General features: G+C 33.6%; 52 protein-coding genes (1 of these 52 running past the window's edge). 22 read left to right on the top strand and 30 right to left on the bottom strand.

From position 1 onward, the window contains the following. Positions 1–241: the final stretch of a tyrosine-type recombinase/integrase gene (locus tag EDF66_RS24305; protein ID WP_132845734.1), read on the top strand. It extends 686 nt beyond the left edge of the window; the window shows 241 of its 927 coding nt (coding positions 687–927); the start codon falls outside the window, past its left edge; its stop codon occupies positions 239–241. 102 nt (positions 242–343) lie between these two features. Then, positions 344–3,223 (top strand): type I restriction endonuclease subunit R, encoded by a 2,880-nt coding sequence (locus EDF66_RS24300; protein WP_132845733.1) that lies wholly within the window; start codon positions 344–346, stop codon positions 3,221–3,223. A gap of 286 nt (positions 3,224–3,509) precedes the next feature. Here the strand turns inward: EDF66_RS24300 and EDF66_RS24295 are convergent, their stop codons facing one another. The 4 genes from EDF66_RS24295 to EDF66_RS24280 form a co-directional block, all read right to left on the bottom strand. Then, on the bottom strand, positions 3,510–6,497 hold the full coding sequence (locus EDF66_RS24295; RefSeq protein ID WP_132845731.1) for a DEAD/DEAH box helicase: 2,988 nt from the start codon (positions 6,495–6,497) through the stop codon (positions 3,510–3,512). 470 nt (positions 6,498–6,967) lie between these two features. Then, the gene (locus tag EDF66_RS24290; RefSeq protein ID WP_132845729.1) at positions 6,968–7,255 is read right to left on the bottom strand and encodes a DUF3892 domain-containing protein; all 288 of its coding nucleotides are present in this window, start codon (positions 7,253–7,255) and stop codon (positions 6,968–6,970) included. A 33-nt stretch (positions 7,256–7,288) separates the two neighbouring features. Continuing rightward, positions 7,289–7,645: a hypothetical protein gene (locus EDF66_RS24285; RefSeq protein WP_132845727.1), complete on the bottom strand. Its 357-nt coding sequence runs from the start codon at positions 7,643–7,645 to the stop codon at positions 7,289–7,291. A gap of 242 nt (positions 7,646–7,887) precedes the next feature. Continuing rightward, positions 7,888–9,015: a DUF4236 domain-containing protein gene (locus EDF66_RS24280; protein ID WP_132845725.1), complete on the bottom strand. Its 1,128-nt coding sequence runs from the start codon at positions 9,013–9,015 to the stop codon at positions 7,888–7,890. Positions 9,016–9,156: 141 nt separating this feature from the next. On the opposite strand from EDF66_RS24280, the gene EDF66_RS24275 reads away from it, so the two are divergent. Next, positions 9,157–10,233: a type I restriction endonuclease gene (locus tag EDF66_RS24275; protein WP_132845724.1), complete on the top strand. Its 1,077-nt coding sequence runs from the start codon at positions 9,157–9,159 to the stop codon at positions 10,231–10,233. 80 nt (positions 10,234–10,313) lie between these two features. On the opposite strand, the gene EDF66_RS24270 is transcribed toward EDF66_RS24275, so the two are convergent. The 6 genes from EDF66_RS24270 to EDF66_RS26180 all read right to left on the bottom strand — a co-directional run bounded on the left by EDF66_RS24270 (position 10,314) and on the right by EDF66_RS26180 (position 16,928). After that, entirely contained in the window at positions 10,314–10,874 is a 561-nt protein-coding gene (locus EDF66_RS24270; RefSeq protein WP_132845722.1) for a thermonuclease family protein, read from the bottom strand. 18 nt (positions 10,875–10,892) lie between these two features. After that, entirely contained in the window at positions 10,893–11,849 is a 957-nt protein-coding gene (locus EDF66_RS24265; RefSeq protein WP_132845720.1) for a hypothetical protein, read from the bottom strand. An 11-nt stretch (positions 11,850–11,860) separates the two neighbouring features. Further along, on the bottom strand, positions 11,861–13,975 hold the full coding sequence (locus EDF66_RS24260; protein WP_132845718.1) for a phospholipase D-like domain-containing protein: 2,115 nt from the start codon (positions 13,973–13,975) through the stop codon (positions 11,861–11,863). Positions 13,976–14,316: 341 nt separating this feature from the next. Continuing rightward, positions 14,317–14,982: a response regulator gene (locus EDF66_RS24255; protein WP_132845716.1), complete on the bottom strand. Its 666-nt coding sequence runs from the start codon at positions 14,980–14,982 to the stop codon at positions 14,317–14,319. Between the two features lie 15 nt (positions 14,983–14,997). After that, positions 14,998–16,668 carry a tetratricopeptide repeat-containing sensor histidine kinase gene (locus tag EDF66_RS24250; protein WP_132845714.1) on the bottom strand — a complete coding sequence of 557 codons (1,671 nt, stop codon included), beginning with the start codon at positions 16,666–16,668 and terminating at the stop codon, positions 14,998–15,000. A gap of 101 nt (positions 16,669–16,769) precedes the next feature. Continuing rightward, entirely contained in the window at positions 16,770–16,928 is a 159-nt protein-coding gene (locus tag EDF66_RS26180; protein WP_165902514.1) for a hypothetical protein, read from the bottom strand. A 415-nt stretch (positions 16,929–17,343) separates the two neighbouring features. Here EDF66_RS26180 and EDF66_RS24245 point away from each other — a divergent pair, with 415 nt between their 5' ends. Together EDF66_RS24245 and EDF66_RS24240 are read left to right on the top strand one after the other, a co-directional pair. Further along, on the top strand, positions 17,344–18,576 hold the full coding sequence (locus EDF66_RS24245; protein ID WP_132845713.1) for a hypothetical protein: 1,233 nt from the start codon (positions 17,344–17,346) through the stop codon (positions 18,574–18,576). A gap of 21 nt (positions 18,577–18,597) precedes the next feature. Further along, complete coding sequence (locus tag EDF66_RS24240) at positions 18,598–18,915, top strand: hypothetical protein (protein WP_132845711.1); 318 nt, start codon at positions 18,598–18,600, stop codon at positions 18,913–18,915. 102 nt (positions 18,916–19,017) lie between these two features. Here EDF66_RS24240 and EDF66_RS24235 read toward each other — a convergent pair whose 3' ends face one another. The 5 genes from EDF66_RS24235 to EDF66_RS24215 form a co-directional block, all read right to left on the bottom strand. Continuing rightward, positions 19,018–21,195, bottom strand: a complete 2,178-nt coding sequence (locus EDF66_RS24235) for a DNA/RNA helicase domain-containing protein (RefSeq protein ID WP_132845709.1) — start codon at positions 21,193–21,195, stop codon at positions 19,018–19,020. Continuing rightward, on the bottom strand, positions 21,195–21,524 hold the full coding sequence (locus EDF66_RS24230) for a nucleotide pyrophosphohydrolase (RefSeq protein WP_132845707.1): 330 nt from the start codon (positions 21,522–21,524) through the stop codon (positions 21,195–21,197). The genes EDF66_RS24235 and EDF66_RS24230 overlap by 1 nt, the downstream gene beginning before the upstream one ends. Before the next feature lie 178 nt (positions 21,525–21,702). Next, the gene (locus EDF66_RS24225; RefSeq protein ID WP_132845705.1) at positions 21,703–23,520 is read right to left on the bottom strand and encodes a DUF262 domain-containing protein; all 1,818 of its coding nucleotides are present in this window, start codon (positions 23,518–23,520) and stop codon (positions 21,703–21,705) included. Then, on the bottom strand, positions 23,520–24,941 hold the full coding sequence (locus EDF66_RS24220) for a DUF262 domain-containing protein (RefSeq protein WP_132845704.1): 1,422 nt from the start codon (positions 24,939–24,941) through the stop codon (positions 23,520–23,522). Before EDF66_RS24220 ends, EDF66_RS24225 begins: the two co-directional genes overlap by 1 nt. A gap of 559 nt (positions 24,942–25,500) precedes the next feature. Next, positions 25,501–25,872 carry a hypothetical protein gene (locus EDF66_RS24215; RefSeq protein WP_132845702.1) on the bottom strand — a complete coding sequence of 124 codons (372 nt, stop codon included), beginning with the start codon at positions 25,870–25,872 and terminating at the stop codon, positions 25,501–25,503. A gap of 168 nt (positions 25,873–26,040) precedes the next feature. Here EDF66_RS24215 and EDF66_RS24210 point away from each other — a divergent pair, with 168 nt between their 5' ends. Continuing rightward, positions 26,041–26,742: a hypothetical protein gene (locus tag EDF66_RS24210; RefSeq protein ID WP_132845700.1), complete on the top strand. Its 702-nt coding sequence runs from the start codon at positions 26,041–26,043 to the stop codon at positions 26,740–26,742. A gap of 191 nt (positions 26,743–26,933) precedes the next feature. Here EDF66_RS24210 and EDF66_RS24205 read toward each other — a convergent pair whose 3' ends face one another. Further along, on the bottom strand, positions 26,934–27,749 hold the full coding sequence (locus EDF66_RS24205) for a hypothetical protein (RefSeq protein ID WP_132845698.1): 816 nt from the start codon (positions 27,747–27,749) through the stop codon (positions 26,934–26,936). A gap of 386 nt (positions 27,750–28,135) precedes the next feature. Here EDF66_RS24205 and EDF66_RS24200 point away from each other — a divergent pair, with 386 nt between their 5' ends. Both EDF66_RS24200 and EDF66_RS24195 read left to right on the top strand, forming a co-directional pair. After that, positions 28,136–28,606, top strand: a complete 471-nt coding sequence (locus tag EDF66_RS24200; protein ID WP_132845696.1) for an SRPBCC family protein — start codon at positions 28,136–28,138, stop codon at positions 28,604–28,606. Beyond that, positions 28,588–28,782 (top strand): hypothetical protein, encoded by a 195-nt coding sequence (locus tag EDF66_RS24195; RefSeq protein WP_132845695.1) that lies wholly within the window; start codon positions 28,588–28,590, stop codon positions 28,780–28,782. The genes EDF66_RS24200 and EDF66_RS24195 overlap by 19 nt, the downstream gene beginning before the upstream one ends. Here EDF66_RS24195 and EDF66_RS24190 read toward each other — a convergent pair. Next, entirely contained in the window at positions 28,766–29,086 is a 321-nt protein-coding gene (locus EDF66_RS24190; protein WP_132845694.1) for a hypothetical protein, read from the bottom strand. The genes EDF66_RS24195 and EDF66_RS24190 overlap by 17 nt on opposite strands. 1,416 nt (positions 29,087–30,502) lie before the next feature. Next, positions 30,503–31,045, bottom strand: coding sequence for a hypothetical protein (locus EDF66_RS24185; protein WP_132845693.1), 543 nt, complete (start codon positions 31,043–31,045; stop codon positions 30,503–30,505). 156 nt (positions 31,046–31,201) lie between these two features. On the opposite strand from EDF66_RS24185, the gene EDF66_RS24180 reads away from it, so the two are divergent. The 3 genes from EDF66_RS24180 (at position 31,202) to EDF66_RS24170 (ending at position 33,717) form a co-directional block, all read left to right on the top strand. Continuing rightward, positions 31,202–31,903 carry a hypothetical protein gene (locus EDF66_RS24180; RefSeq protein WP_132845691.1) on the top strand — a complete coding sequence of 234 codons (702 nt, stop codon included), beginning with the start codon at positions 31,202–31,204 and terminating at the stop codon, positions 31,901–31,903. A gap of 90 nt (positions 31,904–31,993) precedes the next feature. Next, on the top strand, positions 31,994–32,881 hold the full coding sequence (locus EDF66_RS24175; RefSeq protein WP_132845689.1) for a hypothetical protein: 888 nt from the start codon (positions 31,994–31,996) through the stop codon (positions 32,879–32,881). Positions 32,882–32,997: 116 nt separating this feature from the next. After that, the gene (locus tag EDF66_RS24170) at positions 32,998–33,717 is read left to right on the top strand and encodes a hypothetical protein (RefSeq protein WP_132845688.1); all 720 of its coding nucleotides are present in this window, start codon (positions 32,998–33,000) and stop codon (positions 33,715–33,717) included. A gap of 269 nt (positions 33,718–33,986) precedes the next feature. Here the strand turns inward: EDF66_RS24170 and EDF66_RS24165 are convergent, their stop codons facing one another. The 9 genes from EDF66_RS24165 to EDF66_RS24125 form a co-directional block, all read right to left on the bottom strand. Continuing rightward, complete coding sequence (locus tag EDF66_RS24165; RefSeq protein ID WP_132845686.1) at positions 33,987–34,313, bottom strand: immunity 53 family protein; 327 nt, start codon at positions 34,311–34,313, stop codon at positions 33,987–33,989. 471 nt (positions 34,314–34,784) lie between these two features. Continuing rightward, the gene (locus tag EDF66_RS24160; protein WP_132845684.1) at positions 34,785–35,174 is read right to left on the bottom strand and encodes an Imm7 family immunity protein; all 390 of its coding nucleotides are present in this window, start codon (positions 35,172–35,174) and stop codon (positions 34,785–34,787) included. Between the two features lie 107 nt (positions 35,175–35,281). After that, a complete protein-coding gene (locus EDF66_RS24155; RefSeq protein WP_132845683.1) occupies positions 35,282–35,806 on the bottom strand; it encodes a hypothetical protein in 525 nt (174 codons plus the stop codon). Positions 35,807–35,932: 126 nt separating this feature from the next. Beyond that, entirely contained in the window at positions 35,933–37,159 is a 1,227-nt protein-coding gene (locus tag EDF66_RS24150; RefSeq protein ID WP_132845681.1) for a hypothetical protein, read from the bottom strand. 26 nt (positions 37,160–37,185) lie between these two features. After that, complete coding sequence (locus tag EDF66_RS24145; protein ID WP_132845679.1) at positions 37,186–38,355, bottom strand: energy transducer TonB; 1,170 nt, start codon at positions 38,353–38,355, stop codon at positions 37,186–37,188. Between the two features lie 239 nt (positions 38,356–38,594). After that, a complete protein-coding gene (locus tag EDF66_RS24140; RefSeq protein ID WP_207898753.1) occupies positions 38,595–39,722 on the bottom strand; it encodes a Fic family protein in 1,128 nt (375 codons plus the stop codon). A 174-nt stretch (positions 39,723–39,896) separates the two neighbouring features. Continuing rightward, positions 39,897–41,078, bottom strand: a complete 1,182-nt coding sequence (locus tag EDF66_RS24135) for a hypothetical protein (RefSeq protein WP_132845677.1) — start codon at positions 41,076–41,078, stop codon at positions 39,897–39,899. A gap of 502 nt (positions 41,079–41,580) precedes the next feature. Further along, the gene (locus tag EDF66_RS24130; RefSeq protein WP_132845675.1) at positions 41,581–42,903 is read right to left on the bottom strand and encodes an ABC1 kinase family protein; all 1,323 of its coding nucleotides are present in this window, start codon (positions 42,901–42,903) and stop codon (positions 41,581–41,583) included. A gap of 84 nt (positions 42,904–42,987) precedes the next feature. Further along, positions 42,988–43,647: a TetR/AcrR family transcriptional regulator gene (locus tag EDF66_RS24125; protein ID WP_132845674.1), complete on the bottom strand. Its 660-nt coding sequence runs from the start codon at positions 43,645–43,647 to the stop codon at positions 42,988–42,990. Positions 43,648–44,156: 509 nt separating this feature from the next. Between EDF66_RS24125 and EDF66_RS24120 the strand changes: the two genes are divergently transcribed. Further along, positions 44,157–44,843 (top strand): hypothetical protein, encoded by a 687-nt coding sequence (locus tag EDF66_RS24120; protein ID WP_132845672.1) that lies wholly within the window; start codon positions 44,157–44,159, stop codon positions 44,841–44,843. Positions 44,844–44,930: 87 nt separating this feature from the next. Then, positions 44,931–45,431 carry a protease gene (locus EDF66_RS24115; protein WP_132845670.1) on the top strand — a complete coding sequence of 167 codons (501 nt, stop codon included), beginning with the start codon at positions 44,931–44,933 and terminating at the stop codon, positions 45,429–45,431. Between the two features lie 217 nt (positions 45,432–45,648). Here EDF66_RS24115 and EDF66_RS24110 read toward each other — a convergent pair whose 3' ends face one another. Next, a complete protein-coding gene (locus tag EDF66_RS24110; protein WP_132845668.1) occupies positions 45,649–47,955 on the bottom strand; it encodes a hypothetical protein in 2,307 nt (768 codons plus the stop codon). 337 nt (positions 47,956–48,292) lie between these two features. On the opposite strand from EDF66_RS24110, the gene EDF66_RS24105 reads away from it, so the two are divergent. The 8 genes from EDF66_RS24105 to EDF66_RS24070 all read left to right on the top strand — a co-directional run bounded on the left by EDF66_RS24105 (position 48,293) and on the right by EDF66_RS24070 (position 55,597). Further along, the gene (locus tag EDF66_RS24105) at positions 48,293–49,762 is read left to right on the top strand and encodes a hypothetical protein (protein WP_132845666.1); all 1,470 of its coding nucleotides are present in this window, start codon (positions 48,293–48,295) and stop codon (positions 49,760–49,762) included. Continuing rightward, on the top strand, positions 49,746–51,317 hold the full coding sequence (locus EDF66_RS24100; protein ID WP_132845664.1) for a hypothetical protein: 1,572 nt from the start codon (positions 49,746–49,748) through the stop codon (positions 51,315–51,317). Before EDF66_RS24105 ends, EDF66_RS24100 begins: the two co-directional genes overlap by 17 nt. A gap of 10 nt (positions 51,318–51,327) precedes the next feature. After that, on the top strand, positions 51,328–51,696 hold the full coding sequence (locus EDF66_RS24095; RefSeq protein ID WP_132845662.1) for a hypothetical protein: 369 nt from the start codon (positions 51,328–51,330) through the stop codon (positions 51,694–51,696). A 2-nt stretch (positions 51,697–51,698) separates the two neighbouring features. Next, positions 51,699–53,675 carry a leucine-rich repeat domain-containing protein gene (locus EDF66_RS24090; RefSeq protein WP_132845660.1) on the top strand — a complete coding sequence of 659 codons (1,977 nt, stop codon included), beginning with the start codon at positions 51,699–51,701 and terminating at the stop codon, positions 53,673–53,675. Positions 53,676–53,689: 14 nt separating this feature from the next. Beyond that, positions 53,690–53,869, top strand: a complete 180-nt coding sequence (locus tag EDF66_RS24085) for a hypothetical protein (RefSeq protein ID WP_132845658.1) — start codon at positions 53,690–53,692, stop codon at positions 53,867–53,869. Positions 53,870–53,902: 33 nt separating this feature from the next. Further along, positions 53,903–54,427, top strand: coding sequence for a GNAT family N-acetyltransferase (locus tag EDF66_RS24080; RefSeq protein ID WP_132845656.1), 525 nt, complete (start codon positions 53,903–53,905; stop codon positions 54,425–54,427). A gap of 183 nt (positions 54,428–54,610) precedes the next feature. Beyond that, a complete protein-coding gene (locus EDF66_RS24075) occupies positions 54,611–54,958 on the top strand; it encodes a hypothetical protein (RefSeq protein ID WP_132845654.1) in 348 nt (115 codons plus the stop codon). Between the two features lie 243 nt (positions 54,959–55,201). After that, entirely contained in the window at positions 55,202–55,597 is a 396-nt protein-coding gene (locus EDF66_RS24070) for a (deoxy)nucleoside triphosphate pyrophosphohydrolase (protein WP_243656131.1), read from the top strand. Positions 55,598–55,675: 78 nt separating this feature from the next. Here EDF66_RS24070 and EDF66_RS24065 read toward each other — a convergent pair whose 3' ends face one another. After that, positions 55,676–56,059, bottom strand: a complete 384-nt coding sequence (locus EDF66_RS24065) for a hypothetical protein (protein WP_132845650.1) — start codon at positions 56,057–56,059, stop codon at positions 55,676–55,678. A gap of 396 nt (positions 56,060–56,455) precedes the next feature. On the opposite strand from EDF66_RS24065, the gene EDF66_RS24060 reads away from it, so the two are divergent. Then, positions 56,456–57,079 carry a hypothetical protein gene (locus EDF66_RS24060; protein WP_132845648.1) on the top strand — a complete coding sequence of 208 codons (624 nt, stop codon included), beginning with the start codon at positions 56,456–56,458 and terminating at the stop codon, positions 57,077–57,079. Positions 57,080–57,367: 288 nt separating this feature from the next. Here EDF66_RS24060 and EDF66_RS24055 read toward each other — a convergent pair. Next, on the bottom strand, positions 57,368–57,671 hold a 304-nt coding region (locus EDF66_RS24055), incomplete at its 5' end, for an integrase core domain-containing protein (protein ID WP_132845646.1).

Raw genomic sequence — 57,671 nt, 5'->3', positions numbered from 1 at the left:
GCCAAGGACATATCGTACTTATTATAAAAATCTTATGAAAGAACTAAATATGCCTGCGCTTAAATTTCATGGTTTAAGGCATAGCTTTGCAACTCGATGCATAGAAAGTAATTGTGACTATAAAACAGTTAGTGTGCTTTTAGGGCACTCAAACATCAGTACAACTTTAAATCTATATGTACATCCTAACATGGAGCAAAAAAAGAAAGCTATCGAGCAGATGTTTAAAGGCTTGAAATAATTTTTAAATTATGAATTAGGAGAAGTATAATAAGATTGCTAGATTTTGTTAGATTTGTATATAAATAGAATGATCAATATAAACTCCTAATTCATAATTATTTTGGGTAGACAATCAGAACAAATTTTAGAGGAAGAACTCATTATCCAATTGCAAAAATTGGGATATAAATATATTACTATTGTTGATGAGAAAGCACTATTGGTAAACTTGAAAAACCAATTAGAAAAACATAACCATATTCAATTTAGTGACAATGAATTTGAAAAAGTACTGAACATTCTCAATAAAGGATCTGTTTTTGAAAAAGCAAAAATATTACGTGAAAAAAAGCATCATATATTAAGAGATAATGGTGATAATTTATACTTTGAATTTCTGAATGTAGAGCATTGGTGTCAAAACGAATATCAAGTAACTAATCAAGTAAAACAAGAAGGTAAATATGAAAATCGTTATGACGTCACGTTGCTAATTAATGGTTTGCCCTTAGTACAAATTGAACTAAAGCGAAGAGGTCTAGAAATGCGAGAAGCATTTAACCAGATCAACAGGTATCAAAAACATAGTTTCGGAGCAGGAAAAGGTTTGTTTCACTTTGTTCAACTATTCATTATTAGCAATGGTGTAAATACAAAGTATTTCAGCAACTTTGGGACGCATAAACAGGAATATCTTCAAACTTTTCATTGGACTGACGAAAATAATAATCCTTTGAACAACATTCTGAATGGTTTTACAGATTCGTTTTTAGAACCGTGTCATATCAGTAAAATGATATGTAAATACGTTGTGTTAAATGAAACTGAAAAAAGATTGATGATACTTCGCCCCTATCAATACTACGCGGTTGAAAATATAATTAAGAAAGTAAAAGAGAATGAAATCTTAAATGGTTATAATATAGAAAAAAACGGATATATATGGCATACCACGGGAAGTGGAAAAACCCTGACAAGTTTTAAGGCTAGCCAGATTTTGTCTAATATACCTTCTATTAAAAAAGTTGTATTCGTAGTAGACAGAAAAGATTTAGATTACCAAACAAATAAGGAATATGACAATTTTAGTAAAGGTTCAGTTAGCTCTGCGACGAATACGGATGACCTTATCCGAAAATTCAATGATCCTAATGTCAAGATAATCGTAACTACTATTCAAAAATTAAACAATACGATTTTAAGAAAGAATTTACTAAAAATGAAACCTATTCAAAATGAAAGAATGGTTTTTATTTTTGATGAATGCCATCGTTCACAATTTGGCGATACTCATAAAAATATTGTTGGTTATTTCTCCAATATTCAACTGTTTGGTTTTACTGGAACGCCCATTTTAGCTGAAAATGCCGACGGAGAAAAAACGACAGCAAGTTTATTTGGAAAATGCTTACATAAATATGTAATCACTGATGCAATACGCGATGAAAATGTATTGAAATTTTCAATAGAATATATTCAAACTTTCAAAAAGAAAGACCATATCATTGATTTGAAAGTAGAACAAATTAACGAGTCTGAAGTTTTTGAAGCGCCAGAACGTAAAGAAGCAATTATTGATTACATCATTCAGCATCACGATCAAAAAACACAGAACAGAAAGTTCTGTGCAATGATGTGTGTGCAAGACATTGATGCAGTTATTGCGTATTACGAGATTTTGAAACGTAAAAAGTTAAATGGGGAACACAATTTAAAAATAGCAACTATTTTTAGTTTCGCACAAAATGAGGATGAAATACCAGAACGGATTATTACTCATCAAAATATGGCCGCAGAGGAACATACAGAATACGAAAGCAGTTATACGCCTCATCGACGAGAATTATTAGAAACTTATGTACAAGATTTCAATGAAATGTTTGACGAAAAACATGACATTAGAGACAATGAAGGGTTTTACAATTATTACAATGCCGTTGCTAGGAAATCAAAACATCCTAAACATGAAACAGATATCTTATTAGTGGCCAATATGTTTCTCACTGGTTTTGACAGCAAAAACCTCAACACTTTGTACGTTGATAAGAACTTAAAATATCACGGATTAATACAAGCATTTAGTCGTACTAACCGTATTCTCGATAAAAATAAAACACAGGGGAATATCGTTTGTTTTCGAAATTTGAAAGAGAAAACAGATCAAGCTATTGCTCTATTTAGCAATAAGGAAGCTATAGATGAAATCATTGTCGAGCCATATGAAAATTATGTTGAGAAATTCAATGAAGTAAGTAAGACATTATTTGAACTAACTCCAGAAGTAAATGCTGTAGATGATCTGTACTCAGAAGATGATAAATTACAATTTATCTTAACTTTTCGTGCATTAATGCGATTGCATAAAAAAATGAGTCATTACACCGAATTTACATGGGAAGATCTACAAATAGAAGAACAATTATTTGCAGATTATACAAGTAAGTATTTGGATTTAAAAGATACACTTTCAACTAATACAGGCACAGAAAAAACATCAATTTTAAATGATATAGATTTTGAATTGGAATTGATAAGGCGAGACACGATCAATGTCACCTATATTCTACAGTTATTGATAAAATTTAAATCAAAGCAAACTCATAAGGACAAAGAAAGTATTCAAAAAGAAATATTCAACCTATTAAATACTGAAGTATCATTGAGAAGTAAAAGGGATCTAATTGAAAAATTTATTCTAGAAAGCTTACCAAACATTAGTGATACGGATAATATTACTGATGAATTTGAAAAATTCTGGAACAAAGAGCAAGAAAAAGCACTCGATACTTTAATAGAAACTGAAAAACTATCTGAAGAAAAAACTGAAAAACTTATAGAAAACTATCTATTCACGGAGCGAGAGCCATTAAGAAGAGAAATTTTAGACCTTCGAACTGAAGGAAGGCCTAGTGTTTTAAAATCTAAAGAAATCGGTGATAGAATCTTAAATAAGATTATAGGATTTGTGGACACATTTGTTACTGGCTTAACAGGAAGTTAGTAATAATATGCTGTACAATGATTCAAAACGAAATTAATAACATATCTTTTGTCGTTATTAACGTAGTAAGAACGACACCGCCAAACAAGGAATCCCGTAATTAAACAAAAAATAAGATCACCTGTAGAACAACCTCTTTCTACAGGTGATCTTATTTTTGGGCATCATCCTATCTACTTCGAAGGCCTCACCGCCCATTAATCTGTCATAACACATCAGTACTTAATGAATACAAATCAGGTTTGAAACATAGATCAAGACGACCTTGAATTAGGTTTGCCTAACATTAATTATTTTCAATATGGTTATACAATAAGTTTGACGGTTTCATGCTAGAACTATTTTTGTAGAGACCTTCATGACCGAACATGATAAAAGAATCTTTAGCTCTGGAAACGGCAACGTTAAGCATATTGGGTCCTATATCATAGAAGAAGCTAGAATTTGCCATATTTGATCCATAGACTGAAGAGAATATAATGATCGATCTTTCAGCTCCTTGCAATGCATGAACTGTTCCTATCGTTAGATTTTTCATCGACACACCAGATCTTTGCAATACTGATTTTAAAACAGACTTCTGCAATGTAAACGGCGTTACAATAGCTACAAGATCTCCTATAATTAACTGTTTGGTCTGTCTATTTTCTTTTGTTGCAGCTTTATTTTCTTGTTCTTGGTAGTAATCAATAATTCGCGGCTCGTTCTGCTTGATCCATGTTGCGATTTCCTTAGCTTCACCTCTATTTGATTTACTTACAGCAGAAGGGTCTGTCTCATAATTGTGATGAATGAAAGACATAGGGGCTAAAACTAAATCTTTTGGAGCTTTACCTTTTTTGGGCAACAATAATCCTTTATATGCGAGAACATTGCAATAGTCTATGATTTCATTATAACAACGTCTATGTTCTGTAAGCCATAATCCTTTTGCTAAAGTCTTCTTCTCGTGATGTGGAGATGATTTTTGTGCTAGTTTCATAACGGACCCTGTACTGCAAAGGAAACCTAAATCACTGGCTGCAAAATAATCGTCGTCTATTTTTGCTAAATCATGTTTGTAATAATTTGCCTTGTCTACTAATTTAGTAACACTCCAAACGGGATCAATCTGTAAGGTATCGCCTACGACGATTGCTTTTTTTGCTAAACTAAATGTGGCCGCTCCTACTTCGGGTGTAACCTGACCAGACTCGTCGACAATTAAGTAATCAATAGCGGACACCAAGGGATCTCCATCCCATTTATTTTTTCCTGCCGCGTCTTTACCTGCAAATTTTAATTTCTGGAAATACTTCGGGGCCATATAAAAAGTAGATACAAAACATGGGAACAGCATGCTAAATCGTGTCCATCTTTGTAGTGCAAGTGGACCTGTAGTATTCCAATGATTGCCGTCAATGAGGGCATCTTGCATGGCTACTAACCAACGCGCTTCCCAATAGTGGATCGCTAAAAAGAACATGTCGTTTTTTATATTCGTTTCTAGTTCATTGAAAAAATAATTTACTTTTTCATTTCCAACTGCCTGATATAATTTTTCTGTTTGTGGTGGATTGGCATGAATACTATTGTTTATTTTCCAGTTGTCCCATTCAATGCATTTCTTCTCTATTTGACTAATTAGCTTAAACTTGGACTCAAAAAACGAATCGATTGCAGCTATTTGACGAAGATTAATGGTTGTTAAATCAAAATCAAATTCGCGAAATAAACCTCTTAATTGCTGCTCGCGTATCCTGCCTATAAACGGTAAAAAACAAAATAACTTGATCCACCAGGGTTCTTTTAAGAAGTAATCATTTTTTTGTTTTTCAAATGCGAGAAGATGTTGTTTAACATCTTTAACTTTGCTCGAAAAATCACGATCAGCAAGCTGGATATCTTTTTTATAATGAAGTTGTCCTAATTCATTTTCAATTGATAAATAAGATGCCCAGTAATCGGCGCCAAGGTTCAAATTCCTTTGGTGATTGATCAGTTCGTCTCTTAAAAACGCAGCTGCCGTGTTTGCATTGTCCTTCTTATTATCAGGAAATGATGTTTGAAAGCAATCAAGGAAAGTGTTTCTCGCCTTATCCAAGAATGGTTGGTTCTCAATGATCGTGTTAATTCCTTCTCTCATTTTTAGATAAGGAATATCACCTTCAATTACTTTGGATGTACTTGGGAGAAATAATGCAAAACTTGAAATAGCAGGGATCCATCTTTCATACAGAACACCTTGTTTTACTTTTACATTTTGAAAACTATCAACAATATTTGTTACAGCTTGATTGTTTGTTGAACAGGCTAGAATTAGTGTTGGTTTTTCTCCTTGAATAGCTGACTTTACAACTTCATTTGCGACTATGCTTTGTAATAATGTTGTCTTTCCTGTACCAGGAGGACCATTGACAGCAAGGATTTCTCCTTGATGCATGTTATTGATTTCATACAGGCTCTGTCTTTGCGTGATAGACAGCGGATATTCATACCCCATCTGCCCTAAATGCTGCGTACTTTCTTTAACAAAGTCTCTATAGGGTATTAAAGATCGAACTTCTCTATCTTTAGGTTGAATAAGATTTTCTAAAAGGGGTGCATGGTCTTGATTCAAATGAATTAAATGATCGTACAATTTTATAATTCCATCTGCAGCCATTTGAATTGACTCGTCGACGATTATTGTAAATCTTTCAATTTTCTCATAGTCCAATGGCACGTATGTTTCAATTGCTTGGTCGGTAATTGATGTAAATTGTCGCGCAAGATGATGGTAATATTGATGCCATGTTGTACCTAAGAATTCATCTGAGAATACTTTATCGACGTCATTAATATTCGCGAAAAGATAATCAATGGATTGAGGTGGCAATGGTTCTAAATAGTCTCGACATACATATGGTGCTGATTCATCAGGGATTAATAATTCTCCACTACGCTTTAAATTTGCTCTAATTAAAAAAGGCATCATGAAATTCTTATCTTGAATGCTTTTGTTATGTGCAAATTTATTATTGATCAGAAAGGGGCTGATAAGAACCGATACTTGCTCCAAGTGAATCCAATCCGGATCTTTTGCATCTTTTATACCCTTCAGATTATTTAATCTCTGACTCTCTCCCGATATTATTTGTGCAGCCAACTTATGGTCGACACGTCCCAACTGTAAATTTATATCAGATAACTCTGCAAAGTAATAGGAAACTTTGCCCTCCTTCAATTTAATGGCAGGTCGAGTGGCATCTGCTAATGAATTGCGCCAATATTTTAAAGTATTCAAATAGGTCATATTCTCCCTTTCAAGTTTATTAATCAAACTTAAATAATCTGTCGAATATTTAGTTTATATGCTCAAATATAATTTATTTTTTTCCTCTTTCTTAAGAAACAAATGTGAATAAAAACTTATTGAAAAGCACTATTATTCTTAATAACCATATCATCAACTGATTTTATTCACATTTGGCTAAAATAGTTAATGGATGCTTATCTTTGTACTAACAGTACACGCCACGCTACCCATAAGAACAGCGTCCCAGGGCGTGTCTTTTGTTTTATAGACCTTTTTTAAGCCACGTTCTATGTATGAAAAATTTCTTAACAGACGATGAGGATCAAATACATGTATTTTCTTAAATGGGTACACAGTGAAACGGATCGGCAATAAGATAAACAGTATTCTACTCCCTCACTTGAGTAAAGAAATAGAATACTGTTTTTATGTTAAAAAATTCGGATAATAATATTAAAAACCTGATTTTACGGACATTCTGGTAAACTCAATAAATTATTTGGTTGCTCACCATCATTCTTTGTTTTTAGATACTTATTGCCATATGCGCTAATAGCGACAATTACATCAACCGATACCCCGTCTTTCTTAACGAAAAAATCCCATTTGCCATTTTCAATTCCCTCAATAGCTGCCTCCTGTGAGAGTTTCCACCTTCCACCATCATGATTTATCCCACCAATAAATTCAATCCTTTCGTATGCACTTGTACGATTTGTTTTCTTAATGCATTTAACTTCATGTTTAGTTGCCATAATTTTATAATTAATTGTGAATGATTAAATAACTTATGTATGCTGCCAGCATCTGCCCCCTCCTGCAACTTTTCTAGAGCAAGTCCCTCCTTTTGTAGTAGGTGCTCCGCAATAGCCAGAAGCAGTAGTTCCACCGCCACCGCCACGAGAAGAGACAGTGTAACTTGTCGTAGCTTCAGCTATTCCTGAATGAGATGAAATACGAGAACCATTTTTAGTAATATATACGTGCATATTACTCACGTTACTCACTAAAGTTTGTGCCGTCACATCTAGTTCGTAGACGACAGCATTCGGGAAATCAATCTTCCAACGTTTACTTTGTCCCTTAAGAGACACCACTCTTTCATTTGCATCAAGGTAAGTGATATGACATTGTTCACATTCCACTTCATAACCGTAAACATCTTCTGCTGAATTATCTTTGCTACAAGCAAATAAAAACGGTAATAAAATAAATAGTAAAAATTTCTTCATATTAATATTTATATATAATTTATAATGTCAATCCACTATGAACGAACATATTGAAACAAAGCTAATCAGGATTTGTACTCCATGTTTACGGCATACCGTAAGTGGGTAGATCAAAGAGGCAGATCCTCGTATACTTATATTTAGTTTTTCCAGATCTAAGCCAATTGTTTAATAGATTGCTGATATTCTCTAAAAGCTTGTCCAAAAGCTGCAGTTGCTTCGTAATTACTAAATTGATACTCTTCATGAACTCCTGTTGTCGTTTTTAATTTTAACTCTCCGTATCTCACAACTGGAATTTGATAATTCCCCTTAAACCGCTTGTCTCGACTCCCATTTTTATTAACCTTAGCCCAGGTTTGCTCAATGATTTTTGTATCTACAGGTACGCCCTGAGTTTCTGTAAATCTTACAAAACTCTGCTGTAGATTTATTTCGTCCAACCCTATGACTGCAAAGTCTTTATTTTTGCTATACATCACAATAAAATTAGGATAGATATAGAGATCTGCACCGTTTGCATTTTGTAAGAATAATGCTTGTACATCAGATTTAAATTCGGGTATTGACTTCAACCCGAAATGAACAGTATTGCGCTTTACAATCGTACTTGCCGAGGAACGGGTAATGCGACGATCTTCAAATTGAGCACTTGTTACGTCCCATATTTTACGACTTCTTGTTAGTTCGATAAATCTAGCGACAAGTTCTTCATATTTATATTTCGATTCAGTATCAAAATCTACTTTTAAATTGACAAATGATGACTCTTTCTGTTCTTTTGTTTGTTTCAATGCTTCTCCTTGGGCTTTTAAATCATTGTCTATTTGCTCTGGAATAGATTTATTGATCAATCCATAAACCAGCAAATAACTCATAACTTTTTTGATTTTGCTAAATCTTAGAGCTATTCTAATTTTGGAAATATCTTTTTCCAATGAAAAGCGCTGCTCCCGTGCTAGTAATATGGCTTCTTTTATCCCCTGCATATCTTGACTGGTGATTTCATGAATATCTGCACTAAAGATATTATCGTATTTAGAATCGTATGGTTCTAATTGTTGCGGAGAAATCGGAGATTCAAATAATTGTGAATCACCATTAACAAGTTTCTGTCTATTGTATAAACCCAATCCTGGTATACCGGTGTTGAGATAGGTTCCAGATTTCCCTAATGTGATACTAGCCCCTTTTACTCCGATTGAGGTTGAAATACCACTCTTACTAAAATTAAGATGGACAACAGGTATAATTTTTACACGTCTTCTAAAACTCCAAGCCATAATAATGTTTCGTTAAATATTTTTTAGTTAATAATTGAACACAAAACTATATGCTGAAGTCGTTAATCTGTTACGGCTAAGCGTAACACTTACTTCTAATTCCTATTTAAATTTGGGTATAAATCAATCATTATAAATACTATGGAAAATGACCTATTACTCAAACTAGAGCAGCTACACCAACGTGTCGGAAATCTAAAGGAACAAATCAGTACTGAAGAGGCTACTAAAAATGCCTTTGTTATGCCCTTTATTCAGATTTTGGGCTATGATATCTTTAACCCGACGGAAGTAATACCTGAATTTATCTGTGATATTGGCACTAAAAAGGGGGAAAAGGTAGATTATGTCATAAAGAAAGATAATGAGCCAATACTTATTATAGAATGTAAGCATTGGAAGGAAACTGCTGACGCACATAACTCACAATTGCATCGTTATTTTCATGTGTCAAAAGCAAGATTTGGCGTTTTAACAAATGGTCATATTTACAATTTTTATGCTGACTTAGAGAAGCCAAATATAATGGATGAGAAACCATTTTTTACTTTAGACCTCTCTAATCTTAAAGATTCCAATATTAAAATTTTGGAAAAATTCACCAAGAATGGATATCATCTTGAAGGTATATTGGATTCTGCTGAAGGTTTAAAGTATATTAAAGCAATTAGAAAGGAGTTCGAAAAGGAGATCCAGGAGCCTTCTGATGAACTGGTTAAGTTATTGGTCAATCGTTTCTTTGATAAACCTTTAATCGCTTCAAGGATGGCAGCCTTTAAGGAATATACGAAAAAAGCTTTATCGTCATCTATTAACGAATCTATTAATTCGAGATTAAAAACTGCTCTAAGTATTAACGACACAATCCCTCAGAAAACTATAACGGAAATTGAACCTATTGATGAAAACACCGGAAATGAATCTAAAATCATAACCTCTGACGAAGAAATCGAAGGTTCTCAGATCGTAAAAGCAATTCTGAGGGAGCATATACCAGCTTTGCGCATTGCTTTTAGAGACACACAGTCTTATTTTGGAATTTTGCTGGATGATAATAATCGTAAACCCTTGGCAAGACTGCACTTTAATTCTGCAAATAAATATCTGGAGGTCTTCCATGAAGGGAAAGACAAAGGAGTCAAAAAACTCTTAAATTCATTAGACGAAATCTATAATTATAGACAGGAGATCACTGATGCTCTTCAGAACTATGAGTAATGAAAATGATGTTTAATAGTATGTCCAACTACCGAATTAGGTTCGTGTAGCCTAATTTAATAGTTGGACATAAAAAATTATTAGTCAAATACTGGATTATCGTATAATTTCCAAAGTCCTAAATGATTTGATTTTGCATAATTTTGATCTCGAACAAATTGGGATTCAAAACGTACATTAGGGGGTATAGTCATTAAAACCGCATAGCCATTCTTAATTAATTCTTCATTGATAAAGACATGATCAAGATAGGCATATGCCAATGTTCTACCAAAACGATCAAGGGAATCAACATCAAATTCCAACCTAATTTCCTTATTGAGGATCAAACTGTCAAGATGACTCTTTGCGACTTTACCAAAGGGATGTTTCTTTTTCTTAAATGCGCTTCTTTCTTCTGGTGCATCTATACCGATCAGTCTAATTTTAACATTTTTTCCAGACTTGTTTTTACCCCAAAAGGTATCACCATCTATCACTTTATAGACTTTTACATAAGATTCATGTGGCAGACTGCTTGTTGCCATAAAACCCTCAGATTTGAATGTTTGTTCTGAGTGAACACAGCTCATGAGAAATACAATAAGAAAGAACAGTGCAATTATAACAAGCTTTACAGCGACATTAGTCCATTTATTCATAATATTAAGCTTAATGAACTACAACATTTTAAGAAATTGTTCAAACTCTTTGTAAAACTGTTGTTTTGTATTGACCGCCTGAATAACCTTTACATTGGAAGCTCCACTATCTTTCAACCACTTTTCCCAGATAACCTTAATAATCTGAAAATCGGTTGGCTGTACCTTTGAAACTCCATATTTATCGAGAGAACGATCTACCATTTCTGCAATAAATATGTTAGCGTCCTTCAGATTAAAGTTGGTCTTATTTATCGCGTAAGATGAATCTTGTACTATAAACTCCTGCAACTCTGACTTACCACTGGCATTAAATGCTTTACGTATTTTTTCGATCATTTCCGGCCCTAACTTATACCCCTTACCTTGATTAGCGCTTTCAATGTATCCGTCCGTTAAAAGCAATACAACATTGGTATTCTTCTTATTGACGATTGCATTAGTGGTTTCATTTAAAAACTGAGGGGATACATCTACCAATGAGGTTTTAATGGTTTCGTTAAAATAATTCCAAACATCAGCCCCTGTTTGGTTCTGTAATGAATAATCGTAAACGCGATTGACTTCATCTGCAAATTCTTGTTTATCCGAATTCAGTTCTTTACGGATATAATTAGATCTATCCAATTGCTTGCTTCCAAACTGACTAAAATCAATCGTCATCTTTTTGGGATCAAACGACGAGCTGTTTAAAATCCCTCTGTTTATAAAATCAATTTTGTAAATATCTGACTGACCGGAGCTCCGATCATTTAATTTCAACAGATCGTCAGCATGATCAATAACCTCCCGTATCAGTAAGGTATCGTGGAGAGGTTTAGGATATTTCATCATATTGATCCGATTGGACAAGTCTGGTGCGATAATAATATTATAATCTTTAATCATCACCTCTTTTTTGGCAGTTTTATCACCACCACTGCAAGCCACTAAAAATGGTAACACTACCAATGGCAATATATGTTTTATATTCATATACTTAATTATTAGTTATTGAAAGCTGGAGTATCTTGAAAAAGTTCATGTTTGACGTCAGATTGTAATCCTAAATTGGAAAGCCATGCCTCACACTCTCTAACTGCCTCACGGGTTTTTGTTTCTGCTTTTAAGATGGCGTAAACTTCATATAGGTATTTGCTCCACCCTTCCATGTAAATATTGACCCGATTTTCCATTTCAGCCTTAGAGATAGGTAACTTATCATTGTCAATCTGACTTTTGTAAATTTGTCCAATATTACTGATCCGCTCCTTAAATGTAAGTAACTGCTGTTGTAGTGTACCTATCCTTTCATTTTGTTGGATAGGTAAGTGCTGTATATGACTGATCTTTTCTTCTTTGTTAACCTGCAAAGTAACAAGCTCAGCTTGAAATGCATCATTCTCCAATTGGATTTTATTAATCTGTTCTTGATATTCTTCGATTTCGGCTTGATGACTTTGGGCAATATGTTTGCTTTTTTGCTGTTGAAAAGAAAGATTACGTTCGTTTATTTGATTCATAAATTTTTCAAAAAAGAAACTGAAAAGAAAAACACCCAATGCTCCAAGGATAAATACCAACCAGAAATTACTATCCACCATAACATTCGAAAGCGATAACTTTTGGTCGGTTTTATTGGTCAAAAGTTCAATGTCATTGATGTTTTTAGAAACTTTATAAGCAATAAAAATATCTACAACAAGAATTAAAATGATACCTAAATTATTGATGAATGATGCTTTAATTATATTCCAAATGGTTTGATCCTGCTGTTCGTTTTTTTCTGTCGATGCAAACAGATCATTAAATACTTTATACATACCAAGCGCTAAAGGTATGGCAACAAACAAAAAGAGAAATAGTATACCACCAGCTCCCTTTTCTCCTATTTTTGAAATAGCATGTGGATTAAATACTTCCGGTGATTCAACGCTTGCTGATCCCAATAGCATCATTTCTTTAATTTCCTCTTTCGAAAAAATAAAAATATAAGCTACTGAAGAATAAAAAACAAAAATGTATAGCGCAAGCAATAAGGTAGTACCTCCCAATATGAACATGATGGGTTTATTCATTGTGGGTTTCACAAATTCGATCTCCAGCTCTTTCATCTTTTGCTTCAAAGATGAAATCTTAGTTTCTATAAAAGGAATTTTTGTAGTATTGTTTGATGCAATCTGTAGACGCTTTTCTTCGATTTTGCTCGTCAATGCATTGATATCCGAATCTATATTTTGCTTGTCAACTGTAGCATTATTTTTTATCTTTTCGATCTCATGCTCCGTCTTAAATTCCATATTGGTCGAGCTCAGCTTTTGCTGTTCATCTATTCTTACTTTCAAACGTTCTTTCTTTTCGGCAATGACATCAATTTCATTGATAAAGTTAGAATACAGACTATCCATTGCTTGATGAAGGATTTGATGGTCTCCACTGTTCTCGTAGGCACGATTATATCCACTAAGCTTTACTAAGTCCTTATCAAAAGCTCCAACTTCTGATGCGATAATATTATCTAAAACATCTTTATATTCCTTGAGCGATTGTTGCTGAAAATTAAGTTCTTGAACAGGTGTGGAATGAAGAATGGTTTGCGATGATGTTTTCACTGGTATAGGATTTTCTTTTTTTTCTGATTGTATAATATCTTCTAACAGTTCACCATTATTGATCCTGATGGCCCTGGAACGAATTTGATGAAATGTTTCAATATGTTCTGTTACCGTTTTTGAATAATTTGTGATGATAACGCTTACATGATTGTTCTTCGAATTATTGCTCCAGTTATAAGAACCTGTAATAACCACATTTTTATCAATAACACAGAATTTTTGATTCATCATTCCCCAACCTACATTCTTGACCTTGGTCACCTCAGCGCCGTGTTTTTCTAATATGGAAAAATCTAATTTTTCATTATCTGGCTGGTCTGATATAATGATAAGAACTTTCACTTGTCGATCAAGACAGCCTTGGACTGCGGCGAATAGTTCATTATCGGTAAACCATGCCATTGCAATCAATACCTCGGTTTTGGCTTTAAAAAGCTCCTGCCTAACACGTTCATTGATACCCCTGCTATCCGACAGTGTATCTTGGATCAAATGATCTGAATTCATAAGTGTTTTTAGTTAATATGGTTAAAATAACTTTTCTGATGGTTTAATAACATCGATCCAAAATTATCAATAACCTACTCTAAAATGATACGGTTTCCCGTAACTAAAACTATTATAAAAATGGTGTTGTAAAATAAAATAATTGACAAAAAGATTAATAAAAAGCATTAAAAAACTCTTCACGACAAATAGCAAGCGAAAAAATAATTTATTTGAATGGAAATAAAAAAGGCTACCCCAAGGATAGCCAAATATTAGGTTTATAATTACTAAATTTAATTACATGATGTGCAATGACGTGTCTGTTTTTCGCGAAAAACTATAACATGTAATATTTTATTTTAAATAATACCGATCTCTTTGCAATGAGCAACTAACTGTTCATTTTTAGTAAAATTAAGCACATCTTTCATGATATTGAGTCGTTTCTCAATACTGCTCAAACTGGATGGAATAACTTCTCGTTGTTGCAAGTAAAGTGGCATGTCTTTTTGAGATATCCCTTCGTATAATAACCGAATGATATGTAAGTCAAATGAAGTAAATTCGTGCGAGTTGCGTTCTTGAACAACTTTTTTAACATCTGGAGATTGATAGGTTTTATTATTATATACGATCTGAAGTGCTTCGCGTAAATGTCGCCCGTCATGCCGTGCTTTACGGACCATACCATCAATTTGATTTAACTTAAACATTTCAGTGATCTTGCTGTTCCGATCTTTCGCTGTGAATAATATGACTTTAATATCAGGTTGCACCATCTTAATCGCTTTAATCAGTGATAAGCCATCTTTTAATTTCTGTGGACTTTCATCATCTTCAAATTCGATATCAGTAATAATCAAATCATATGGATCCTTATCGCGAAGTGCATTATTTATCCAAGTCAATGCATGATCGCAATAATGAACGTACTTGACATCTTCTACACCAAGATCTTTAAGTGTTTTCTGTACTGAAATATTGGTCATCTCGTGATCTTCGGCAATGAGTACTTTTTTAAACATACATTATCGTTTTTTTTATATGGGTATATTGATTTTCACACTAAGCCCCTTCCCCTCTTCTTTGACAAAGATAATTTCACCACCAATACCTTCGATACGGGAAACCATATTAGATAAACCTTTTCCATATGTTTTTGAATCTGATAGACCAATCCCATTATCTTTATAAAAAATTTCTAACTGATTACCCTGGTTTTCAAAACGAATAACAACTTGATCTGCTTGACTGTGTTTTTTCATATTAACCATTAATTCTTGTAGAACATGACTAACCTCTTCCTTGGCCCTTTTATTTATTCGTGTCCATAAATCTGGTTCATTTCCGGCAATAAGAACACGACGGTGATCACTTGCAAATGATTTGAGTAGATCTGACAGTTTTTCACTGAAAGAAACTTCGGTTTCAGTCTGCTCTTCAACATCATGTGAGATATCCCGCGATTTCTGGTACATATCATCTAGTTTGTCCAGTACACCTTCCCGATCGATATCTTCCTTATACTCGATTTCAGTCATAACACGATAAATTCCATTAGCCACGACATCGTGAATTTTTTTAGAAAGATGAAGCTGATTTTCTTTGATCTTATTCTGTGCTTCAAGTTCAAGTCGCTGTTTGCGTTTTTTGTACCAAAAGACTCCAAGAACAATTGAAAACAGGAGAAATCCTATACCAATACGCTGAATTAGTAAATGTGATTCCTTTTTCTCATTCTCTTTTTCTAAAACTAAATTCTGTGCTTTGCTCTTTTCGGATTCATAACGAATTAAAGCAAACTGGTTCTTAGCTGATGTTCTCGCATTTTGAAGGCTGTCGTTGAGCACCATAAATTTCTTGAAATAAATCTTTCCTTGATCCGGCTTTATATCTATAAGAGCTTTTAGAGCAGTTATTTGGTCGTCCGGACTATTAATTTTTTTGGCTATGTCATATTGTTTTTTAGCATAAAAAAAAGCTGAATCAACATTAATATGAGTGTAGTACTGAGAAAGACTAGCGAAACTAGATTGTTGTCCCCATAGATCGCCCTGTTGCAATCTAATTTTTAGTGCTAGCCAATAATCTTTCAAAGGAATAGATGAAGAGGAATTCTGCCATTTTGTTTTTGCTAAATTATTCAGAAATCGAGCAAAATCCTTTGAACCTAACTTTGCCAAACTAAGATTTTCTTCACCAAGAGCTATAGATTCTTTATATTTTTTCGCACTTCTTAAACTTACAGATAGATTATTCTTATATTTCAATTTAAGCGCGGGGTCATCACAATAATGAATAGCCAATGTAAAATAGCGAACTGCATCATCAAATTGATTTAATTCATCTGAAGCATTAGCTATAGTATTATAGGCTAAGGACAAAAGTTGATGGTCAGCACTTTTCTTTTGATTTAGATAAATCAAAGAAGAAAGTAATGTTTCTTGCGAACCAAAAAAGTCTCCTTGATCAAACTGAATATTTCCCATGTTGATCAAACAATTTGCAACGGGTAAATTCTGTTTTTGAATCAAGAATTGTTCTTTAGCCCTATTGAAATAATGAAATGAACTATCATTTTTTCCTTCTTCAAGAAATTGGTAAGCTAAATCATAATATTTATTATTCACTTCTTTTTCAGGCTCTATTTTATTATTAGAACAGGAGATAAAGAATATTAATATAATCAATGTTTCAAGTAATATTCGCACATTATAGTTTTAAGCGAATTTATTGAATTTTAGGCCATAAAACAACATTAAAAAAAAGGGAATTATATAATAATAATTCCCTTAATTCATATAAAATTTATTTACAATTTAGGTGGTCTTGGATTTTCCTTATCTCCACCATCACCATCATTAGGGTCATCATATCCGGCTGTTTGCATAGTTGTTGGATTCCCTTGTGTTGGCTGTGAACTACTTGGTTGACCTATTCCGAATAAAAAATATAATATTAAACTCCACATAATTCAAAAAATTAGAATGTAAAAACCTGGTAGCTCCATATGCTCCGTGCATAGGATTACTACATGTGTTTTCAGAAGGCCTTCTGAATTTTTTGGGAAGTAAGAGTGTCACTCACGGGAGGCAAAAGCTGCTTCCCAAACCGGCTAACGACTACCGTGAGATCTTCTCATTGTGAAATCTATTTAGTATCTTAGTCTCATAAACTAATCAATCTATCATCTGACTTCGAAAACAAAGGTATAGCGGTTAAAAAGCTATACACCAATCGTTTCCGACATTACTGCTTTTACTGATATATTACTGGGATTACCGATATATTTCCGATATTTCCAGTGCACAAGGCAAGAATTTAAAGATGTTTTGATTATGGTTTTCCGTAATTACCGATTGGATAATTGATTTATTTTTGCAAGGATGTCTACGTTCGATAAATTTAAAAAAGCTGTAAGAGAGGCTTACTTGGAAAAAAAATCTCTGGAAGTATTACCTGATGAGTTAAATACGCCATCACCTGCAAACTTGCGGGAGTATAGTTTGATACGCTTACATGAGCGATTGTCTCAGGATGATATTAACGTCTTTAAAAATTATTTTTCTCGTCCAAATAAAGATGAAAGTATAGAAACTGCTATCAATAATGCAGACCTAAGTAAACTCAGATCTTTACAAAATTTTATCATAGGTGAAACGCTAAAACCTAGTGAAAGAATAGTCAAAATGGTCGCTATTTTAATCGATTTTCCAAAAAGGCCTTATAAAAGTGCTGATTGGATAGAAACAAACATATCCGGCTACTCAGATGAATTAAAATTGTATGAAAGAGATGACGTTACACAACAAATTGAGGCTGGTATTCTTGAAGAAGAAAAAGATTGTGAAGAAACTGTTATTTATCCAGACAGTGAAATAAAGCGTGAAGAAGAATTAGTTAATCCAGATAATCTGGTAATACATAACAGGGATATGGAAGGGAAAGCTGTAGATATTGTTGATACAGTATCTAATCTGGTAAGTAACAAACCTGTCGATAAAGATTCACCAATCATAAAAGATCAGGGAAAATATAGTATTGTTGATAATGGAAAAGCTGAAGATACACCACTATCAGGAGACAATTTATTTGGGATTAAAGGTCTTTATGGAGAATCAACTGGGAATAATAAACTATCAACTTCTAGCGATGGATCTGCGGGAGATAGTAGTGTAGAAAAATTTCATAATCCGACAAAAAACAGTTTTTTTTTACCGAATCGAAGAACTACATATTTATCCGCAGGCGCAGTGATTATTGCTACCGTTATAGGAATTTATTATTGGGTTAATAAGGAATGTATGTGCTGGAATGGAATAAGATATATTGAGGTAGAGTGTAGGGATAATAAACAACCCAATCAGATCATAGGCTTAAATGAGGATAAACTTAATAATTTTGAGAAAATTATGAAACCTGATACCTTGACTAAAGCAGATGTAGGTAAAGTTTGGTATTCAAAAATTGATAATGAGGTTGAGTTTTTTACTCATTCAGGAAAACATCCTATACACATTAATAAATCTCTTAAAGCGGCTACAGAACATATCATCAATACTTGGGCAGGTCGTAAAAGCGTAAATTTGGATAATAAATCCATTGAAGCTTTACCTTAAAATCTTTATTAATAACAAAACATGATAAAAAATCTAATTTTAATATTCACACTATCACTAATTGTAGTGATTTTATTTGGTCAAAGTCAGTATGCTACTACAGCTAGTGGTCAGAAGGTGATTTTAAAATCGGATGGAACATGGGAGTATGTAAAATCTAATTCATCATCTATAAATAAACTATCTTCTGGAACTGGTAACTCCAATTTGAAAGAAAAATCTTCTAAGAAACAAAGAAATTCTTCAGCAAGATCATATATAAGAGGTCCACGTGGTGGATGTTACTACATTAATGGTAACGGAGGGAAAACCTATGTGGATAGAAGTATGTGTGATTAAGAATTGAAAAAGCTGTAATAAATATGCTTATTTATAATTGATTTTTGTCATAGTTCCTGCAAAATAACCATTTCAGAAACTATGACTTCCTTTTTTGAAGTCCTATATTAGCACCTTCTTAAACACGCCAATCACTTTCAAATCCAATAGCTCTTCATCTCGCAACATAATAGGCTGAAAAGATGTATCGGTAGATTTCGGCAAAAGCATAATCTCTTGGTGTTCCCATCCCTCTTCACTGATGGTTTTCTTGCTACTATATTCTTTTATGGTGTAGTTGGATCCAAATTCCCGATCAACAAAATCATTGGACTCAACTAAACAGATCAATCCATTGCGAGAACCGCCTTGATATTTCTCGAAGAGACATATAGCGCCATTAGGGATAATTTTGTTCATAGACTCCCCCACTACTTTACATGCAAAATAACGAGCTGGATCTACTGTGATTCTATTTACCTGAATATAATGAGTATGTTCTGCTTGTTGGAGCTCAGAGAAACTCCCTGCTGCGACCTCAAGGTCATAGTATGGAACTGAATTTTCAGATGGGGTATCGGTAATGCTATAATCAGTTTCACTTTTGTCTGCTGTCCACTGTCTTTTAATGTACTGTGCTAGATATTTTCTTAGATTGTCATTGCAGACATACACATAACTTCCCTGAATACCGCGAAAAAGGATGGTACGATAAATATTGAGGATATAATTTTTTAGAACTGATAGATCATGAATAGAATTTTTACCATTTTTGTCTTTGTATCGCTCTTTATATACAACAAAAGAATTCGTATCGAAATCATAATCCAATTCTGGACCAATAATAAGACCGGTATAGTTGAGATCGTAGCCTTGTGTGGTGTGAATACAGCCGACTTCATGGATCGCATTGGCCGAATTTACCCAATCAACATCAGTACTGTTCCATCGGAGCGCAGTATCACCAATAACGATGTCGTGAAGCGATTTATCACTCTTGGAGATCCAATCCCAGGCGAAACCTGCTACCATACGACACAGGCCTGCGGCATCATCCTTACGCTTAATCTCCTTAACCATGGCATCCAGATCATCGAATAACTGAAAATCGTAGTGCACGCTCTCAAAAGGTTTTGGCGAAATTGCATTGTTATCTGAGAAGATCTGATGTACGAACTCCATATAATGTGCTCCTCCTTTTACGCGGAACTGAGAGCGTAACCGTTCAATCCGTGTACTTTCTAATTCCTGCAAATCGAGAAAACGCTGCTTATCGGCATCCGACGGTTTGACAGATTGAAACTCGTCATAAAAAATAATGGATTTATCGGATTGCAACTGCACCCAATCTAACTCCGTACAGGTTAATTCATCTAAACCCAATTGCTGTGATACTTTACGAAATGTACCATAATAAGCAGCAAGGTTTTTCCATTGGCGTAAGCGATGGCCTTCATCTACGAGCAAGAGATCATATTTTTGTTTAGCCACTTCAGCTGGACCGATGACCATCTTTGGTGACAATCCTTTAATGTTTTTGAAGACCTTACTGATGGTTTTACGAAATGACTGCATAGGAATGACGAGAGCCATTTCCAAGTCTCCATATTTTTGACGGACATCTTCTACCAAACTAAATAACTCTTCATCTGACTCGTCAAAATCAGCTTTATTAAAATCCTGTAAATCGGTCTTCAATAATTTAAATAGAAATATAGCCAGGATAGACTTTCCTGTTCCTGCTCCACCGTGAATCAAGCTAACCTTTGCACGATCATCAAGCAAACATCTAAGAATCATCTTTAATCCATTGGTCTGTTCTCGCGTTAAGCTTTTGTAGGGAGAATACTTAAAAAGATCTGAATTATCGATATGCTCTAGCGAATGTCGGGCAATACCCATTTTTCTTAATTCTGACCAGATATCACGAAACAGTTCCCAATAAACTTCTTTCTGTTGATAGAACTTATGATTGGAGATCCCCAGATTACCATTTTGTAAATCGAACTGCCCATCGGCGGCGATATAGCGGATCAAATTAGACTCGATATCTAAAGTTGCTGACTTATTGAACAGTTCACTCCGGATAAGGGCTACAGACTGTAACTGTTGTTTTCTCACAGTCTTAAGATGTGCTTTGAAGCGAGTAACCATATCAGTGGTTTCACCAACATAAGCTTCTTTTTTATCTTGAAGGAAGTATACTATAGGCCATGAAAGATAATCACGCTGTTTTTGCAATAGAGTTAGTTCCAACTGCGTATCAAATGGATATGGAATAATCTGGAAAGGTTTGATCATTATAATTCGTTATACTTCTTGGCAGTTCCTTTAGCTTTCTCTACCGGGTACTTTTCATTATTAAGTTTCATCTTTTCCTCAACAATCTCTTTTATATCCAAACCATGCTTATCGGCAAGCAATAAAGCATACATCAAAACATCGGCTAGTTCTTTTTTGAGTTTATCAGGATCAGCATCTTCATTACCTTTCCATAAGAAAAGCTCCAGAAGCTCAGAGGCTTCAATACTCAATGCCAAAGCTAAATCTTTGGAATTGTGAAACTGCTCCCAATCGCGGGCATCTCGGAACTGGCGGATCTGCTCTAATAAATGTTGAATGTCGGACATGATGAAATCTTTTAACTGCTAAGGGTTCTACCCAAATATCTGAAATATTGTTTGAAATACAATCAGCGCTGGAATAAATAGATTACATAGTTTAAATCTTAATTCTATACTCTTAAAATGTCCATTTTTCTGGATGTGTTGAATTAAGCAGTTGTTTAATTACAAGTTATTATGTTAGTTAATTCAACAATTCTCTGCGTCGGCTCAATAGTTCAACAATTTCATTTTTATGGATTTCAATTTCATCATTTCCCCATTTATTTTTGAGATTAGTCAAATTGTACATTATTTTTTGTTTTGGTGGTAAATTTTTTCTGTAATATTTACCGCTTTCAGCAGCTTTTCCAACAGGATGTTCATTATTCATCTTTGAATTTGAACTCTTACTGACCAAACATAAATTTCCTAAATTATCCAGTAAAGTTTCATTAATCTCATTTTTGTATGATTGAGGTAAATGATGTTCTACAGAATTTCGGTATGTAAATTTAAAATCCGAAGGTATTTTAACCCAATATAAATAATCGATAAAATTGAATAAAAAATGAGGGACTTTTACCCCTTGATCAAATTGATCAAAATTAATATTTGTATCATAATACTCTAAAATCAATTGATCTATAAAATATTGAAGATCTTCACATTTAACTGTAAATTTTTCTTTATCAAAAAAATAGTTTAAAAGGCTTTGTAGCCAATTTTTATATTTTTTATTTCTAAATGTAACTTGTAGTAAAGATATAGACTTGCTTAATCGATCCTGGTTCTCAAAGATATTTTTGAATTTTAAACTAGTCCTATTCTTTTTCTCATATAAATATTTATATGGCTTTTGTAATGTCCATCTATATTTTTCTTCTTCATTTTCTTCTTCAGTTGCTTTAATAATAAATCGATCAAACACGGTACGGTAGTACAATAAATCATTGATAAAGTCCTTGGCATCTAGATTTATAATGCCGTTATAAACTACAATTAAGTCTTTTTCATTCAGAGGTATTTCAGTTTCTACTCCGTTTTCTAAATAGGTTTTATACTTTATTTTAAAGATATGCATCAAAAAATTAGAAAAATCAATTATAGATTGATCTTTACCAGCATCATCAATATCATCAATCTGTATTGAATTTGTATTTTCACTTATCTTATCTAATGCCTGATTAATTGAAACCCCAATGTTTTCGATTGTCTCTTCATTTTGAAAATCAACTTCGTGAATCTCGTCATAATTTTCGCCAAAATATTTCTCTCTCACTTCAGCAGAAAAAAGTTTTTGGATATGGGTATCCATTTGTGAGCAAGCGTCCCAGATTTTCGAAAATTCATCCTGCTGTTTTTCAAAATAATTTCCATCTTTATCTTTTAATGTTTCCATTAAGTAAGATTTTAGAATCTCGTGTTTTTGCAATTGTTCACCCCGATTATTCATTATTTCAAAATAAGAGGCAACATCTGTATCTTGAGGTATTTCAACACGAACGAGAATGACATTTTGAAAGACAAAGTTTTTAAATTTCTCAAAATCTTCAATATCAAATAATCTTTTTTGTTTCCTCTCATCTGGATTGACAATTGTTTGTTGTAACAAATCAACAGCATTGATTAAGTGCGAAACTTTATAGTTGAAGGTAACATCCTTTGTATTTCCATTTCTATAATATGAATCAAAAAAAGCTTCTACTTCTAATCTCGATTCATAAAATAACTTTGGCTCTTTTACCTTATCAATAATCTTCAGTAATAATGATAAAGTAGTTAAGCGTTGTTGACCGTCAATTACCTCATAAAATCCATCTTTCCTTTTCAAAACGACTAAACTTCCAATGAAATAATTTAACGAAGAATTTATTTGAGACTTTTTGAAATTCTCATATAAATCTTGAAGTAATTGCTCTATTTCATCCTGATCCCAAGCATAATTTCTTTGATACAATGGCACAATGTATTTACTTTGAAATATTTGTTCCAAACTCTTATTTAGATTTGTTGTTTCCATTATGCGAACGTATACTTACTTGAATTTACTTTTTTTTCATCACCAGATATTAACGGTACTTTCTGATCGATAAAATAGTTAATAATAAAATCGACATCTTTTTTACATACTACTTTTTTGTAAGCCATTCTTTCTAGCTTAATTAAATCTGAATAGGTCTGAGCCTTCTCAATAATATTAAAGATCTCGCAACTAACTGGATAATCAGCTACACTTGCATAGCGTACTTGCTCTTTTTCTAATCTTAATCGATACACTAATAAATAGAGTATGATATGATATTTTTCAACACCTTCTTCACCAAATTTATCAAACATCAACATAATCAATGATTTGTATAGTTCAAATAAATATTGATCTCCGTCTCTATTGCAACCCTTATATTTACAATAACTTTGTATAAAAAACTTCAAAGCTTTCATTTCTTCAAATTCCTTTTTAAAAAGTCTTTTATAGATTTCTACATAAGTTTCTATATAATCAAAAAAGTCTTTTCCGTTAATAATATTTTGATTCAATAATGCAAACGGATTAATATTTTCAAAAGAAGACTTTTTAAATCGTGATTTCACACCATTTACTGACATACCCAGAGATTTAAAATAATTTTGCATCACTACCTGCAGCAATTCTCTATTTTGATAAGGAAAATCAATTGGATGGTTTTTATTGACTGTAATACCTTTAAATTCTTTAATTTGTTTTTTATTAAAAACTAAAGCCGTTTCTTTACGACTCCATAACCGGCTTCTGTACAATTGTTCATTAACTAGTTGTCTTAATAAATCTGAAACATAATTTCTGTCTTTAACTGTTTGATATCTTGCAGCCCCTTCCCAAGTTTTATCACAAGCTATTTTTTCCTCAAACGTATTACTTTCCATTGCTCGGATGTGATAGGCTTTCAAAAGGTTATAAGCTTCTAATTCCTTACCACGGCCATTTTGCGAATCAAACATTTGAAATGCTTCAGAAAGATCACTGACCTTAATCTCTACAAATTCGCAATATTTTAAAATATATTTATCAAAGCTTCCACTGTCACTCCCTAAATTCTCTAACAACCAATTATCTATAAAACGTTTGTTTTGAATTATTGAATTGACGGAGTCTAAATGTTTAAACTTTAATGAATCTCTCAAACTAGCTCCAACAGTACTTCCCAATGACTTTAGTATGAGCAAAATAGTAGTAATCCGTTGTTGGCCGTCAACAATATATAGTTGACTTTTATTATTATTTAGAATCACACTCCCAATACGATAAGAGCTCTTTCCTTCTTTCCAACTGTGCATTATATCTTCCAATAATAATCGGACATTATCTTCTGTCCAGCGATAGGGACGTTGATAATTAGGAATGATAAGGTCATCGATTAAGACTTTATCAACTTTCTTGATTTCAGCGGTTATTTTTTCCAAGTTTGTTCACGTTGTTATTATGCAATTAGACTAGTTGTTTCAACAATTTCAAGTTTATTTTTTTATTATATTTTTTATAAAGCCAGATTCCGAATAAGATTACTTTATCTCCATCATTAGGGTCTCCATCATCTATTGTTTGAATTGCTGTTAGATCCCTTCTTATGGATGTTAACTTGAGGGTTGATCAATTCCGAGTAAAAAATATAAAATTAAACTCCACATAATTTAAAAAATTAAAATGTAAAAACTAGGTAATTCCATATTCTCCCTGCATAGGATTAATCAATCAATATCCAACACATTCTAGCATCTGCTAATTGATAGATAAGGCTTCCTTAAAACGTTTGAATGCTTAGCTAAAGAATTACATGACTTCTACATAAAAGTTAGACAGTTTTATTAGGATCTCCAAATAAAAAACCAATGACAACAAAAAACCATAAGGTCCCTCCCGCAATTAATAAGATTAACTGCTTACCGGAAAAAGAGGACTGGTATCCAAAGTTAAAACTGCTATCTTGAAGTTTCGCAAAATTGGAAGCCTCAACAACAGGTACTAACACAAAAAAAATATAATGGAAATAAGGCCGTACGGATCTGGAAATATTGACGCAATATTGCTAAAAATAACTACAAATAGAATTAATAACGGAGCGTAGGTTTTTGTATACCCCAAGGATTTGGCATAATATAGAATCCTTTGAGAAAGAGAATAAATAAAGAAAACTGAAAATATTGCCCGTACGGCAGGATAAATATCAAGATACTCTTTATCCCGGAAAAAACGCCATTCTTTGTACATCCACCAAACAGTATAAAGACCAAACGTGGCAATACTAAGTAACATATACTGCGTGATGGTCACTAATTTTTGATCTTCAATTGGATAGTCCAATGACAGGATTTCATTTTCCAAATTTTCATTCATATTGTCTATAAGTCTGGTTAATTATTTTGAACCGTAAATATAATTAATATTTACGATGATGAAATAACAAAAACTAAGTTTGCAAGAAAGAATCCCATTATTAAACAGGACTCTTTCTTTTCAGGGTCTCTAACAATTGTTTATCTTGACTACGAAATGAAACACGAAATGAAAAAAAACAAATTTTGGAATTGGAAAAGTATTTTGTGTTTCATAGTTCTGGGGACTATGGTTTATTATAGTTGCTCTAGAGATGAAAATGAATATTATCAAGTATCTTACACTGACATAAAAGATTGGGAAAAGGGTAAACAAGCAAATTGGTCAAATATAGATAGCTCAGTGATCGTTTATAGCCTTTTTAAAAACCTGTCATTTTTAGACGACTATGTTATGTATTCTTGTATTGAAGTAAGAAATAAAAAAGATACCCTATTTTACCTTAGACAAACAAAGTATAGTATGCAAGAAGAGGTAACCGGAGACAGCTTAGTTGTTGCACATCAAGATAATTATTCTATTGGTGGTTGGTGGGAAATAACACCCAGGTTACAGCACCGACTAGATGGTGATAGTGTAGAATGGAGTCAAACATTAAAGGAAAGGAAAGATATTGCAGCACAGCTGGGAAATGCCAGTAAGTTGAAACATGCGGTCTATAAACTGGAAAAATCGGGTCTAGTAAAAGTCTCTAACAGTGATAATCCTTTAAACCGTCAGAACAAGAAATCTTACGATAACGAGGGAATATATTATGTTAGTCCATTTAGCTTTGCTCCTGTCAGTATGTACAAACTAGATTCGATCAGCAAGTTGTTGCTAACGGATAATCCACCAAAGACCTTAAAAGCTATCGCGATTTTGGATTAGCATTCGCTATTTTACTTACAAATTGTAAGCATTTATTAAAATAATCCATTGAATATTTAAGCTTATGACTTTTGGAATATACGAATCGATGATAACACAATCTTTAGCAAATAAATTGAAGTAATTGCCTGAAAAGGAATTCTCTAAGCCAATGTCGATAACTTGGAAATAATTCCCACTTCCTTAAATCTTTATTTATCATTTTGTTCAAAAAATGATTTCGCCATATTTCGTATTAAATCTCTATTTTCCTGAGAATTATCGATTGCACTTCGAATATGGGATTCGGGGCCATATATATCTTCATAAATTTTTGTTTTTTTGAATTTAGCATAATCCCCCTTCATCATGAATAACATGAGCAAAGTATATAAATCATTATTCTCCTTTTTATCCAATTGCGCCAATACAATAGGGATCCCTTCTCTAAAATTCAGGGATTCCATCATAAGTAAAGAATTAGTTCCTATAAATCCATCCTTACTTATAACATTACGCAAAAGATGAAATATGGTATCTCTATGCTGCTTTAAAGCATTCAATTGCCTATCGCTCCACACAAATTCCCTATACTTTCTATAAAAAGTGCCATATAATTTTGGTTCATCTTCCTTTGTTACTATTCTTCCACTACAATTTTGATTATACCATTCATAGTTAATCATGCAATATGTAAATAACTCAGATGGACTTAGACTTTGGAAATTAGGTTCGGCAATAATTGTATTCATACCACCCCAATGAGGAATCGGATAAAAATATAAAATACTATCTTTTTCTTCTTTCGGAATATTGACGCTATTTATCATGCTCAAGATTTTCACTAAATGAAAATCAGGAACATTTGACTTGGTCCACTGCTTTATCCAGACTATATCCTTTTCTACCCTTCTTTCAAGACTATCATCTGATGTTTGTGCTTGGGAATAACCAATTGACAGGATAGCGAATAATATAAGAATAGAGATATTGAGCAGGCATTTATTTGAAAGATATTTAACCCTCATTCTGACACGGTTTGATACCTTGAAGATAATCAAAAATATTCATTTTTATGTAGGTTGTAAATATTTTATTATCCCTCTAAACACCTTATTTATATGTAGATATGAGTTTAAATATACTTTCAGCAGATACATAATCAATCATATAACTTAAGCTAAAATTTATGAATGTTGTATAACAAGAAAGTTCTAGCTGATTAAGATTGAATACAATAACTATTAAACTCACTACCAGATGTATTGGACTGAACTCTCTTCCATAGTTTTTCCTCCATGTAATCCAGTCCACTTTAATTGAAATAATCTTGATATAAGGCACCATTTTTATCTATGCCCTCAAATAATGAAGCATAATTTCTATTAACTTTACAACTATAAGGAAATAATAGATGCCCAAAATTGAAATTATTACTATAATCAATGCGCCTATAGCGTTGTGTTTTGATCTTGCTAGGAGTATTGATTTACATACTATTTCAACTTCAAAAACAAATGAAAAGGCTATTGATGGTAGAACACAAGGATTAATAGAGCTAAATGAATATGTTACTTGGCAAGCCACACATTTTGGTATTAGACAGATACTCACTTCAAAAATAACAGCTTTTGAAAAACCTTATTACTTTGTTGATGAGCAAATAAGTGGTGCCTTCAAATCGCTATACCACGAACATATATTTGAACAGGATGGTGAAAAAGTAATCATGAAAGATATCTTTACATTTCAATCGCCTATGGGGATATTTGGAAGATTATTTAACAAACTGATTCTAACAGCATATCTTCACAAATTTCTCATTGAGAGAAATAATATGATTAAAGAATTTGCAGAATCGGACAAATGGAAAAGACTGATCTGATTATTGCACAAAAAGACGAAGATGCCTGGTTACATGCTACCAACAAAGACGATATCATTTCACTAATAAAACCTCATGATGGAGAACTAGGTAGTCATCAAGTTTTACGAGTAACAGATGCCAAGCTGACAGACACAAATCTCCCCGACATTCAAAAAGCTATTGAGGTGGTTTGAAAGTTATATCATAACCTTCAAGCTTTTTCAATAAGGCTTGAAGCTCTTCACTTGCTGTTTTTATCCATCCAGCCCTTTGTTTAATAGCGGCATATGGACTTTTAACTGCAAAATCTTTTATATTACTTAAGCCAGTATGCTCTTCTTTATAAACCTGCTCCCACTTCTCCAAAAACTCTTCCGGTGTATAAAATATCCTTGTATTATCGTGATAGATCCAGCAGTTATTCTGAATTGCAAACCGGTGCAAAGAAGTAACTTCTGCAGGAATACCTTCTTTCTCTTTAACTCTCCACGGTTCCATAATTTTAATTTTATTCAAAGCTAGAATTAAAAATACTAAAATCAAACTAAATTAATACTAAAAATTATAGCAATCAAAAAAAAACCTAGGCGAGCACCTAGGTTTGAAAATTTAACCAAATTTCTGACTTTGGGAGCCAATTAAAGTTTTTATTATGATATACATAAAAATAAATAAATAATTTAAAATTCCAAGATATTAAATAAAAAAGCCTTTGGTCCGCAAAACCAAAGGCTTCAATATTCATAAAATAATAAGGTAAATTATTGATCTAAAAATAATATGATTTTTTACATTTTCAATGTGTGAAACAAAAAAAAGCTCCAAATGATTATCTGGAGCTTGAATTTTCAGCATTGGGTACTGAATAAATGTATTTGATATGATCAGAAGCTTTCGATGGCTTCAAAATAAAGTTAATGAATTAATTATCAGCTCGCAATAGCGCTTTAAAATTTCTTTTCAAGAGTTCAAAAGCGCTTATTCGCAATGAATAGGGACTTTAAACTTACAACTTATAGAAGAGGATTTCTACTATGTATGCGTCCTATCAAGTGCATATTGACTTAGGCGCCACTGGACTTTCGCTTTGTTGGGATGAACAGCTTAAGGCACCCGCTTAAAGTTGTTTGTTATGCATGTTTAAAATACTGGAAATCGATAAGTACAAACACTGTTTTTTAATTTTAAGCAATGACTAAAAAAATATTTTTTATAATTTCATCACGAGCTTCAATTATAATTTAGTAATCTACAGATTGCGGGGTTCTATCAGTTTGATAGAACCCTTTTTTAAACTGAAAAAGTTGTAGTTTATTTATGGCCAATGTTTATTTTCAAGCCTCAGGTTGTTTTGACCTGAGGCTTTTTTACCTTTAAGAATTAATACAAATCTAGCTGATTCAGATCTCCAAATATTAATCCTGTGATAACGCTATAACAACAAACAATGCCTATAATTATAATCTGTTTTGTTGAAAAAGATGGTCGGCACTCACTTTTGAACCGGCTATCTAGAAGTTTTGCATAATTGGATGCCTAAAAAGGTGGTATCATCAAGAATATCCATACTAAGGACAACACGCAAGATAATATGGATATAAGGGATGTCAAGTTGAAAAACATATACAACATTAAAAGTAAAACTGGATTATAACTATTGTTGTACCCAAACGATTTGGCGTAATCCAATATTCGCGTAAAAAGTGAATAAATGAAGAAAACGGAGAAAATAGTACGTCCTGCTGGTTGAAGATCAAGTTTGTCTTTTTCTTCGATAAAGCGCCATTCTTTGTATACCCACCAAAGTGCATATACTCCACCTGTAGCAATATTAAGTACAGTAAATTGTTTTGCAGTGATCCCTTAAAACGTTTGAATGCTTAGCTAAAGACTTACATGACTTCTACAAAAAAGTTAGATAACTTCATTAGGATCTCCAAATAAAAGACCAATGATAACAAAAAACCATAAGGTCCCTCCCGCAATTAATAAGAATAACTGCTTACCGGAAAAAGAGGACTGGTATCCACAGTTGAAACTGCTATCTTGAAGTTTCGCAAAATTGGAAGCCTCAACAACAGGTACCAACACAAAAAAAAATATAATGGAAATAAGGCCATACGGATCTGGAAATATTGACGCAATATTGCTAAAAATAACTACAAATAGAATTAATAACGGATCGTAGGTTTTTGTATAACCCAAGGATTTGGCATAATCTAGAATCCTTTGAGAAAGAGAATAAATGAAGAAAACTGAAAATATTGCCCGTACGGCAGGATAGATATCAAGATATTCTTTATCCCGGAAAAAACGCCATTCTTTGTACATCCACCAAACGGTATAAAGGCCAAACGTGGCAATACTAAGTAACATATACTGCGTGATGGTCACTAATTTTTGATCTTCAATTGGATAGTCCAATGACACGCTTTCATTTTCTAAATTTTCATTCATATTGTCTATAAGTCTGGTTAATTATTTTAAACCGTAAATATAATTAATATTTATGATGATGAAATAACATAAAATAAGTTGACAAGAAAGAATGCCATTGTTAAACAGGACTCTTTCTTTTCAGGGTCTCTAACAATTGTTTATCTTGGCTACGAAATGAAAAAAAACAAACTTTGGAATTCAATAAGTATTTTGTGTGTCATAGTTTTAGGCACTACGGTTTATTATAGTTGCTCTAGAGATGAAAATGAATATTATCAAGTATCTTACACTGACATAAAAAACTGGGAAAAGGGTAAACAAGCAGATTGGTCAAATAAAGATAGCTCAGTGATCGTTTATAGCCTTTTTAAAAACCTGTCATTTTTAGACGACTACGTTATGTATTCTTGTATTGAAGTAAGAAATAAACAAGATACCCTATTTTACCTTAGACAAACAAAGTATAGTATGCAAGAAGAGGTAACCGGAGACAGCTTAGTTGTTGCACATCAAGATAATTATTCTATTGGCGGTTGGTGGGAAATAACACCCAGGTTACAGCACCGATTAGATGGTGATAGTCTAGAATGGAGTCAAACATTAAAGGAAAGGAAAGATATTGCAGCGCAACTGGGCAATGCCAGTAAGTTGAAACATGCGGTCTATAAACTGGAAAAATCTGGCCTAGTAAAAGTCTTTAATAGTGATAATCCTTTAAACCGTCAGAACAAGAAATCTTACGATAACGAGGGAACATACTATGTTAGTCCATTTAGCTTTGCTCCTGTCAGTATGTACAAACTAGATTCGATCAGCAAGCTGTTATTAACGGATAATCCACCAAAGACTTTAAAAGCTATCGCGATTCTGGATTAGCATTCGCTATTTTACTTACAAATCGAAGCATTTATAAACATAATGACAGCTCATATTAATACAAGATTTAAATCAAATTTTCACAAATTAATGAAGACTTTTATACTGACAATTACGTTCTTAATACTATTTTCTGTAAAGAATTACAGCTGGTCCCAGCTATTAAATGATTCCAGAGACTTCAATAACTTATTGTCAATAGGTCAATTATATTCAACTGGTGGAGAGAATTACCAAGATTCTCTCCAGAAATTAAGTACTCCAAGACTTGAACCTATTATTTCTACATTAAAAGTAATAAATGCAAAAACTGCTGATATTCTTCAAATTGAAATGCTAAAGAAACCTAGTCATGAGATACTTTTATATTGGTATATCATACGAGAGATTCATTATAATCATAATAACGAACAACCTATTGCAGATTCTCTGATAGTTAAAAAAATATTGTCGTCAACGATTGATCCCAGAAATCTACTCGATAATTATTATTACAGGATATTATCTGGACTTTCATTTTACTTCAATGAGGGTGATCTTTCCAACTTCAATATTAATTTAGAAAAACTTGAATTAGACACTCCGGAAGAAAAGGCTATCCTATATTTTAGTTTAATAAACAATTTGATTGGCTCGAGGATAAAAGTACTGCAGTATCTCAAGAAAGATAAAGACATCATGAAATTTATCAAAAAAATGCCGAAGATAAATAATAATGAATATTACTGTTATAATAATTTTGATTTTGAAGATTTTGAATGGATTGGATATGACAAAACCAAATCCTATAAAATGACACACTTATCTAATTTTTATACTACTCTCTTGGTTCACTTTTCGACTTTAATTAAAATTAAGGCAGCGAATAAAACAAATGATGTATACCGCAAATCAATCTTATCGGAACCAAAATATTTTCAATTCTCTGAATCGAGTGAAGATCTAAAAAGATGGTACGATAAGAATAAAGTAAAATAGGCAAATGCAACCCGCGAATCTTAAAAAAGACAGGAATAACCGAGGGTAAAATCCTAACTTTTTATCAATATTTTTTTCATAAATAGTATTACTTTTGATTTTATTATTAATCACATATGAATTTAATTAAAATTAGACCCTTTATTATTGCATTTGCAATAATTTATTTACCAATGATCACAACTTTGTGTAAAGCCCAGGATAATAAAGACCAAATCATTCTCATGAACGGCGATTCATTTTACACAAATGTTATATCTGTTAATGACAAAATAGCTGTTATTGCTGATGGTAAAGACAAAAGTGAAATATACCCTGATCAAGTTTATCGAATTTATAAAGCGAAAAAAAACAAAACATATGCTCCCTCTTTTATTGAGAAAAACTTAGAACTTGTGAAGGGATCAAAACCTGAGATTTATAAAATTAAAATAAAAGATAATAGTGCTCCAACATTTGCCGAATTAGAAGCAGATGGTGATATCATGGTATATTTCGTAAAAGATTCAAATTTTGCATTGGGAGGTGGAATTGGAACAGGTTCTAAAATGGGTCTTATTGGATTTACCACCGTTAAATCTTGGTTTGCACTAAAAAAGAGCACAGGAGAAGTCATATTACTGAGACAGTCTGACGATAATGCGCTTTTCCCAGGAAATAAAAAAAGAGCGGAGAACCTTAAACGCTTTTTTACTGGAGCACCGGAAGTAATTGCTTCATTTGAGAATGAAAAAACATTTAATTACCCCATATTTCTAAGCTATATCAAAAAATACAATGCATTGCAGGTCGTAAAAGTTGATACTACTGATCAAAATTCGAAAATAATATATTAGAATTTATACTTTCTGATATTGAACCGAATAATAGTGGTACTCTTAATGATTTCATTGCTATGTTCTTCTGCTTTGAATGTTATTAATACTTAAGATGATTTGACATTTTATATTATCTACCTACTTGATTAAACAAAAGTTTACCCTTCCAATAATCAAGTAGGTTTTATTACTTATTTTCTTTACAAACCAAGTCTTGATAGCCGTTTTGTTAATTACTATAATTGAACAGCCTTCTCAATTATAATATTACATTCAAATATCTCTTTCTATTTGCTATTAATAATACTCCAGATGTATTCATCTGTAATTTCTCCTTTTTCGGTCAACTCTCTAAAAAGACTAATTAATACTTCTAGCTTGAAGGAATCACCAGCTGCATAAAAGATACGGTCATGTATCTTAAAACCTATCCAATTATTATCTGATAATTCATATAGGGTCCAACTTTTAGGTAAAATATCTGAACCGCATTTACTGATATCAATTTCAATACTCCATCCAGGATTATCAATTGTCTCAATACGAATACGATTCTCATGTTCCCATTCTCCATCGCATAATTGGTAATACCAATTTTGTAACCATTTTATCATATTTAATTCTTCCTAGGTATATCTTTCTTTGGTACAGATCTTACTTCTTCGTGCTATTAAATAAGTGATGTTTCAATTTTTGCCATCAGTCTTTTTATCTACATGGACCGCTCCTTTACAGTCAACACGTTTTATCATTTCAAAACCAAGCCTTTTATTATTCTTAGGATCGTGTGATTAACGCTATAAGATGTATTATCATTTACAACTGCATGATCACCTTCCGAATCATTGCTCTCTGAGTTCTAAAAAAAGTAGTAATATCTTCTATAACATTAACTCATTAGCAAATTTTACAGATAAATGTCCCAAATCTTTAGACTAGTAGATTGGCTTAAAAATAGACATCAATTCATTTTCAATTCTATTTTCGATTTCTGCTGCTTTTTTTCTCATCTGACTTCTACCCCATCTCTCTAGGTCTATACTTTTTAGTTCCTTTTGCCCCCCTTTTTAGAATCCTTTCCTACTTCAGTCTTCAATAGTCGGGTTACAGGGGCTAAGTAAGGAGTCCTCAGCTATATCAACTCTACCTCTAGCTAGTTTTACAGTTCGAAAATTAACATTTTCAAGTGATTCATCATCCCTCACGTAAACTATGCCATAACATCCTTTTGACAGTAAGCCTATATTCTTAATTAATTGCTCTACCGATTCTATAATTCCATTATTGTGATTATGATTAATACCAATTAATAAATAATTACTTCCATTCAATTCTTTTACTTCTATAAATTGATTAATAGATTGAAAAGAATCAATCAATTTTAAAACTTTTTTTAGGAGATCTTCAGTTTGATTAATAGCATGTTCTCCGTCTGTGCTCGGACTTAATGAAATCCAACCCATTGCTTCCATCATATTCTTTCTAAGATTTAATTATAAAAGTCGTGATTATTACCAAACTTTCATACGGCAATTCAACATGCTCATCCACGATGAAGTATATATTCATATAATTGCTTAAATTACTCTATATATTGCTTTAAGACGCTTTTCGCAGACATTACCTTTTCATTCCATATGCTCAATCTGTAATAGTCTACACCTGAATAGTCAGATGCAACTGTCGAAAGATTTGCAGAGGATACTCTAATCCTGTAAAGCCCCACAGGTAATATTATATCTTTAACAAGTTCAAAATCTGGACAATTTTTTATCATTAAATGGCCTGATTTAATTTCAAAACTGCATTCTACAATATGATCGTATTCATCCTGAGATTCAAAATCTGGCTTTTTATCAAACACCTCTACTATAACTTTAACTTTACCGCTTCTTTCCGTCCTAATACCCATTACACTTCCTGAAACTTCAATCCTCGAATTAAAGTCGTCTTCATTGATCCAAAGACTATTAGCAATCTCAGCTTCATTTCCATCAACCAAATAAAACTGGTCATAATCAGTATTGAGCCAAAACTCAATTTTGTTTTGAAGCTTGCTTACCATACTTGAACTTAACATCAAAATAGATAATATAACCGTTTTCATTTAACAACAACTTTCAATTTATCAAAACCTTTTAACATATTCACCTTAAGTTTATTCATTTCAAGCAAGCATTTTAGTTTTATTTAAATGAAGGACCTAAGCTGTTCTTCGTCAGAATTAGAAATATCAGGTGTTTATCCTAGGTTTATAATCATCATAACGGTATTCTATACGATCTAACGAACGTATATTCCCCTCTTTATCCTTACTGTAAAAGATCACTATTTTTCTCCTGAAAAGCAAGAGTGTCCCGTTCTCCTCTGCACCAGACCAAACGCAGGAAAAATGTTTTATAGCCTTTAAGATCTTTGCATGAGCGGGCTTTTGTGGACTCACAGATTCAAGATGAGTAAGTCCTCCTTTCCAAAGAACAATAAATTGCACGAGGATCGAATCTTGCGTGGTTTGTACAGGAGGTTTAATAGCTTGTAAACCCATATTATTTGCTAATTTTTTCATGTAATCTTCTTCTCCTCCAAATGGTTTAGATTCAGATTTTGCACGGTGGTGGATATCATAAATAGCACTATTGAATTTTTCCTCATAACAAGGCGATTCGGGATCGAAATCCATAGGATAATCGAAGATCATATCAGCCTTTAGCGTTGATCTAAATGAATTTTTAGAAAAATTATCAGATGGATATCCTTCATCTACTAAATGTATGAAATAACGTTCACCCCCGGCAAAACGGATACGATCGACTTTCACTTCTTGCAACCCCTTGAGGTCGAAATAATATAATGGGAAATGATCCTGAATAATAAGTCCCGGATTTTGGATATTACAAAAATCATTACGCCAATGAACGATAACATCTTTAATTGGTAGACCGGTATACTTCTTAACAATCTCGCATATTGTCATGCGGTTGGCAAAGAAATCTTCTTCCGTATCTATATGTATAGAACCTTTATAGACAATACCGTCAATAAGGGTGTCTCGTTCTGATCTCTTGATACCGATATATTGTTCTGTTAATGAAGACCGTACGATATATGGGCTCACCTGTATATTATTAATAAAATAAGCAGGATCGTTAGCATATTCATCTGGCGGTGAAGGTGGATACCAAGGTGTATGGAAATTTACGACACCTTCATACAAACTCTTTATGTGTGAAGTATAATTGAAAACGCGTCCTAACCTTGCTTCTGGATAATTGAGCAGCTCCTGCTTTTCAATGATACCACCGTTTAAGATAAAAACATAATTTTCAAACATTCCATATTCCTTGGGATATAATAACGTGCTGTTCGGAGCACTGGTTCTTAACTGCTGGGACCGCGCGACGTGAATGTTTACCAGTATGATAACGAAAAGTAAAAGGTATTTTATAGGCGCTGTGGTCATAAGATTGCTCTAAATTAAATAATGTTTTAGCGATATTTCAGACTATCTAGCGAACGGATATCTCCTTTTTTATCCCTGCTATAAAAGAGAACCATTTTTCGTCGACATAGGACTGGTCTCCCCCCTTGAATGGCAGGAGACCATCCACAGGCATTTTTTTTGAAAGCGGCAAGTATAGCTTCATGACCGGGTTTATCTAAATCAGGACTTTCTAACGCAGTAATCATACCATCCTTGAGTATGATAAACTGGACTGTAATAGAGTCTGTCTTCGTAGTGGAACTGGGTCTAACTAAAGGAATTCCCATTGTGGATGATAATTTCTTCAGATAAAAATTTAAACCTTTATACGTCGCCGCATCCACTTCTGGCGAGATAAAAATTTGTTCGTCTTTCGGATCAAAATCTGATATATAACACGGATAAACTGTATTAAGAGCCAAAGGATCTTCAAAAATTAATGTGCCTTTTAGCATATTCCATTTATAGCTGTCGTCGCTAATGTGAATGACATACCGCTCTTTTCCAGCAAAGCGAACACGATCTACCTCTATTTTATTAACGGATAAATCTCGAATCTTAAATGAATAGAGCGGAAAATGATTTCCAATTATTATACCGATATCATCTTCATTCTGGTAGTTATTTCGGGTATTTCGCCAATGGATGATGACCTGTTCTGGCGATAAACCGGTATACTCTGCGATAAGATCGGGCAAGGAAATACGGTCTGCAAAAAAATCCTCATCGGAATCCACATGTACCGAACCCGGGTACAGCACATCATTTATTGTTGTATCTTTTGTTGACTTCACAATGCTGATATAGGCTTTAATTTTGGCCAAACGGATCTGATAAGGACTGATCTGCCTTCCATTGATAAAATATGCCGGAAGATCAACATACCGAACCGGAGGAGCATAGCGTGCTTCAGTATGAAAATATACGGCTCCAAGATAGCGCCTCCCTCCCAACCTTATCGGATAAGGGAAAATATTATTTAGCTCTGCTTCCGGATTATTAACCAACGCTTGATGCTCAATAACCTTTCCGTTAAGCACAAAGGCATAGTGTTCAAATGCGCCATATTTTTTAGGGAACATGGCTGCGCTATCAGGAGTATGGGAGTATGCAGACTGGGAAAAGACCTCTAATCCGGATAAAACTAAAATAAAAAGTAGGATATATTTGCTCATTGAATACATCTTATTACCTGTTCGATTTTTGCTGCACTGCACTAGCAATCAAATAAGGGTTAAATAATATCTTGTTGGTTAGTTGCATAATGGTCTATCATTAATCTACACCTAAAATAACATTAAAATGTTATTGATGATGATTATATTCAAATAAATAAAAGCCATTCTTGGCAGAATGGCTTTTCATGATCTTGATAAAAGGTGATGTATCTTATAGTCTGTTAAAAATGAAAAGACTACCAATTTAGTTCATAATTTGTGCTTCTGCCACCGGAATCTGCTTTTATTAGAATACCTTTATTAACTAAATCTGTAAGATCTCGTAATGCGGTATCAGCCGATACCTTGGTCATCTTTGCCCATTTTGATGAAGTCAGGTTTCCTTCAAAATTATCCATTAATTTATTCAACATCATACGTTGCCTTTCATTACTGATATTAACATTGTTTTGCATCCAAAAGTGATGTTTTCCCACGACTTTATCTATTATCGTATTCGAAGCAATAATAGCTTCTTTAAGGCAGTTTAAAAACCAAACTACCCAATTGGTAATATCAGAATCGCCTTTTTGCGTTTTCTCTAGAATCGTATAATATTCCTTACGCTCTTGTTTAATTTGCGCAGACATACTATAAAAGCGTTGATTGACACCATCCGCTTTCGATAGTTGCATATCTGTTAATGCACGAGCAATACGTCCGTTTCCATCATCAAATGGATGTACAGTCACAAACCATAAATGTACAATAGCAGCTTTTAAGACTGGATCTATACTAGAATCCATATTAAACCAGCCTATGAATCTCTTCATTTCCTCTTCGAGACGTTCAGCTTTAGGTCCTTCAAAGTGTACGACTTCTTTTCCCATTCCTCCCGAAACCACTTGCATATCTCCACTTCTCCATTGTGCTACATCAATCTTATACAAGCCACTTCTACCGATTGGAAATAATGCGCCATGCCAGCCAAATAATCTTTCTATATTTAAGGTCTTATCTGTATTCTGTGTAGCATCTAACATCATCTCTACCACACCATCAATATGTCGGTCAGATTGGATCAAGCCTGAATTATCTAACCCTAATCGAGTAGCTATTGAAGAGCGCACTTGTTCTGGATTAAGTATTTCCCCCTCTATTTCTGATGATTTCACGACATCTTGTATAAGTGTTTCTAAGTTTGCTTCGTCTTGTAATTCAAATCCTAGCAACTCTACTTTTCCAATAAGTTTTCCTTGCAGATGTCTAACTTCGCTTAATAAATTAAGTATCTTCTGGTCTTCCCATTGGAAATCTGTCCAACTATGTCGTTCGTGTATATAGACTGCCATCACTTCTAAAATATATGCGGTAAATATAAGCATTATTCACCGCAATAAAAGCGGAGAATAAACTATTTAATATCCGCACAAAATAAGCAGCACAATAGTAGTGTCCAAGATCACCTTATTGAGTCAAACCCCAATGTGATATTGCAGCTTATTTAGAATCTAAGCTGTGATTCATCAAAATTTGAAATATCTGTGGGTTATATCCGGTTAATGATGATCATAACGGTATTCAACACGATCTAACGATTGAATTTTTCCCTTATTATCTATACTATAGAAGATCACCATTTTTTTATGACAAAAAACAGGTCTACCGCCCATTATGGCCGGAGACCAGACACAGGCATTTTTTTTAATAGCAGAAAGAATGTCTCCATGACCAGGTTTATCTGATTCGACACTGCTTAGAGCGGTAATCATACCATTCTTCATCACGATAAACTGAACGGTAATCGAATCGGCCTGTGTAGCCGTACTCGGTTTAATTTCAAGAAGTTCCATTGTCGATGATAATTTCTTTAGGTAAAAATTTAGACCATTATAGACTATCGGATCAATTTCTGCGTGAGTAAAAATACTATATTCTTGCATATCATAGTCCGAAACATAACAGGGAAATACCGTATCAAGAGCCAAAGGCTCTTCAAATAATAATGCAGCTTTAGATTTACTCCATTTATAACTGTAGTCACTAAGATGAACCACATACCGCTCACCCTGAGCGAAGTGGACACGATCTACCTCTATTTTCTTAACGGATGAATTACCGATTTTGAATGAATACAGTGGAAAATTACTTCCGATTATCGTACCCGTATCATTTTCACTGTGATTTAGGTTTTCAGAACCGAGCCAACGAACGGTGACCAGTTCAGGATTTAAACAGGTATACTTTTCAATAAGATCGGGCAAGGCAATACGGTCTGCAAAAAAATCTTCATCGGTATCTACATGTATAGAACCCCGGTAAAGGCTACCATTTATTGTTGTATCCTGTGCTGACTTCGAGATCCGCTTATAGAGTTCCAACTTGATCAACCGGATCTGATAAGGACTAACCTGTCTGCCATTAATGAAATAGGCCGGTTGATCGGCATATCGGACATGAGGAGCATACCGCTCTTCCGTATGAAAATATACTGCTCCGGCATAACGTTTACCTTCCAGCGTAATGCTGTTCGAGAAAACATTATTCAGCTTAGCTTCTGGATTATTAAGTAAAGACTTTCGCTTGATAAGATTTCCATTAAGCAAAAATGCGTAATCTTTGAATGTCCCATATTTTTTCGGGTATAACGCCGCACTGTCAGAAGTATTGGAGAATGTGGACTGGGAAAAGACCTGTAATACAGATAGAACTAAAATAAAAAGTAGGATATATCTGTTCATTGAAAACATCTTATTACCTGTTCGATTTTTGCTCCACTGCATATTCAATCAAATAAGGGTTAAATAGTATCTGGTTGGTTAGTTGCATAAAGGTCTATCATTAATCTACACCTAAAATAACATTAAAATGTTATTGATGATGATTATATTTAAGAAATAAAAGCCATTCTTGGCAGAATGGCTTTTCATGATCTTGATAAAAGGTGATATATCTTATAGTCAGTTAATTCGAACCCTTGCAACTTTACTTTTCGAATAAGATTTCCTTACAGATATCGAACTTCGCTTAATAAATAAAGGATCATCTGGTCTTCCCATTGGAAATATGTCCTATTATGTCGTCCGTGTATATAGAATGCCATCCGCTTCTAAAGTATATGCGGTAATTACAGCTATTATTTACCGCAATAAAAGCGGAGATTACGTCTCGCCAATTTTTTTTCCGTCAGTTGAAGCACAATCCGCAAACTTCATAAATCTTCGAAGGTAAGTTGGTAGGCATTTATTGTTTAAAATTTTTATATTGATTGATGACGATATTTTGCGCTTTCAGATCGTGCATCATATTGTACAATCCAAAAAATGTGCGGTTCAGATAAATAAAATGTTTCGACCCTCTATTGGTATTCATCCCCTTTATGTTACTCAGTTTCGCATACCGTTGACCTAAATCTGCAATTTCCTGAAAGAAAGTTTCATCAGAAAAATCAAAATTCGCGACATTGAAAGGTCTTGTAAATAATTCCAACAATTCGTAAAATAATTTAGTAAAAAACTCTTGTTCTTTTGCTGAATCCTGATCACTCAGGATCTCAAGCTCGTATAATTTTTCTTTGTAAAATTTAGGATTATCCAGATTCTTACGTTCAGCCAATTCAAAGTAAGGTTTGTAAAAGTCATTCGGAATTTCCTTGATGCAACCAAAGTCAATGACAAGTAACTTTTTATCTGCCGAAACCAAAAAATTTCCGGGATGCGGGTCGGCGTGCACCTGCTTCAGAACATGCATCTGGTACATATAAAAATCCCAAAGTGTCTGTCCTATTTTGTTCAAATCATCCTGAGAATTATCTTGTTTTGTAAACTCTGAAAAATGCTTTCCATTCATCCAATCCATCGTGATGATTCTTTCACAGGAAAATTCTGGATAATATGTAGGAAAAGCGAGATTCGGAAGATGCACACATTTTTCAGAAATTTCCTGACTTCTTTTGAGTTCCAGATCATAATCTGTCTCTTCAAACAATTTATTTTCCACTTCCTGAAAATACGATTCTGAACCTTCTTTTTTGATATTAAACATCTTCATCGCAATCGGTTTGACCATTTTCAGATCGCTTGAAATACTTTCCCTCACGCCCGGATACTGAATTTTGACTGCAAAATCTTGACCATCTTTCTTGGCTTTATGAACTTGTCCGATGCTTGCTGCATTAACAGATTCATCTGTAAACTCATCAAAAAGATCTTCCGGATTTTTCCCAAAATACTTTCTGAAAGTTTTTTTTACCAAAGCTCCGGAAAGTGGCGGAACCGAAAATTGAGATAAAGAAAATTTCTCTACATAGGCTTGCGGAAGAATATTTTTTTCCATGCTCAGCATCTGAGCAACTTTTAGAGCAGAACCTTTCAATTCTTTTAAAGAATCGTAAATATCGGTCGCATTATCTTCATTTAAAGTTTTTCGAGCTTCGTCCTCATCTTTATCTTTTGTAATTTTATTTCCGTAATATTTGATGTAATTAACGCCAACTTTGGCGCCTGCTTTCAGCAAACTGCTTGTTCTTTCTAACTTTCCTGTCGGTATTTTATGGAGTGTTTTCATTTTTAAAATTTCATTGCTAATAGACGTAAAGAATTTCCATCATGTTGATTGAAAAATAGTAGGATTTTAATGCAGATGTGTCATTTAACTTTTTCTAAATTTCTCTTTGAATAAAAACTTCCCAAGGTCAACTACTTTTCGCAATGGTTCATTATCCATCAATTCAAAACCTGTATCTATTGTTTTTTCAATGAAAATATCTGTTTTTTCAAATGATGGCGAGGTATCTCTTTTCCAAAACTCGATGGCAGAAACCAAATGAAGCCAAAATGCTTCTTCTCTAGCCTTGTCATGAAAATTTTTCACATCATCTTTTGATTCTTTAATTATGCTCCAATCGTTAAAATCGAGTGTTTTGATGAAATTTCGATGCGTTTCTTTGAGTTGATCTGAAATTTTTGCAGCATGTAATTTGTCATTCCCCAGAATCATCAAAACCAACGAACGGTTCATCGTCATGTTTTCAAAAAAGATAAAATATACGTTCAAAAGCTTTTCTTTCGACGTAATCTTATCAGAAATATTAACTTCTGACGCCAATGCTACGGACTTTTCAAAAAGATTGACCAACATTGATTTTTCAATCTGCTCGAAACTTGTAAAATAATCGTAGAAGTCTTTTTCTTCAAAATCATTGTCCTTTGCAAAACGATAAATATTTTTTGGTCGCTCGCCGTGATTCAAAATGTACTCTCCGTACAATTCAAATATTTTATCTGCTGTAATTTGATTTTCCTTTTCCATCTTTGTATTTATATCTTACCATACACAATTTAGTCATATTTTAAACCAACTTAATAAAATAAGGTTTAATTTTACACTATATCAATGATCCAATAGATGACTAATGGTAAAATATAGGTTTAATCCAATTTAAGGCCGATTTTGGAATTTTAACGGTGTACTCATTATCGGAGCATGAGAAGATCCAACATATGGGTTAGATTGCCGAAAATGTATATTTAATCTATTTGTACTTATACGTTTCTATATCCAATCTCGTATGTTTTTTTACTGTGGTTTATCAACAGTTTAGCCCCAATGCTTACCGATAGCTTTTTCAAATAAGTTATTTTTCACATGGATAATTCAGATTCTCTTTCTATACGTTTGAACGGATATCTTTAGTTACGATATCAAAGTCTGTTATATAGCTATACTTAAGGCTGGATGAACATTTCTATATCAGGATTGTTATAATCTTATATGATCATTTTAAGCATTTTATCGATATAAATAGATACTCCGTCAATATGCAGAAAACTCGTAAAATACTTAAGATCTTTCCATCGCAGAAGATGTTGCTACCTCTGATCATTTCATGTGTTGTTACTGCATGTACAGATCGAGCAGGTTCTGATAAAAGCAAAACAAATACAACTCTTCATAATACTGATACACTGTCACCCACAAGATCAGCAGAAGAGCATACACCTCTTCTTAATATCGATGCTATAAAAAAGGCTTATGCAGCTGTCAATAAAGAACTCGAAGATGGTCAATTGGATTCCACGACCTTTAAATATTCTTGCAAAGATGAAAAAAATGGGACGGTGGGTTACTTTACAAAAAATGGTAAACTTAAACTAATTGTCCACAGATATAATGAATATGATCATTATGAGACTGTAGATCGTTATTTTGTACAGGACAGTACTTTATTTTTCACTTACAGTACAAGTACTGCGTGGTCTTTTGAGGATGGTCCAGAAGGCTCAACGAAGGATAACATCAAAGAAAATCGAACTTATCTCATAGCGGAGAAGCCGGTTAAATGTTTGGAGAAAAATTTCACAATACGATCAAAAACATCCACTAATCCTGATCCGGAATCAGTTCCTAACCGAGATGTTAATTGCCAATCTGCCGCAATTGTATTAAAACCGTATCACATATTGACAAAATACAGATTTAAATCAACTGCAAATTGCTTGGAATGATCATAAATATCTTGTATTTAGATATAACAGGCAAATCCATAGCCATCAACTGCTATTCAGTAATTACCCAAAATTAAATATATACATATGATTCGTCCCTTCTCTTTCTTAATTCTTGCAGCTATATTAATTACGGGCTGTCAAAATCAAAAAAATGTTTCTGACACAACTGAAGTTAAACAGGATACGTCAACGTTAATTTCTCTGGAGACACAACTACAGGCGATTGATCCTAATTTTTCCACAGATTCCGTACTATTATCATTCTCTGTATTCAACCATTCAGACACGGTACAGCGGTTTTGTAAATGGGAAACACCCTTTGAACCGATGTTAGGAAAATATATGGAGATTGTCGATGAACAGGGAATAGAAGCGCAGTTTACGGGTCCGATGGCGAGAAGGGTGATGCCACCTCCTGCAGAAAGTTATATTCTAGTACAACCACATGATTACGTCAGTACCGTATATAACCTTGCAAAAAACTATACGATCAAACCAGGAAAATATACTGTTAAATATACTGGCGGAGGTGTGAGTGGTCTACAAGAGGGAAATAAAGTCAAAATTACAGTAAATAGAAAGTAATGGGTGGCTATGTCGACTGTGAGGATCAAAACTTATAATACTACGCCCCTCTATTTAAATCATAAAAGCATATTTCTTGATCGCATTCATAATATGGCAATCGATGGTTTTTTGAATCATGATGACTAGATATCAATTTTAACATAAACAAGCAGTACTTTTTCGTACTGCTTGTCTTGTAATTAGCTCTAGTAGAAAAACGATAACAACGTAATCACTAAAATAATTTTGAGAATAAACCTGGTTTTTTCCAGTTCTTTTTGTACTCATCTGCCAAAGCAACATGATCACTGTAGCCCAATACAATGTCAAGATGTTGATGCGCTTGCTTCAAATCGCCACTGACATACAAAGCTTTTGCCACTAACAGATGAACTTCTTCGGAGGTATCATCATATCCCCGATCTTCGGTCTCATAAATATGCTTTAATTTATTGGAGTATCTAAGCAAGGGTTCCAGTTGATTGTCAGCTGCAAATAATTTGATACCATATAACAGCCATTGTAGATATTCCGGTGCGTCAAATGCTTCTTCACAATAAGCATCATGTGCTGTAAAAAAGTCAATTCCTGCTGAATACTCCTCCATGAAATAATGACTTTTCATAATCATATACAACGTTTTTGCTTTATCAAAGGCATTAATAATAAATTCCTTCTTATTGGCTAAGTAAAGGCGAGCTGCATGGTTGACATTTTTGTAGTCTTCTATTTCATTGTAAATTTGCATCAGCACATAGGGTGCATGTGCTTCATGCGGATACTGCTCAATAATATGCGTATAATAAGCGATCTTAACATCGTGTGGTTCGTCGTCATAAATATCGTACAGCAGTCCTTCAACAGTATTTTTCGCGGCTTCATAATCTCTAAAATCATAATCGGAAATATCAGGATTCTCGATATAGTGTTGATAGATTTTAGATAGCAGTTCCTGTGCTTCATCAGCAATATTTTCAGTCTCCCCTAAGCCATTCTTGACAACTAAATAATCGGCTTGGTGTTTTAGATATAAATAAAAGCTGGAATCTTCTGCCGTATAAGTACGAAAGAATTTTGCTAACGCTACTTTTGCATCGACATAATTTTCTTGTTTTATCAGTGCATCTAATAAAGTATGATGGAGTTCCTCAAATTCACTATTTTGCAGACCAATATGGATCACATCGGCTGCAGTCCCATAACATCCATTTTTAATAAGTTCTATACTATAGTTATTGCAGCACATAGCCCAATTGTGTCTGCTTCCGAGATAGTCACTTTCATAACTACCTTCTTCGTAATATGCCTGGAAAGCATGAAAAGATTGTTCATAAAGACCCGATAACATCGCTTGAAACAACGCAAGATCTTCCGGATCTGTAATTTCCTCCGTAATAAATTCGCTAAGTTCAACGCCGTCATTGTACAGGTCCCGAGGCAAATCTTCAAATGTTGGAAGTTCCAGATCGATTGCTCCTGTTACTAAATATTTGGATATAAAATAGCGTCTCCAGGTTATAGATGCGGATTTAATTTCTAGGGCTTTGCTCAGCAGTAGTAATGCCTCTGCGTGGCGTGCTGCTTCATGTAAATAGGTGCCTGCAAAATGATACAGCGAAAATTTATCGGAATGCGTATCCAACAGCCTCAGTGCGTGATGATAATAAAAATCGGCCTTTAGATGCATCCTCTCAAAATGATTCCGCTCAACGATTAACTGGAAATAAAACACGTCATCATCGACAAGTCCATTCCTAATGAGCTTATCAAAACGTTGGTGCCATTTCACCAACCCATCCAAAACGTCCTCTTTACTATTTGTTCCTCTGATCAATTTCAATAAGATGGCCTTTGTCAAGGCCAGATCTTCATTTTCAAAAGCTATTTCAGCAAGATACAGGTAGTCGCTATCATCATCGCTGGCAAATTGCTGTATGTGATCTGCTATAACCTGAACGATTGCGTCGGGAGGTATTAATCTATTTTCCTGTAGCAGATAAATCTTCTTCATCAGAAAGATCGCATTATACTGATCCCGCTGTTCTCTATCTGCTGTAAAATATGTGGTAAAGAAAACCATTGCTTCATCCAATGTTTTCAAAACAGCCGCTTTTTCTCCGACAGATTCATAAATCCTAATTAAGAAATCATAACCTGATGTTGCATGGCTAGGATCTTGAATTAAACGCTGTGCATATCCGATATAATCGTTCCTATTTTCGGCCGTGATGTGTCTTTTGGAAAGATGAATATAAGCTAAATTATAATCGTTATTCAATGCATAACTTAGTATATGCTGTAATGCTTCTGAATTTTCGGGCTCAAGGCTTATAATTTTCTTAAGATAAGGAACCGTAAATTGATTCATCGTGTCATAGACAAGCTCCGGGTGTCCAGCGTAAACATAATCGTAATGTGCAATGGCCATTAAAAACAATACCGCTGTATCGTCAGGATGATTTTTAAGATGCTGCTCTCCTTCTTCTATACATAGTGCGAGATCACCTGAATAAAATAAATTTTCTAACTCCTCGATGTTCATCTATATAATTATTTTGTCGTGTTGTTTAATTTTTAAATATCTAATCAAAGTTAGTGTATGTACAACCTTCAAAAAATCCCCGGTTTCAGCTACTATTTAAAAAAGTGAACCAGCCCATCTTTGATACAACTAGATCTAAAATAAACTATTAAATACCATTAGTAGCACAGTTGCTCCGGACTCAATAAACCGTTAGAATTTGTCAGCTACGAGAAGCTTCTACCGTCTGGATTTGGATAAAACCCAACAGTGGTTGCTATATGGATTTGGATAAAAAAAGTTGTCATGAAATAATAATAATTTCTTTAAATGTTATATATTTACCTCAGCTTATATTATGAAAAAAATTATACAAAATCGATTCGTTTATCTATTTCTATTGTGTTTTTTGGTGATGTTATTAGCAGCATGCTCGAAAGATGAAAGTCTTGGAAACAAACCGGATCAATATACTGAACAAGAGGAAAAATTAAACACACTAACATTATCTGTTAGTGCAGTAGGTAAAAATTTTATTGAATTTTCTTGGGAAAAAATAACAAGTTCACATTTTAATCCGGTATCCTACATGATCTACCTGGATGGAAAGTTAGTGGCTAAGGATGTTAGTATCACAAAATACAGTGTGATTAATCTGAAAGAGGATAAAAACTACAACATCATGGTGCAGGCTATTTCTTCTTCTGGTTTAAAAGTAGAGAAATCTTCTACTATACAAACGCTGGGAGGAAATAAGGATGACAATATGTATTATAAAGAATATAAAATACATACACAGTCCCGTCTAACCAACCCAAGTATAGCGCGTTTATTGGATGATGGTGGTCATCTTATCTGTTCTTATCTACAGCATGATAATATTGCTACCCAAGATTATTTTAAAGTTATTGTATACCGTACGGACATGCAGGGGGAGATCTTGTGGTATAGACTCATCGCTGATCTAGAGTACTTTGGAAAACCTTTTGAATTTATCTTATCTGAGAAAAAAGAGAATGCGCTCTTATTGGTAGGCCGCGATCTATATGCAATAGATGCCAATAAGGGTACATTGCTAAACGAAAAGCCAATCACATTACAGACTATTCCAACGGAAGATTATTTTACCGCAGCCAAATTTAATGCACAAGGTGAAATAATCATTGGTACCGCTTTGGGAAATCTACTTAAAATAAATAAAGATGATTACCAAGTCGTCTGGAAACGTAAACACTCAGATTATCCAATAAAAGCAATTGAATTTGATAATGCCGGAAAAATCTATTATTGCTTTGACAACTTCCACAATTCGGATATACAGATTCAAAAAACAGATTCCGAAGGTTCGCTGCTCAATACCTTTAAGTTTGATGGTAAATATCCAGGCTATGAGGCAGATCACCTTTATTTGATGTCTTCGCTTATTAAAGATAATGATGATAATTTTTATTTGTGGGGGTATGATCTGTTTTATTACAACCTTCGATACTTTAAATTTGATATAAATGGCAAAATTTTATCTAAAACGAAGCAAGCGGTAAATCTTATACCTAAAGGTGCTTTTTTTGATAATGATAACAATCTTGTCGTATATGGTCAAGAAGATGGAAGTGGTATCAGTACTTATGGCACGATAAATAAATATGATAAAAACCTAAAAGTCCTGTCCTCAAAACAATATCCTGAATTGCCAATGCATAGATTTATGACTGTCACCCAAAATAAAGATAATTCCTACAACTTATTCTTTTATTATCAGCAGACATGGTCATTAAATAATTTAAACTTTATTTACATCAAAACGAAGTCAAATGGTCAACTATATTAAACTTTCAATTGTTTTGGGTTTGATCTTATTCTGTGGTTCTTGTAAAAAGGAAAACACAGTACTTTCAGCCCAAATTATTAAAGAGTCTATCGTTAGTATACGAGATCATTCAATTTCATTGACCTACGAGATCTCAGCCTTGGGCTATAATAAGTCTGGAGTAAAATACTATAAAAAAGAAAATCCGCAAGAGGTCAAAATAATTGAAGCAGTACGTAAAGATGGTATTTTTTTTGTACTGATTGATCAACTGGACCCTGAATCGACGTATGTTATTCGGCCTTTTGCCGAGTATGACAATCAGACCATTGTAGCTGAAAATAGTAAAGAAGTAACTACGACTGCTTTGTTTCCTTCTGAATTTTCGCTCAAGTGGTCTAATACAGACGTGACTTATGATGAATTTGGAAAATATAAAACAACGGTTGAAGGAAAAAACCTGAACAATATCAATTTACATGATCTTGCTATTCTACTTGGTGGTGATACCTTATTACTGGATTATCCAAAGCTGGTGGAACAAGACAATTATCAAATTACTGCAACAGGTAACTTTTCCCTGCCAGCTGGAAATTACATGATGCGGGTTCTGTATAAAGGAGAAGAAGTGATGGGACAAGCTATTGATTTTAGCTATAAAGGCAATGCCCTTACTTTACAACTCAAAGCGACACACTTGAGAAATTTAAATCCTTTTGTCATTAATGATAAAATTTACTATTTCACGAATAACGTGGTGTCAATTCTAGACATGGAAACAAGCAGTATGTCGAAAATAGCCGATATACCTATCGAATTAGGATACATGTCACCCAATTACTTAACCTTGGAGAATAAAATAATTTTTCAGGCGCAGCCTGTAACACATAACTTACCTGTTGAAGCTCCCGATCCTTTTAATGGATATGAATTATTGAGCCGATCATTTGATGTGAAGAATACTAAATTTGCAACTCACTTTTTTAGTAAACCTCAAAAGAAAGAAAGTCATGAATACGAAAGCATATGTTTGTTTGAACACAATAAAAACATATATCAGGCGTATACCCGTATTGATAAAATCTCCCATACGAAAAATAATACGACCAACGAAGTGGTTAAGTATAATAATAAAACGGAAAGCTTTGAATATTTAACAACTTTTGATAATAATTTTAGAAACTATCAATTTATATCTGTTGCAGGAAAACTTTATGCTTTTGGACAAACAAATGTCTTGGATCAGGGCTTCTATGTCGGGTCTACATTCGTTATTTACACAGTAGATCCGACAAATTTTAAACTTACCGAACAATACCGTTATGGTAATAAAAATGAGACTTATCCTTATTCTCCTGCTGGCCTTCTAAATTACAACAACAATATACTCGTTTCCATGGGATTAAACAACTTTATGTTGTACGAAATCAAGACTAATACTTTGAAGCCAGTTGTTCTTCCTAAGACCGTACCTCATGAATATTATGGCGGTATGTTTATTTATAAAAACAAACATTATCTAAATGCTAACCTACAATTTACAGATGGTACTATATATGAAATGTCTATTCAATAAAATCATAACAATGGGTATCATCGCGTTATTAATGAATCTATGTTATTCCTGTAAAAAAGATACCGTTTACAATGAAATAGACGCCTTTTCGCAAATTGGAAATAAAGTAATTTATGATAAAGGTCAATACATACTTTCATTTTCACTAGCAGACTATCCGTACAAAAAGGTACAGGTATATGTACATGATGATCTTACTGTTATGTATAAACAGACGGGTGGTGTGCTATATCATGTTGAAAATCAAAACAACAATCAGTATGCTGTTTTCTTTAATCCCTTAGGGAAATCTAAAACATACTATTATCAAGTGATTGTATTTGACAAGTCCGAAAATGCTGTTCGTTCTAATATTTTTAAATTTGTAACACAACCTTAATCATGTACTTTAATTATAATATAATAAGGCGGTTTTTTATTGTTACTTTCTTAGCTTTATTTTTTTTAGGATGTAGCAAGGAAAAGGAAGATATATTAAAAACAGAGTATGCTGCTCAAGCTGATCCATCAGAATTATATAGCGAATTCACAGTACAGCTAAAGGGTAATGCCCTACAGAAAAACGAAAGGGGAAGCTGGCAAATTGCAAAAGGTAAGTTGATGGAAAAGTTTGTTGAAATTAAAGATCCTGATAATCCTAACACACTATTTTTGGGACTGCCAGGGGAAGAATATACACTATCCTGGACGGTGACCCATTCAAATAAAAGCACAAGCAGCAGTTCAGTTGTCGTAAAAATTCCGGAATTAGAGATCAAAATCGAGGAATATACACCGGATCATTTTCAGACGATACGTTTTTTTGCCGTTGACGATAAATATAAAGATATCGGCAAATGGTCAATTGACAAACCTGTCGGTCACTTGCACAGTATGTATCACGACGGTTATTTTAGACCTAATGTTGAAGATAATCCAACCATAGAGGTGCATGGGTTTGCTAACACGGAGTATGAAATCAAGTACCTTATTAATTATGGGGGTAAAAGCTATCGCTTTTCAAAAGTAATTAAAACAGGAAATTACCAGGAAGATGAAGCATTGCATGAATTACAAATGGGAAGAGGAACTTCCCGAGTAGTTGAAGATAAGAATAGACATGTCATTGAGCTCAATATGCAAGCTTCGGGAATTACATATAGATTTAATGAGGTGGAAAGCTTTCCTGCTTTGAAGGCTTTCACATACCTAAGAAAGCTGATATTAGGCGGTTCTTCTCTACGTGATGTGCCCACAGTTTTTGGTGATCACTATCTAGCCCTAGAAGAACTAAGTTTGGATGGGGTTGGTAAAGATCTGAACATTCCAGAAAACTTTGGAAATCTAACTAAACTCAAGAGTCTCCATCTTACTCCACTTTATAGTGCGACTGAAAATCGGACTCTTAAAATGCCAAAATCTTTCGGAAACTTAAGTTCTTTAGAATATTTGAGAATAGAGTATGCTGGAAATATTGATTTCAACGGTACTTTGGGGAAATTAACAAATCTCAAGACTTTGGCGTGTACTGTTACAGATATACCCAGTGATTTTGGAAATTTAAAAAAGCTTGAATCTTTGGATATAAGAGCCCAAAAAGCCTATTTACCAGCGAGTTTCAGTACATGCGCCAATTTACGATTTGCACGTTTAAGCTTTTGGAATTCTGGTTCCTCTACGGTATCATTACCTTCTGATATAGATAACTTGACTAAATTGGATACTTTGGAAATAACCGGAGAACATAGAATGCAAACATTACCTCAGTCATTTGGAAATTTAAAAAGTCTAAGACACTTGTGGATCGAGGGACAGTCTTTACAATCAATTCCAGATAATATCGGAAACTTATCCAATCTGGAGTTCTGGTTAGTAGCTGGTCAATTCAAAACACTGCCCCCTTCGATAGGTAATCTTAAAAATCTAAAATATTTATGGCTTTCATCTTCTGTCCAAAATCTGCCGAATGAATTTGGACACTTGACAAGTTTAAGTTACTTAAATCTTGAAAGCAGTAAGTTAACAACTTTTCCAGAAACCTTCGGTCAACTCAAAAACCTTAAAGAAATCAATGCAAGGGCATCGACTATTACACACTTTCCAAAAAGTTTTGGAAACTTGGATGGACTAGAGAAATTAGACTTTAATTATAGCAAATTGGAAAAATTTCCCGAATCTATTTGTGACCTGAAGAAAATCAATATCATTAATCTAAATGGAACAAGAATAGGGAAATTACCAGAGGCTATATATAGATTAAAGGACGATGTACAAATCATGTTATATCAAGCTATTGATGTTGATTTTGTTCAGTTAAAAGAAATAACGAGTAAAAGAGGAGGATTATTATTTTACACGGATCAGGGGTATATTCACTAAGTTTACATGTATTTTTGAAGATACGAAAGACAAATACTGAATTAGTTTTATCCATCCTAGCGAATACTGATCTGGATGACCAGGTCGTGAAAAAGCTTTCTGAGGCTAAAAACCGGAAAGTAGCAAAAATTGAAGGTATTAAAACAGCTGTAAGTTATACATTACCACTTAGACTAGCATTACCGGAAAAATAAAATCAAAGTACTAAAACGAAATAGATATCAAAAATGACAGAATTAAATTTTAATACTGAAAGATTATATTTAAGACCAATTTCAGAAAAAGATATAGAAAATATTCACCGTCTACACAGTTTAGCTGAAACCGATGAATTCAATACGCTAGGAATTCCTAAAGATATAAATGAAACAAGGGAAATTGTTGAAGGCTGGACTTTAGAAAACAAAAGATACGTATTTGCTATTGAACAAAAACAAGGAAACGAATTTATCGGGTTAATCGGAATTACTTTAGGTAAAGAGAAATATAAAAATGCGGAAGTCTGGTTCAAATTGGATCCCAGATTTTGGAATAAAGGCTATGCAACAGAAAGTTTAAAAAGAATAATAGCTTTTGGTTTTGACGATTTAAACCTTCATAGAATAGAAGCTGGTTGTGCTGTGGCAAATACGGGTTCTATTCATGTATTAGAAAAGGTTGGAATGTTGCGAGAAGCGCACACACGAAAATTATTACCCTTAAAATCGGGCTGGTCTGATAATTATGGCTACGCCATTTTATCAACCGATTAATGATTGTTCTGAATGCTGAAAGCAACCATACTACTTGGATGCTTACTGCGCATAACTTCTATCATTTTATGGACAGGAAAAGATTTTAGTCAAAAAATAGCAATGGCTGAAGAGCTAAAACAGTCGATCCCAATAAATATTCCTAGTGCGACACTAGAATTAAAATATTAATAATAACATTTAATGAAACATCAATTTACATTACCGGCCTTTCCTGAATCAAATTTTGAACTCGATATAGCTTTTTGGACGGGTAAACAGATTATATACAAAGACAATGTGGCTGTTGAGCGATCAACTGAAAAAGGAAAACCCTTTCTAATACCAGATAGCAATGGAGAGATCGTAAAGGCCTATTCTAAACCTGCATACCCTGACATTGTACCTGTAATGGTAATTGATAACAATAAATATAACATCGTAGAGAAACTTAAATGGTATGAAGCTATACTGGTTATATTTCCCTTTTCAATCGTATTTATTGGTGGTGGTGCGTTGGGCGGTCTCATTGGAGCTGTTGGTTATATATAATATACAATTATTAAGAAATGATGACAGCAAAAGCCTTAAATATTTAAAAGCAATCGGTGTCGCTATTGTTGCATTTGCAGTTTACTTTTTAATTAGTGCAGTGATCTGGGGGGCGATCAACCCCTAATATTTAGCGAATTGCTCATACTCCGAAGGAATATCATTTCGAAAATAAAAAAGACATGATGCTAATACAGGTAAAAAAAGAAGATTAATATTGGAATAACAAATAAACTCATGGGTATGACTAAAGTATTATGCGGTCTTATTATAAAGGATCAACAAATTTTGATTTGCCGTAGAAAACCCGAGAAATCTTTAGGTGGATATTGGGAGTTTCCTGGTGGAAAATTGGAAGAAGGTGAAACTTATGAGGAATGCTTAGCGAGAGAACTTCAAGAAGAACTAGATTTGAGGGTGACAGTTAAAAATCATTTTAAAACGGTCATCCATCAGTACGATCTAAAGACGATTGAACTGATATCCTATCGCTGCGAAACAGAAGATGCTGTAATCAAATTAGTGGATCATGATCAAATAGAATGGATCGAAGTTCCAGATTTATTAAAATGGAATCTAGCCCCTGCTGATGTTCCTATCGCAGAAGCATTAATAAAAGCGTATAAGCTGTCTGAATAATTCATTCTTAGAAGACGTGCCCAAGTTTATGAACTTAAATTTTAGGATTAAGCTAAGAATTGTAATGCTGTTTTCAGGTTAGAAAAGATGTTTGGTACGAATGACGATGATGCCAAAGATGATCATGATGATGCTGATGATCGAAAAGATAGCATAAGTAACGGTGAAACCATCACTAACACCAATGTCTTCTGCATAATATATTTCCATATGCTTCGGTACATTTTGGGGGTCAACACTCTTTAAATCCTTTACTAAACGAACTTGTTGTTGCTTATAATTAAATTGGAGGATCGGATAATGTACGTATCCGAATCGTTTGTTTTTTACACTATCTATCCCAATGACATCGGCTCTAATTTTACTACCAAAAAGCATCAATCTGCTGTCTTTAAGTAGACCGAATGCAAGAAACAAACCTAGTAAGAGCAAAATAACACCGAAAGTTTTTTTGATGATCATGCTTGCAAATCGTTTATATTGATTGTCTAATAAGACGAAGATAGTATTTTTATTTTATGTATAATCTTCATCTCTGATACGGAACTGCTCTTTTAAATCATTTGCATGCATAATGACTATTGTAGTATCGCTCTACCGTATATCCCCTCTTGGAAAATCAAGGGAAGTTAAATGCAGTGGTTGACAAAGTGCTGGTAGCAATAGGAATTATACCAAGATTGGATTATATTGAATTTGAAGACCTTGTAATAATATTACAACTAGCAGAATTGTATCCATTGATCTACAGATGTTAACTTAAATATTATTACCTTCGACTATTGTTTAAAGAAATAAACGCAAGTTAAAACAATAAAAAACTAAAAATTGCATTACTTAAATTAAAATAATCATTTAATGAAAAGAACAACCAAGTTCATCCTATTTTTATTTCCCGTTGCTGTTTTCATTTATGGATGCAGTAAGACTAACGATACGCCCGAGTTACCGGAAAAACCTGAAGAAAAACCGAAGGCTATGTTAGACACCTATATATACTTGCGAAAAGAAGTCATCGATTTTAAAGCGTTTAAAGGTTCTTCCAAAGGCGGTATAGATGTTTCTGCCTCTGAAAAACCAGAATCTTATTGGAATTCAACCAAACTGGCTGATTACTTTTACGATACATTAACTGTTACTAAAGATAGTATTTTAGAAAGGCCATATGAGTATGAAATCAATGATTTCAGATATGAACAACGAAAGGATAGTGTTTTCCGCTGGAATCGTTATGCAGATTTTTGGGAGTTTTACGGCATAAAAAAAGGAGATACTTTAGAGCATTATGTATGTTTCTATAATTTTCAGAAGAACACTCCACCTTTCGCATCAGGTGTAAATGGTCACAATTCAGGTGAAGTAAAATATTCACAGTATTTTAATAATGAAGCGCCCTTTTTTAAAGGGCCTGAAGATATGAAGAATGAGCATGATGAAGTCGCGTGGTACAATATCAAATACATATTTGTTAAAAAGAAATAACTTGTAAGGGCATATTGGCTTTATTCCTCGCTTTGATATCGTAGGCCTAAAATATCAAAGCGAGGAATCAACAGAAAGTGTATTTTTCCAATAATATTGTCCAACGTATTACTAATATTTGGACACACCCATCTATTAGCCTGCCTGTCAAGGAACTCGTAAGGATACCAAAAAACCTCTCCATGCCATATTCAATAACAAATAGAAAAGGGGTAAACTTGATGTTACCCCTTTCTTGTTTTTGTAAGTACCCCATTTTTCCTACAGCTAGAATTGGACTTTTCTAATTTACGTTACTAATTTATTTATTTGTTGTTTGTGTCTAATATTTTTTGATAATTCCGTTGGTGTAAGATTGCCAAGTCCTTCGTGAGGCCTGTTGTTATTATATTCATGCATCCATATTTGGGTATGTTCTCGGACTTCTGCCAGGTTGAAAAATAAATAAGCATCCAAAATTTCTTTTCGATAACTTCGATTAAAACGTTCGATATAACCGTTTTGCATAGGTTTGCCGGGCTGAATAAATTGAATCGCGATGCCTTGACTTTTACACCAGAGATCAAAATGATGACTGGTGAATTCGGGGCCA

This window comes from Sphingobacterium sp. JUb20 (genome assembly GCF_004342035.1).
Classification (GTDB): Bacteria; Bacteroidota; Bacteroidia; order Sphingobacteriales; family Sphingobacteriaceae; genus Sphingobacterium; species Sphingobacterium anhuiense.
This window is presented reverse-complemented; position numbering and strand designations above follow the sequence as displayed.

Coding starts and splice junctions, on each gene's coding strand:
- EDF66_RS24295 (WP_132845731.1), bottom strand. CDS start 6,497: ATGACCTATTTGAATACTTTAAAATATTGGCGCAATTCATTAGCAGAT.
- EDF66_RS24290 (WP_132845729.1), bottom strand. CDS start 7,255: ATGGCAACTAAACATGAAGTTAAATGCATTAAGAAAACAAATCGTACA.
- EDF66_RS24280 (WP_132845725.1), bottom strand. CDS start 9,015: ATGGCTTGGAGTTTTAGAAGACGTGTAAAAATTATACCTGTTGTCCAT.
- EDF66_RS24275 (WP_132845724.1), top strand. CDS start 9,157: ATGGAAAATGACCTATTACTCAAACTAGAGCAGCTACACCAACGTGTC.
- EDF66_RS24270 (WP_132845722.1), bottom strand. CDS start 10,874: ATGAATAAATGGACTAATGTCGCTGTAAAGCTTGTTATAATTGCACTG.
- EDF66_RS24265 (WP_132845720.1), bottom strand. CDS start 11,849: ATGAATATAAAACATATATTGCCATTGGTAGTGTTACCATTTTTAGTG.
- EDF66_RS24260 (WP_132845718.1), bottom strand. CDS start 13,975: ATGAATTCAGATCATTTGATCCAAGATACACTGTCGGATAGCAGGGGT.
- EDF66_RS24255 (WP_132845716.1), bottom strand. CDS start 14,982: ATGTTTAAAAAAGTACTCATTGCCGAAGATCACGAGATGACCAATATT.
- EDF66_RS26180 (WP_165902514.1), bottom strand. CDS start 16,928: ATGTGGAGTTTAATATTATATTTTTTATTCGGAATAGGTCAACCAAGT.
- EDF66_RS24245 (WP_132845713.1), top strand. CDS start 17,344: ATGTCTACGTTCGATAAATTTAAAAAAGCTGTAAGAGAGGCTTACTTG.
- EDF66_RS24240 (WP_132845711.1), top strand. CDS start 18,598: ATGATAAAAAATCTAATTTTAATATTCACACTATCACTAATTGTAGTG.
- EDF66_RS24235 (WP_132845709.1), bottom strand. CDS start 21,195: ATGATCAAACCTTTCCAGATTATTCCATATCCATTTGATACGCAGTTG.
- EDF66_RS24230 (WP_132845707.1), bottom strand. CDS start 21,524: ATGTCCGACATTCAACATTTATTAGAGCAGATCCGCCAGTTCCGAGAT.
- EDF66_RS24225 (WP_132845705.1), bottom strand. CDS start 23,520: ATGGAAACAACAAATCTAAATAAGAGTTTGGAACAAATATTTCAAAGT.
- EDF66_RS24215 (WP_132845702.1), bottom strand. CDS start 25,872: ATGAATGAAAATTTGGAAAATGAAATCCTGTCATTGGACTATCCAATT.
- EDF66_RS24210 (WP_132845700.1), top strand. CDS start 26,041: ATGAAAAAAAACAAATTTTGGAATTGGAAAAGTATTTTGTGTTTCATA.
- EDF66_RS24205 (WP_132845698.1), bottom strand. CDS start 27,749: ATGAGGGTTAAATATCTTTCAAATAAATGCCTGCTCAATATCTCTATT.
- EDF66_RS24200 (WP_132845696.1), top strand. CDS start 28,136: ATGCCCAAAATTGAAATTATTACTATAATCAATGCGCCTATAGCGTTG.
- EDF66_RS24195 (WP_132845695.1), top strand. CDS start 28,588: ATGGAAAAGACTGATCTGATTATTGCACAAAAAGACGAAGATGCCTGG.
- EDF66_RS24190 (WP_132845694.1), bottom strand. CDS start 29,086: ATGGAACCGTGGAGAGTTAAAGAGAAAGAAGGTATTCCTGCAGAAGTT.
- EDF66_RS24185 (WP_132845693.1), bottom strand. CDS start 31,045: ATGAATGAAAATTTAGAAAATGAAAGCGTGTCATTGGACTATCCAATT.
- EDF66_RS24180 (WP_132845691.1), top strand. CDS start 31,202: ATGAAAAAAAACAAACTTTGGAATTCAATAAGTATTTTGTGTGTCATA.
- EDF66_RS24175 (WP_132845689.1), top strand. CDS start 31,994: ATGAAGACTTTTATACTGACAATTACGTTCTTAATACTATTTTCTGTA.
- EDF66_RS24170 (WP_132845688.1), top strand. CDS start 32,998: ATGAATTTAATTAAAATTAGACCCTTTATTATTGCATTTGCAATAATT.
- EDF66_RS24165 (WP_132845686.1), bottom strand. CDS start 34,313: ATGATAAAATGGTTACAAAATTGGTATTACCAATTATGCGATGGAGAA.
- EDF66_RS24160 (WP_132845684.1), bottom strand. CDS start 35,174: ATGATGGAAGCAATGGGTTGGATTTCATTAAGTCCGAGCACAGACGGA.
- EDF66_RS24155 (WP_132845683.1), bottom strand. CDS start 35,806: ATGAAAACGGTTATATTATCTATTTTGATGTTAAGTTCAAGTATGGTA.
- EDF66_RS24150 (WP_132845681.1), bottom strand. CDS start 37,159: ATGACCACAGCGCCTATAAAATACCTTTTACTTTTCGTTATCATACTG.
- EDF66_RS24145 (WP_132845679.1), bottom strand. CDS start 38,355: ATGAGCAAATATATCCTACTTTTTATTTTAGTTTTATCCGGATTAGAG.
- EDF66_RS24140 (WP_207898753.1), bottom strand. CDS start 39,722: ATGCTTATATTTACCGCATATATTTTAGAAGTGATGGCAGTCTATATA.
- EDF66_RS24135 (WP_132845677.1), bottom strand. CDS start 41,078: ATGAACAGATATATCCTACTTTTTATTTTAGTTCTATCTGTATTACAG.
- EDF66_RS24130 (WP_132845675.1), bottom strand. CDS start 42,903: ATGAAAACACTCCATAAAATACCGACAGGAAAGTTAGAAAGAACAAGC.
- EDF66_RS24125 (WP_132845674.1), bottom strand. CDS start 43,647: ATGGAAAAGGAAAATCAAATTACAGCAGATAAAATATTTGAATTGTAC.
- EDF66_RS24120 (WP_132845672.1), top strand. CDS start 44,157: ATGCAGAAAACTCGTAAAATACTTAAGATCTTTCCATCGCAGAAGATG.
- EDF66_RS24115 (WP_132845670.1), top strand. CDS start 44,931: ATGATTCGTCCCTTCTCTTTCTTAATTCTTGCAGCTATATTAATTACG.
- EDF66_RS24110 (WP_132845668.1), bottom strand. CDS start 47,955: ATGAACATCGAGGAGTTAGAAAATTTATTTTATTCAGGTGATCTCGCA.
- EDF66_RS24105 (WP_132845666.1), top strand. CDS start 48,293: ATGAAAAAAATTATACAAAATCGATTCGTTTATCTATTTCTATTGTGT.
- EDF66_RS24100 (WP_132845664.1), top strand. CDS start 49,746: ATGGTCAACTATATTAAACTTTCAATTGTTTTGGGTTTGATCTTATTC.
- EDF66_RS24095 (WP_132845662.1), top strand. CDS start 51,328: ATGGGTATCATCGCGTTATTAATGAATCTATGTTATTCCTGTAAAAAA.
- EDF66_RS24090 (WP_132845660.1), top strand. CDS start 51,699: ATGTACTTTAATTATAATATAATAAGGCGGTTTTTTATTGTTACTTTC.
- EDF66_RS24080 (WP_132845656.1), top strand. CDS start 53,903: ATGACAGAATTAAATTTTAATACTGAAAGATTATATTTAAGACCAATT.
- EDF66_RS24075 (WP_132845654.1), top strand. CDS start 54,611: ATGAAACATCAATTTACATTACCGGCCTTTCCTGAATCAAATTTTGAA.
- EDF66_RS24070 (WP_243656131.1), top strand. CDS start 55,202: ATGACTAAAGTATTATGCGGTCTTATTATAAAGGATCAACAAATTTTG.
- EDF66_RS24065 (WP_132845650.1), bottom strand. CDS start 56,059: ATGATCATCAAAAAAACTTTCGGTGTTATTTTGCTCTTACTAGGTTTG.
- EDF66_RS24060 (WP_132845648.1), top strand. CDS start 56,456: ATGAAAAGAACAACCAAGTTCATCCTATTTTTATTTCCCGTTGCTGTT.